Genomic DNA, 48,617 nt, shown 5'->3' with positions numbered 1-48,617 from the left:
GGCCGGCGGGCCCCGGGTGGCCGTGGTGGGGGCGGGGCCGGCCGGGCTCGCGGCGGCCCGGGACCTGGCCTTGGCCGGGTGCCGGGTGACCCTGGTGGACGCGGCGGCCGAGCCCGGGGGCATGCTCGTCCAGGCGATCCCGCCGTTTCGGCTGCCCCGGGAGGCCGTGGCCGCGGACCTGGCGCCGATCCTGGCCCTCTGCGCCGAGGTGCGCCTCGGGACCCCGGTTCGCGACCCCGAGGACCTGGAGCGCCTCCGGGCCGGGCACGGGGCGGTCGTGCTGGCCCTCGGGGCCGGCCGGGGCCTGGGGCTCGGGGTGCCCGGGTGGGGCGGCGGCCGGTGCCTCGACGCCCTGTCGTTCCTGCGGGCCTTCTGCCGGGGGGACCCGCCGGCCCTTGCGGGCCGGGTCGTGGTGGTGGGGGGCGGCAACGTGGCCCTCGACGCGGCCCGGGCGGCCGTGCGCGCCGGGGCCGGCGAGGTCCTGGTGGTCTACCGCCGGGACGAGGCCCAAATGCCGGCCGATCCCGACGAGGTCGCCCGGGCCCGGGCCGAGGGGGTGGGGTTCCGGTTCCTGCGGGCGCCCGAGGTCGTGGAGACCCGGGGGGACCGGATCCTCCTGCGGCTCCGGGAGACGCGCCCCGCCCCCCGGGGGGAGCCCGTGGCCCCGGGGGCCCGCGTCGAGGAGCTCGGGGCCGGCTGGGTGCTGGCCGCCGTGGGGCAGGCGCCCGAGCACCCGTTCCTGCCCGTCGGCCTCCTGGACGGCCGGGGCCGCGTCCGCACGGGGCCCGGGGGCGAGGTCCCGGGCCTCCCCGGGGTGTTCGCGGCCGGGGACGGCGTAACCGGGCCGGGCTACCTCACCGAGGCCCTGGCCTCGGGCCGCCGGGCGGCCGCGTCCGCCCTGGCCCTCCTGGGCCTTCCGGCCTGGCCCCCCCCGGACTCGGTGCCCCTCCCCAGGGGGCCCGTGCCCGGCCGGGCGGCCACGCTGGCCCGGGCCTGCCTTCGCACGGCCGGGTGCGACCGGTGCGAGGTGTGCCGGCAGCTCTGCCCCGACCTCGCCATCACCCGCGACCCCGAGGGCCGGGTCGCGATCGACCTGGCCTGGTGCAAGGGCTGCGGCATCTGCGCCGCCTTCTGCCCCCGGGGCGCCATCCGGATGGTGGCCGAGGGGTAGGGGAGAGCGTTCGGCCGCGGCGGCCCGGCGGGAGCCCCTCGCAGGAAGCCCCCAGTTTGCTTTTCCGGCCGATTCCCTGTAGGGTGGCGCCACCTCGCTTCTGTGTGCCCCCGCCTGAAGCCCCTTTCCGCCGCCTGGCGGTTTCCCCCAAGAAAAGGAAGGTTGCTTGAGCTTTTCATCGTTTGGCCTCTCTTCGCCCGTGGCGAAGGGCGTGGCCGCCTGCGGTTTCGTCTCCCCCACCCCCATCCAACGGCGCGCCATCCCGCCGGCCCTCGAGGGCCGGGACGTGCTGGGCCTTGCCCAGACCGGCACGGGAAAAACCGCGGCCTTCGCCCTGCCGATCCTCGAGCGCCTGAGCCGGGGACCCCGGGGCCGGGTGCGGGCCCTGGTGATCGCGCCCACCCGGGAGCTCGCCGAGCAGATCCACGACGCGTTTCGGTCCCTGGGCCGGGCCACCGGGCTTCGGTGCGCCACGGTGTACGGGGGAGTGGGCATGGCCCCCCAGGTGGCCCGGCTCCGGGGCGGGGCCGAGATCGTGGTGGCCTGCCCGGGCCGGCTGTTGGACCACCTGGGCCGGGGCACCTGCGACCTCTCCGGCGTGGAGGTGGCCGTGCTCGACGAGGCCGACCGCCTGTTCGACATGGGGTTTCTGCCCGACGTCCGAAGGATCCTCGGCCGGCTCCCGGCCGGGCGCCAGACCCTTCTGTTTTCGGCCACCATGCCCCGGGAGGTCGGGCGGCTCGTGGGCGAGGTGCTCCGGGACCCCGTGACCGTGCGGGTGGACCCGGCCCCGGCCGCGGCCACGGTGACCCACGCCCTCTACCCCGTGCCGGGCCACCGCAAGACCCCGCTCCTCCTGGAGCTCCTGCGCCGGACCCCGGCCGGGTCGGTCCTGGTGTTCACCCGCACGAAGCATCGGGCCAAGCGGCTCGCGGAGCAGCTCGCCCGGGCCGGCCACCGGGCCGCCTCGCTCCAGGGGAACCTCTCCCAGGCCCGGCGGCGGGCCGCCATGGAGGGGTTTCGGTCCGGGAAGTTCCGTATCCTCGTGGCCACCGACATCGCGGCACGGGGCATCGACGTGGCCGGGGTGTCCCACGTGATCAACTACGACATGCCGGACACGGTGGACGCCTACACCCACCGCATCGGCCGCACCGGCCGGGCGAGCCGCACCGGCGACGCCTTCACCCTGACCACCCCGGACGACGCCGGCATGGTGCGGGCGATCGAGCGGGCCCTGGGGGCGGCCCTGGAGCGCCGCACCCTGGCCGGGTTCGACTACGGCGCGCCGGCGCCCCGGCCCGAGGGGGGCCGCCCGCGCCCCCGGCCGGACCGGGCGCGGCGGTGGCGGGGGGGACGGGCCGCGGCGCCGGCCCCGGCGGGGTGATCCGGTGGCCCTGCCCTGGGAGACCCTGGACCGGGTGGACACCCCCGAGGGCCCCCTGGAGCTCCGGTGCCGGGGGGGCCGGGACTACCTCATCACGGTGGCCGGCCGGGTGCTCATGTCGAGCGCGGCCCACCGGTCCGAGGTGGTTCTGGGGGAGCTGGCCTGCGAGGGCCTCGCGGCCCGGCCGGCCCCCCGGGTCCTGGTGGGGGGGCTGGGGATGGGCTATACGTTGCGGAGTGTCCTGGACCTCCTTCCGGCCTCGGCCCGGGTGGTGGTGGCCGAGATCAACCCGGCGGTGGTGGGGTGGTGCCGGGGTCCCCTGGCCGGCCTGACCCGCCGGGCGGTGGAGGACCACAGGGTCCGGGTCGAGGTGGCCGACGTGGCCCGGGTGGTGGCGAGGGCGCCGGCCGGGGGGTTCGACGCCGTGGTGTACGACCTCTACCAGGGGCCCCACCTCAGCGCCCGGCGCCGCGACGACCCCCTCTACGGCACCCGGGCCGTGGCCGCGGTCCGCCGGGCCCTGCGGCCGGGAGGCCGGTTTGCCGTGTGGGGCGAGGACCACGACCCGGGGTTCGAAAAGACCTTGCGGCGAGAAGGGTTTTCGGTGCGGGTCCACCGGCCGGTCACCGGGGCGCGGCGGCACGTGGTGTACCTGGGCACGGCGCCGGGCCGCGGAAGCCCGCCCGGGGCCTGATCCCGCGCCGGTCTGCCCCCACCCCCGCGGCCGCGGGGGTGGCGCGCTGGGCCGGAACCCTCCCCCTGGCGCGAGGAGGTGATCCCATGCGCTGGATCGACGCCCACACCTTGTCCGAAGTTCTCCCGTACGCAGATCTGGTTGGGGCCCTGGAGCGGATGTTCCGGGAGGGATGCCGGGTGCCGGTGCGGCACCACCACGACCTGGGGGAGGTGGACCGGGAGCGGGCCACCCTCCTTCTCATGCCGGCCTGGAGGGAGGGCGCGGCCTTGGGGGTCAAGGTCGTGAGCGTGTTCCCCTCGAACCGCGCCCGGGGCGAGCCCTCCGTGTACGGCACCTATCTCCTCCTGGACCCGAAGAGCGGCCGGCCCCTGGCGGCCCTGGACGGCACGGAGCTCACCCGGCGGCGCACGGCCGCGGCCTCGGCCCTGGCGAGCCGGTTCCTCGCCCGGCCCGACAGCCGCCGGCTTCTCGTCGTCGGGACCGGGGCGCTCGCCCCCCACCTGGCCCGGGCCCACGCCGGGGTCCGGCCCGTCAAGGAGATCCGGGTGTGGGGCCGGACCCCCGAGCGGGCCCGGGCGCTTGCGGAGCGCCTCGCGGCCGAGGGGTTCCCGGCGGTGCGGGAGCCCGACCTCGAGGCCGGGGTGCGGTGGGCCGACATCGTGACCACCGCGACCCTGGCCCGGGAGCCCCTGGTGCGGGGTCGGTGGCTCCGGCCCGGCGCCCACCTCGACCTCGTGGGCGGGTTCACCCCGGAGATGCGGGAGGCCGACGACGAGGCCGTGGCCCGGGCCCGGGTGTTCGTGGACACCCGGGAGGGCGCGCTCCGGGAGGCCGGGGACCTCGTGCAGCCCCTGCGAACCGGCGTGCTTCGGGCCGAGGACGTGGAGGCCGACCTCTTCGACCTCTGCCGGGGCCGGCACCCGGGCCGGCGGCGGGCGGCCGAGATCACCCTGTTCAAATCGGTGGGCACGGCCCTGGAGGACCTGGCCGCGGCCGCGCTGGCCTGGGAGCGGGTGGGGTGAGGGGTTCTGCCAATCGTCAAAGCTTCTGCCCGCTCTCCGACCGGCCCTGTTCCACCTGGATCTCCCGGACCACCTCGGCCTTGTCCAGGAAGATGTAGACCACCTGATTCTCGGTCTTGGTCTTTCCGAACAAGCTTCCCAGGTACGGGACGTAACTCGTCGCGTCGGCGCGGGCCTCCGAATACCCGTACACGAGAATCGTCCCCTCGGCCGTCTGCTTCACGCTCTGGGGTTCGCCCAGGATCTCGATCACCTGGACCCGGGTTGTTTTGCCCTTCTGGATCCGGTCCAGGTCTTCCTGGGCCACCCGGCGGCCCGAGGTGGTGGCGCAGGCGCTGAGGGCCAGGAGGGCGGCGGCGAGGAGGGTGGCAGCGCGGAACATCGGGGGCTCCTTCCGGCGGGGGCCGTGGCACGAGAAGCGGGCTCTTCCACCCCCACCCTCGCACAGGTTCCCCCGTTGTCAAATCCGCCCCCGGGGGGCGTCCCGGTCCGGGTCCGGGGCTCAGGGCGGGGCCGCCGCAAGGGGGATCACCACCCGGTCCAGGCGATCGGGACCGGCCCGGATCCGGGTCTCTCCCCGGAGGAGAACGGCGCCCGAACCCGAGGGGAGCTCGCCCTCGGCGACGAGCCGGTAGCGCCCCGGCGGCAGCCGGAGGTGGAACGACCCGTGGTACCCGCTCCGGGTCTCCGCCACCGGGGGCCCCGGGGCCGTCGCCCGGTACGCCTCCACCCGCACCCCCTCGACCCCCATCCCCCGGAACGCCGTTTTCCCCGACACCGTGGCCCGGCCGGGGCCCGACCCCTGGCACCCGGCGACGAAGAGGAGGACCCCGAACCCCGCCGCGAGCCCGCGCGCCGCCCTACGCCGCACCCGGGCTCCCTGCCGAGGCGGGGGGCCGGGCGCGGTCCGCCTTCTCCCGGACGTACAGGACCTTCTTGACCCGGGCCACCACGTTTCCCCCCCCGTCCCGTACCTCCACCGTGAAGGTGGGAAGCGCCTTTCGCCCACCCCGGGTTTCCTCCCGGATCCGTTCTAGCGCGTCCGGGTCCAGGCGGAACTCGGCCCGCACCGTGCCCCGACCGGGTTTCACGAACTCGATCTCGGCCGCCTTGTCCCACACCACGTAGCCCGGCCCCAGGTTGTGGATCAGCATGAGCATGTAGAAGGGGTCGGTCATGGCGTAGAGGCTGCCACCGAAGTGGGTGCCCACGTAGTTCCGGTTGAAGAACCGGTGGCGCATCTCCACGTCGATCTCCCGGTAATCGGGGCTCACCCGGCGCACCCGGATCCCGGCCCCGAGGAACGGGGGGTAGAGGTTCAAAAGCAGGCGAAGCAGGCGGTGATTCATGGAAGTCCTGTGGGCTGGAAAGCTGGAAGGCTCGAACGCTGGAACGCGGGAGGGCCGTTGATCCCGTCTTCCCGGTCCGTTCTGCAGCCGGACCGGGGCCTCCCGGCCGGCCCCCAAGGGTGCCGCATCGAAGGGGCGTTGCACAAGGGCCGGGGCGCTTGAAGGGGTGGGGGGCTTCGGCTACCATGCCGGGACGCTTTGCGGCGCCGGGCCCCTCTGGTCGGTCCGGCCGCGTTCCCGTTTTGACGAGCCCATGCGACGACCGTCCGACCGAGCGATCTTCCAGGCCCTCCTGCTCGCGGCCTGCTTTCTCCTCCTGGCCCGGCCCGAGCGGCTCTGGTCCTCGATCCCGCCGCGGTTGCCGGCGGAGATCGCGGCGCCGGTGTTCGCGCCCGTGGTGGCGCCCGAGCTGCCGCCCGTGGCCCAGGTGCTGGGCGACCGGGCCGAACAGGGGCTCCTGGAGGCGGCCAACGTGCGGCGCGAGGCGGGAGATGTGGGCCGGGGGGAAAACCTGGCCGCGGTGCTCGGTGCCGCGGGCGTGCCCGCGGCCGAGGTGCTCGCCTTCGCCAAGGCGCTCAAACCCGTCCTCGACCCCAAGCGCATGCGGCCGGGCGACGCCTACGAGGTCTGGGTGGGCCCGGAGGGGCGGCTCCTGCGGTTCGAGTACCGCCGAAGCCCGCTGGAGGTGTACCGGGCCGAGGCCCGGCCCGAGGGCGGCTGGCGGGCCTGGAAGGTGGACGTGCCCGTGGAGCGCCGCCAGAAGAGCCTGGTGGGCCGGGTGGAGGGGAGCCTGTACGAGTCGTTTCTGGCCGCGGGGGCCGACGCCGACCTCGTGATGGCCTTTGTGGAGCTCTTCTCCTGGGACGTGGACTTCACCCGGGAGACCCGGGAGGGCGACGAGTTCCGGGCCATCTACGAGCAACTCTGGGTGGGGGACGAGTTCGTGGGGAACGGCCGGATCCTGGCCGCCCAGTACCGGGGGCAGGCCGGAATCCACACGGCCGTGTACTACCGGTCGGACAAGACCGAGGGGTATTTCGACCCCGAGGGGCGAAGCGTCCGGAAGAGCTTCCTGCGCTCGCCGCTTCGGTTCACCCGGATCTCGAGCCGGTTCAGCCTGCGCCGCCGCCACCCGATCCTGAAGGTGGTCCGGCCCCACCGGGGCGTGGACTACGCCGCGCCCCGGGGCACCCCGGTGTGGAGCGTGGCCGACGGCACGGTCCGGTACGCCGGGTGGAAGGGCCAGGCGGGCAAGACCGTGATCGTGCGCCACAGCCGGGGATACGAGACCTATTACAACCACCTGTCCCGGTTCGCGCCGGGCATCCGCAAGGGGGTCCGGGTGCGGCAGGGCCAGGTGATCGGGTACGTGGGCGCGACCGGGCTCGCCACCGGGCCCCACCTGGACTTTCGGGTGAAGAAGAACGGCCGCTGGGTGAACCCCCTGACCGAAAAGTACCCGGCCGGCGACCCGGTGCCCAGGGCCGAGCGCGAGGCCTACCGGGCCTGGGCGGCCGAGTGGGTCGGGCGGCTCGAGGCCCTGGCCCCGGTTCTCGAGGTGGCTAAGGAGAACCGTCCGTGAGGGCCGTGGTCCAGCGGGTGAGCCGGGCCGAGGTGCGGGTGGGGGGCGAGGTGGTGGGCCGGATCGGCCGGGGCTTCCTGGTGCTGGTGGGGGTCGAGCCCGACGATACGGAGGCCGACGTGGCCTATGTCGCCGAGAAGGTGGCGGGCCTACGGGTGTTCGAGGACGCCCAGGCCCGCATGAACCTCGACCTCTCGGCCGTGGGCGGCGGGGTTCTCTTGGTGAGCCAGTTCACGCTCTTGGCCGACTGCCGGAAGGGCCGGCGGCCCTCGTTCACCGGGGCGGCCGAGCCGGGCAAGGCCGAGGCCCTGTACGAGGCCGTGGCCGCGCGGCTGCGGGGGCTCGGGGTGCCGGTGGAAACGGGCCGGTTCCGGGCCGAGATGGAGGTGGAACTCGTGAACGACGGCCCGGTGACCCTGCTCCTGGACTCCAAGCGCAGGTTCTAAAAACGGTCGCCGGTCGCCGGTCGTCGGTCGTCGGTCGGGTTTTGGGTGGACGAACCCTCGGCCCCTGTGGGGCCTCATGGCGGGGGACGGAACTGGGGTGCCCTCCCCCCGCGCGGCACATCGGAGGTGCCATCGTGTTCGCAGGAAAGAGCTGATGCGCGATACACGCCGGGGGGCTTGGCCTTCCAGCTTTCGAGCGTCCCAGCGTCCGAACGTCCTAGCGTCCTAGCGTCCCAGCATTTCCAACGTCCCAACGTTCAAACGGTGACCATGCTCCTGGGCCTTCTCTCCGACACCCATCTGGCCGAGCCGGACGACCGGCTCGAGGCCCTGCTTCGGGGCCCCCTGGGGCCGGCCGAGGTGCTCCTCCACGCCGGCGACCACACGGGGCCGGCCGTGGTGGATTACCTGGAGTTCGTGGAGCCCCGGCCCTATCACGGGGTGCTGGGGAACATGGACGGCCCCGGCCTGGGGGGGCGCCTGCCGCCCACCCGGGTCCTGGAGCTCGGGGGCTGCCGGGTGGGCCTGGTGCACGGGTGGGGGCCGCCGGCCGGGCTGGCCGAGCGGGTGGCCGAGGTGTTCCGGAACGAAGGCGTCCATCTCGTGGTGTTCGGCCACAGCCACGCCGCCGAGGACCGGACGATCGGCGGGGTGCGGTTCGTGAACCCCGGCTCGGCCTTCGACCGCCGGTGGGCCCCCCGGCGCACCGTGGCCCTGGTGGAGGTGGGGCCGGGCGGGGTGGGGCGGGTCGAGTTCGTGGAGGTGCCCGAGTGACCCGGAAGCTCCTTTGGGCCCCGTGGCGGATCGAGTACATCCGGGGCCCCAAGCCCGAGGGGTGCGTGTTCTGCTCGGCGCTCGCCGCGGGGGACGACCGGGCCCAGCTCGTGCTGCGCCGGGGCGAGCGGTGTTTTGTCATCCTGAACCGGTACCCGTACAATGCCGGCCACCTCATGGTGCTCCCCCAGCGCCACGTGGGGGGGATGGAGGACCTCACGGCCGACGAGGCCGCCGAGCTCTGGGCCCTGGCCGTGGAGGCCAAGGGGGTGCTCCAGGAGGCGCTTCGGCCCGACGGGTTCAACGTGGGCCTGAACCTCGGCCGGGCGGCCGGCGCGGGGGTGGCCGAGCACCTCCACCTTCACATCGTCCCCCGGTGGGTGGGCGACACGAACTTCCTGCCGGTGTTGGACGACGTCCGGGTCGTGAACCAGTACCTCGGCGACCTGTACGACGAGCTCCGGCGGATCTGGCCCGCCGGGGCCCCGAGTTACTGAACCCCTTCTGCGGGAGGCGCGCGCATGTTTCGGTTCCTGAAACGGGTGGTCCTTGCCGCGGTGATCGTGGCCGTGGCCCTGGTGGCGATCCAGCCCGAAAACCTCCAGGCCCTGGGCCAGACCATCCAGTTCCACGTGAAGCTCTGGGACCTGTGGCACCTCTACTCGACGCCGCCGTTCCCGGTGGCCCTGCTGTTTGGCGCCTTTTTCCTCCTGGGGCTCCTCGTGGCCGGGTTCCACGGGGTCTTCGAGCGGCTGGCCCGGCGGGCCGAGGTGCGAAAGCGCGACCGGCGCATCCGGGAGCTCGAGGCCGAGGTGGAGGCGCTCAAGAAACAGCTCGCAGAGATCCGGCCCCCGGCCGAGCCGCCGGCCCCGGCCGCCCCGGTCAAGGACGCCCCTCCCGCGGCGCCCCCGCCCGCCGAGGACGAACCCACCCTCTAGCCCGGAACCGCCATGCCGGCCGTCCCCGCCCCCAAGGCTCCCGGTGCCGCCAAGCTCACCCCGATGATGCGGCAGTACCTGGAGCTCAAGCAGGCCCACCCCGACTGCATCCTGCTCTTTCGGCTCGGCGACTTCTACGAGATGTTCTTCGAGGACGCCGAGGTGGCGAGCCGGGAGCTCGAGATCACCCTCACGAGCCGCGAAAAGGGCGAGAACGCCGTGCCCATGTGCGGGGTGCCCTGGCACTCGGCCAAGGGCTACATCGCCCGGCTCGTGGAGCGCGGGTACAAGGTGGCGATCTGCGAGCAGGTGGAGGACCCCCGGGAGGCCAAGGGGATCGTGCGCCGGGAGGTGGTGCAGGTCATCACCCCGGGCCTCGTGACCGACACCGAGATGATCGAGGCCAAGGAGGCCCAGTACCTGGCGGCCGTGGTGCCGGGCCGGCGCGCCGTGGGGTTCGCCTACGCCGACGTGACCACGGGCGCGTTCCGGATCGGGGAGGTTCGGACCTGGGAGGAGCTGGCCGACGAGCTGGGCCGCATCGGCCCCCGGGAGGTCCTGGTGCCCGAAGGCGAGGAGGTGCCGGCGGCCTGGCCCCGGGGCGTCGAGGTGACCCCGCGGCCGGCCGAGGAGTTCGACCGGCGGCGGGCCCGCAAGGCCCTGCGGGAGCACCTGGCCGGGGCCGACCTGGCCGGCTACGGGGTGGACGACCTGGGCGAGGGCATCCGGGCGGCGGCCGCCGTGCTGGCCTACGTGGCCGCCAACTACCCGAGCGCGCTCGCGAACCTGCGGGACGTGGGCCGCCACGCCTCGGGGGCCCATCTGGTGCTCGACGAGACCACCCTCCGGAACCTCGAGGTGTTCACCACGATCTCCGGGGGCCGGCGCGAGGGCACCCTGGTGCACCTGTTGGACCGCACCCGCACCCCGATGGGCGGCCGGTGCCTGCGGGAGTGGGTGGCGTTTCCCCTGCGGGACGTCGAGGCGATCCGCCGCCGCCAGGAGGCCGTGGGGGAACTCGTGCGCCGGGGCGACACCCGCCAGCGGATCCGGGAGGCCCTGAAGCAGGTCTACGACGTGGGCCGGCTCGCCGGAAAGGTGGCCATGGGCACCGCGAACGCCCGGGACCTGGTGGCGCTCCGGTCGTCCCTGGAGACGCTGCCCGCCCTCGCCGGGCTCCTGGAGGACGCCGACGCCGGGCTTCTGCGGGACCTGGGGGCCGATCTGGGCCCCCTGCCCGAGCTCACCGATCTTCTCGCCCGGGCCCTGGTGGACGACCCGCCCGTGGTTCTGACCGAGGGCGGCCTTCTGCGGGACGGGTTCGACTCCGAGCTCGACGAGTTGCGGCTCATCCAGCGGGACGGCCGGGGCTGGATCGCGGCCCTCCAAGCCCGGGAGCGGGAGCGCACGGGGATCGGGTCGCTCAAGATCGGGTTCAACAAGGTGTTCGGGTACTACATCGAGGTGACCCGGGCGAATCTCCACCTGGTGCCCCCCGAGTACGAGCGCCGCCAGACCCTGGCGAACGCCGAGCGGTTCGTGACCCCGGAGCTCAAGGAGATGGAGGCCAAGGTGCTGGGGGCCGAGGACCGGGCCAAGGCCCTGGAGTACCGGAGGTTCCTGGAGCTCCGGGACGAGGTGGCCGGGCACCTAGAGGCGCTCCAGACCCGGGCCCGGGCCCTGGCCGTGCTCGACACGGTGGCGGCCCTTGCCGAGGTGGCCGTGGAGCGCGGGTACGTGTGCCCCCGGGTCCACGAGGGGTTCGCCCTCGAGATCCGGGGCGGCCGGCACCCCGTGGTGGAGGCCGCGCTCCAGGGGGAGCGGTTCGTGCCCAACGACCTCGTCTTGGACGAGGACCAGCATCTGGCGATCATCACCGGGCCCAACATGGCCGGGAAATCCACGATCCTCCGGCAGACGGCGCTCATCGTGCTCCTGGCGCAGATGGGGTCGTTCGTGCCGGCCGAGTCGGCCGCGGTGGGGCTCGTGGACCGGATCTTCACCCGGGTGGGGGCCTCGGACGACCTGTCCCGGGGCCGGTCCACCTTCATGGTGGAGATGACCGAGACCGCGAACATCCTCCACAACGCCACGCCCCGGAGCCTCGTGGTCCTGGACGAGATTGGCCGCGGCACCTCCACCTTCGACGGGCTCTCCATCGCCTGGGCCGTGGCCGAGCACATCCACGACCTGGGGTGCCGGACCCTGTTTGCCACCCACTACCACGAGCTCACCGACCTGGAGCGCACGCTCAAGGGCGTGCGCAACTTCAACGTGGCGGTGAAGGAGTGGGAGGGCCGGGTCATCTTCCTGCGGCGGCTCGTGGAGGGCGGGGCCAGCCGGTCCTACGGGATCCAGGTGGGCCGGCTCGCGGGGCTGCCCGAGGCCGTGGTGGACCGGGCCGGCGAGATCCTCCGGAACCTGGAGGAGGGGGAGCTCGACGAGGGCGGAAAGCCGCGATTCGCGCTGCGCCACCGTGTGGCCGGCCCCCCGGGAGCCCAGCAGCTCGACCTCTTCGCCGCGGCCCGGGAGCGCCGGCTCGCCGGGTTCGCCCGGGAGGTGGCGGCCGTGGAGGTGGAGCGGTTGACCCCGGTGGAGGCCCTGGTGCGGCTCGATGAGCTCCGGGCCCGGGCCCGGGAGCTCCTGGCCCGGGAGGCAAAGGAATGAGGCGGTTTGGCCGGTGGGCGGTGGCCCTTGTCCTCACCCCCGCCCTGGCGGCGGCCTCGCCGGTGCCGGCGGTGATCGAGGCCTACCTCCACCAGCGGGAGGGGGACGCCGAGGCCGCGCTCCGGAGCCTCGAGGCCGCCCTCGACGAGGACCCGGCGTCGGCGTATCTGCGGGCGGAGATCGCCCGGACGCTGGCCCGGGAGCGCCGGTACGGCGAGGCCCTGGCCGTGGTGGACGAGGGGCTCTCCCGCCGGCCGGGGCACCCGGAGCTTCTGCTGCTTCGGGCCCAGCTCCTCCAGGTCATGAACCGAAGCGCCGAGGCGGCCCAGGCCGCGGCCGAGGCCGCCCGGGCCGGCGCGGGCGACCGGGCCTACGACCTGGCCGTCCGGATCCACGAATCCCAGGGAAGCCTGGAGGAGGCGGCGGAACTGGCGGCCCGGTGGGCCGAGGCGTCCGGTTCGGCCGACGCGTGGTTCGCGCGCGGGCGCCTCCTGGCCCGCCTGGCCCGGGCCGAGGAGGCCCGGGCCGCCCTCCGCCGGGCCCTCGACCGGGACCCCAACCACCGGGCGGCCCTCCGGGCCCTGGCGGCGCTCGAGGCCGAGGCCGGAAACGCACCGCAGGCCGAGGCCCTCTACCGCCGGGTGATCGAGGCGAACCCCCACGACGTGGAGGCCCGGTTCCGCCTGGGCCAGGTGCTCCTCAAACAGGGCCGGGTGGACGAGGCCCTGGAGGTGTTCGAGGCGGCCGAGCGCTGGAGCGGGGGGGACCCGTCGCTCCGGTTCCGGCTGGGGATCCTGCTCCTCCAGGAGGACCGGCCGGCCGAGGCCGAGACCGTGTTCCGCACCATGGCCCAGGCCCACGGCGAGGATCCCCGGGCCTGGTACCTCCTGGGGGTGAGCCTGCTGGCCCAGGAGAAGTACGCCGAGGCCCTGGAGGCTTTGGAAAAGGTGCCCGGGGACGCGGCCGAGTACCCCGACGCCCTGGTCCGCCGGGCCATCGCGCTCGAAAGCCTCGACCGGCCCGACGAAGCCCGGGAACTCCTGGAGGGCTGGCTCGCCGAGCACCCCGACGACGAGGAGGTCACCCTGGCGCTCGCCGGGTTCTGGGAGGACCGGGGGGAGTTCCGGAAGGCCGCCGACGTGCTGGAGGCCTACCTGGCCGAGCACGAGACCCAAAACCACCGGGTCTACTTCACCCTCGGGGTCCTCTACGACAAGATGAAGGACTGGCAGCGGAGCGTCGAGTACATGAAGCGCTCCCTGGAGCTCAACCCCGACGACCCCCACGCCCTCAACTACCTCGGGTACACCTACGCCGAGAAGGGCATCCACCTGGAGGAGGCCGAGCGGCTGATCCGGAAGGCCCTGGAGCTCAAGCCCGGCGACGGGTTCATCACCGACAGCCTCGGGTGGGTCTTTTACCAGCAGGGCCGGTACGAGGAGGCGGCCGAGACCCTCCGGAAGGCCTTGGAGGCCCAGCCCGAGGACCCGATCATCTGGGATCACCTGGGCGACGCCCTGCGCAAGCTCGGCCGCACCGACGAGGCCCGGGAGGCCTACCGCAAATCCCTGGAGTTCGCGCCCGACTCCGAGGCGGTCCGCCGCAAGCTGGAGGAGCTCGAGTGACCCGGCGGGCACTGGGGCTCGTGCTCGTCTTGGCCCTGGCCGCCTGCGGCCCCCGGTTCGTGCGGCCGGGGGCGGGGCCGGCCCGCGATCCGACCCCCTGGGTCGAGCGCCTCGGGGCCCTCGACCGCTCGCCCGGTCGGCTGCGGCTGGCCGGGCGGTTTCGTTCGGGCCCCCTGGGAAGCGCCCGGTTCGGGGCGGCCGTGGCCGAAGGGGAGGGCCTTCGGCTCGACGCCGCGGCCGGGCCCTTCGGCACCGCGGTCCTGTCGCTCGGGTGCCGGGGGGACCGGTGCCTCGCCTACCTCCCGGCCGAGCGCCGGGCGGTGGAACTCGACTCCGGGGGGCTGTGGTTCGCCCGGATCCTCCTGGGCCGGGTGCCCCGCGTGGGCCGGCCGGTGGGGGCCTGGGAGACCCCCGAGGGCGGGACCGTGCTCGTCTTCGCGGGCCCCGACGGGTGGACCGAGGAGGTGGAGTGGGAGCCGGGGGCCGGCCGGCCGGCCCGGGCCCGGTTCCTCCGGGACGGCCGGGTCGAGGCCGAGCTCTCCTGGGACGGCCGGGTCGCCGGGGCCGATTTTGCATACCCCGCCCACATCCGACTGAAGCTTCGGGAACCCTCTGCCGATTATGTACTGGAGGTTGAACGGGTGGAGCCCGCGGCCCAGATCGATCCCGAGCTCTTCGGGCTTCGGCTGCCGCCGGGCGTGCGCGTGGAACGGCCGGAGGAGACCGAAGCGTGGAAACCAACCCGAACGCCGCTGTGGTGGAGGGCGCCCCCGGGCTAGACCCCGCGGAACCCCACGATCCCCAGGGGCTCATGGGCCGCCGGGACTTCCGGGTCCTGGTGGTGGACGACTCGCCCGGGCTCCGGCGGGAGGTCCTCGACCTGCTCGCCCGGGTGGACTTCGTGGCGCAGGCCGACGAGGCCGGGAACGGGCTCGAGGGATTCAAGAAGGCCCTGGCCTCCCCCCCGGATCTCGTGCTCTGCGACCTCGTGATGCCCACGGTGGACGGGTTCAAGTTCCTGGGGCTCGTGCGGGCGCGGCCGGAACTCCGGGACGTGCCGGTGATCCTGCTGACCGGCGAGACCGACGTGGACACCAAGATCCGGGGCCTGGAGCTCGGCGCCAGCGACTACGTCACCAAGCCCTTCGACGCCGGGGAGCTCCTGGCGCGCATCAAGGTGCAGCTCAAGATCAAGGCCCTCCAGGACGCCCTCAAGGCCTCCAACGAGCAGCTCCGGCGCCTCTCCTCCACCGACCCCCTCACGGGCCTCTACAACCGCCGCCACTTCATGGGCGTGCTCGAGACCGAGTTCGAGCGCACCGACCGGTACGGCACGCCGCTTTCCTTCGTGATGTTCGACATCGACCACTTCAAGCGCCTCAACGACACCTACGGCCACCAGGCCGGGGACGACGTGCTCCGGGAGATGGGCCGGGTGGTCCGGGAGGCCATCCGGACCTCGGACGTGCCCGGGCGGTACGGCGGCGAGGAGTTCTGCGTGCTGCTGCCCCATACCGAGGTGGAGGGTGCCGCCGAGTTCGCCCGGCGGCTCCGGCTCACGGTGGAGAACCACCCGTTTCCCGCCCAGGGGGAGGTCCTGCGGGTCACCGCGAGCTTCGGGGTGGCCGCGTGTCCGTCGGCGGCGGTCGAACGGGCCCAGGACCTGATCGGGCTGGCCGACGAGGCGCTCTACCGGGCCAAACACGAAGGACGAAACCGCGTGGTGGTGAGGAAGCCATGAACTGCCCCCAGTGCCGACACGTGAACGCCCCGGAACGAAACTTCTGCGGGAGCTGCGGGTTCGCCCTGGCCTCGTTCTGCCCCCGGTGCGGGTTCCGGAACCTCTCGTCCGACCGGTTCTGCGGGGGGTGCGGGGGGGCGATGGCCGCCGCCCAACGGCAGGCGGAGCCGGCCCCTCGGCCCGCGGCGGTGGCCTCGCCCGCATCGTCGTCCCCGCCGCCGGCCGACGACGGGACCCTGGCCGAGCTCCTCCAGGCGGCCGAGGAGGCCACCCGGGCGGCGGAGGAACCCGAGGACGTGCGGGTCAGCCAGGACGACATCGACGCCCTGTTCGGAGAGTAGGCCGTGACCCAGGCCCTTCCCAAAAAAGTTGAGGCCCGGTTGGGCCAGCTCCTCGTCGAGGACGGGGCCCTCACCCCCGAGGAGCTCGAGCAGGCCCTCGCCGAGCGCCAGCACCGGGGGCTTGCCGGGAAGCCCCTGGGCAAGTTCCTCGTGGAGGCGGGGTACGTCAAGGAGAAGGAGTTCCTCCAGGCCCTGGGCCGCCAGTTCAACCTGGCCGTGATGGACCTGGAGGACGTGGAGATCCAGGACGACCTCACGGCCGAGGTGCCGGCCGAGTTCTGCCGCAGGCACCGGGTGATCCCGCTCTTTGCCATCGGCGACGAGGTTACCGTGGCCGTGGCCGACCCCACGAAGATCGAGGTCATCGATCTCGTCTCCGGCATGCTCAAGCGCCCGATCCAGCCGGTGCTCGCGAGCGAGACCCAGGTCCTCCAGGCGATCCACGCCCACTACCGAAGCGACGGCGAAGAGGACGAAGAGGGGGAGCGGGACGACTTCGTCACCCTGAGCCGGCTCGACGTGGACTCCGGCGGTGAGGGGGTCGACATCGAGAGCCTCCGGCGGGCCGGCGAAGAGGCGCCGATCGTCAAGCTCGTGGACAAGGTGCTGAAGCTCGCCGTGCGGGAGGGCGCGAGCGACATCCACATCGAGCCCGGCGAGGAAAATCTTCTCGTGCGGTTCCGGATCGACGGGGTGCTCCAGAAGCGGTTCGCGTTCTCGGTGCGGCTCGCCCCCGCGGTGGTGAGCCGGATCAAGATCCTCTCCGATCTCGACATCTCGGAGCGGCAGCGGCCCCAGGACGGCCGGATCCAGCTCAAGATGGGGGAGCGGGAACTCGAGTTCCGGGTGAGCGTGCTGCCGGTCTATTACGGCGAGAAGGTGGTCATGCGGATCCTCGACCGGGCCAGCGTGCGGGTGCGGCTCGAGGACCTGGGGTTTTCCCCCCGGAACCTGGAGATCTTCACGTCCCTGATCCGCCAGCCCAACGGGATCGTACTCGTCACCGGGCCCACCGGGAGCGGGAAATCCACCACCCTCTACGCGGCCCTGAACGCCATCAACTCCATCGAGAAGAACATCGTCACGGTGGAGGACCCGGTGGAGTACCAGATCCCGCTGATCAACCAGGTGGGCGTGAACCCCAAGCGGGGACTCACCTTCGCCGGCGCCCTGCGCTCGATCCTCCGGCAGGACCCCGACATCATCATGATCGGCGAGATCCGCGATCCCGAGACCGGCCAGATCGCCGGCGAGGCGGCCCTCACCGGGCACCTGGTGCTCTCGACCCTCCACACCAACGACGCCCCGAGTTCCATCACCCGGCTCGTGGAGATGGGGGTGGCCCCGTTCCTGCTGGCCCCGACGCTCCTGGGCGTTCTGGCCCAGCGGCTCGTGCGGCGGATCTGCCCCCAGTGCAAGGCGCCCTACGATCCCAAGCCGGCCGAGATCGCCGAGGCCGGGGCCGAGGCCCTGGTGGGCAAGGTGACCTTCTACAAGGGGAAGGGCTGCGGGTACTGCGGGGGAACGGGATACCGGGGGCGGACCGGGATCCACGAGGTGCTCAAGGTGGACGAGGCGATCCGGGAGCTCATCCTGGAGAAGGCGAGCACGGGCCAGATCCGACGGGCGGCCTACGCCACGGGCCTGCGGGATCTCCGGTTCGACGGACTGCGGAAGGTGGTGGCCGGCGTGACGACCCTGGCGGAGGTCATCCGGGTCACGAAGGCGGTGGAGTGAGCGATGAAGGCGGAGTACGTGAATGCGTTTCTCGCGCCCTCGGTGCGGGTGCTCGAGAAGATGGCCCGGACCCAGGTCAGGGTGGGGAAGCCCCGCCGGGTGGGGGACATGCTTCTGGACAACCGGGTCAGCATCCTGATCGGGGTCCAGGGGCGGCTCAACGGCTCGGTGCTCCTCACCGGGGAGAAGGATGTGGCCGCCAGGGTGTGCGAGCGCATGCTCGGCGCGCCCGTTTCCGGGCCCGAGGAGGTGCGGGCCATCTTGGCCGAGCTCGCCAACATGATCGTGGGGAACGCCACGGGCCACCTCTACGACCTGGGGATCCGGGAAGGCATCACCCCTCCGGCCGTGATGGAGGGGCCCGAGGTGAACCTGGGCTTTGGAGAAGGGATGGAGAGCGTTCTCCTGCCCCTCGAGACCGAGGCGGGCAGGCTCGACCTGGTGATTTCGCTGGCGCCCGAGGCGCCCTGAGCCGGCACGGCGGCGAGAAGGAGAGGAACCCATGACGAAACGGGCGATGGTGGTGGACGACAGCCCCTACATCCAGAAGGAGCTCACGAAGATCCTGGAGCGCCACGGCTGCGAGGTGGTGGCCACGGCCTCCAACGGGCTCGAGGCGGTCAAGAAGTACAAGGAACTCAAGCCCGACTTCGTGACCCTGGACCTCGTGATGCCCCAGATGGGGGGTATCCAGACCCTGGTGCTGCTCAAAAAGATCGACCCCGGGGCTACGGTGATCATGGTCAGCTCCATGTCGAGCAAGGACCAGATCGTGGAGTGCGCCAAGGCCGGGGCCAAGCACTACATCTTGAAGCCCTTCGAGGAGGAGAAGGTCGTCGAGGTCCTGAACAAGGTGGTGTTCGGGGCGGGGTGAGGCTTGCGACGGGTCGGAGGGCGCGGTACCTTTCGCAGCCCCTTTTCCCGCAACCGAACCAGGAGCACTGCGCGCCCATGTCCCGGATGCCCGCCCGCCGCCTGTTGGAGCCCTGCCTCCGGATCGACCGGATGGCCCAGACCCTGTACGCCCGCCTGGCGGACGCGACCGCGCAGCCCGAGCTTCGCGAGCTGTGGGAGGAGATGGGCCGGGAGGAGGCCGGGCACGTGGAGATCTGGGCCCGGGCCCTCGAGGCCTGGGGCAACGAGCCGGTCCCCCGGGTGTTCGATCTGCCCGAAGCCCTGCGCGGCGATCTGGAGGCCCTGGAACGCCAGGTGGCCGCGCTCTTGGACGGCGCGGCCCCGGCCGATGCCGGCGAGGCGTTCCTGACCGCGTTCCGGCTCGAGTTCTACCTGCTCGATCCGGCCATGGACGTCCTCCTCCTGCACGCGGCCGAGGTCTCGGCCCGCCCGGCCGACGCCGAGTACGCCAGCCACATCGAGCGGTTCGTGGAGGCCTTCGAGCGGCACCGGGGCCGGGACCCCATGGCCCAGCTCTCCGGGGAGATGATCACCCGGCTCTGGACCCAAAACCGGGTGATCGCCCGTCACATCAAGGCCCTGCACGAGCTCAAGACCTTGCTCCCCATCTGCGCCGGCTGCAAAAAGATCCGCGACGACGCCGGGTACTGGCAGCACCTGGAAACCTACCTCAAGACCCACGCCGGCCTGGAGTTCACCCACGGCCTGTGCCCCGACTGCGTAAAGACCCTCTACCCCGAGCTCGGCCCGGGATCGTCCGACAACGGGAAGACGTCTTGACGCGTCCCCAACCCCGGCTTACCAAATAACCCCCTCCGAGGGGATCCCCCGGTTCGTTCCTTCCCCCGTCGTTTCTCCAGCCAACAGGTTTTGCCCACCTCCGCCGATCTGGGGCGTCCCCTCCGGTGGTCGGCGCGGGGCGGGGCGGCGAACGGAGAAACGGGCCATGGCCTTGCGACAGGTTCCACGGATCGTGTGGGATCGGCTGCGACAGGGGTTCCGGGACCGTCCCCACAGCGAGGTGGCCGAGGCCGACCGGGCCCGCGCCGAGCGGGCCTTGGTGGGGGACGCCGTGGCCACCCAGGCCATGGGCGCCCTGGCGGGAGGTCCGTTCCTGGTGGCCTACGCGCTGGCATTGGGGGCCTCCGACCTGGCGGTGGGGATTCTGGCCGCCCTCGGCCCGCTCATGCAGTTCGTCCAGTTGCCCGCGGGTTTGTGGCTCACGAGGGTGCCGGGGACGAAGCGGGTGGTCCTGTGGGCGACGCTGCTCGCTCGCGCGTCGTGGCTCTGGGTCGCGCTCGTCCCCTGGGTGCTGCCCCCCGCGTTCCGGGTGCCGGCCCTCCTTGCCCTGGTGGCGGTATTCCACTGCTTCGGCACCGTCGGGGCCCTTGGGTTCAGTTCCTGGGTCCGCAACCTCCTTCCCGAGGAGCGGCTCGGGCGGGTCATGGGGCGGCGTCTGGGGATCTCGACGGCGGTGGCGGCCTGCGCGGGCCTCGCCGCCGGGTTCGCCGTGGACCTGGCGAGAAAGGCGGTGGGCGAGGGGCCCGCCCTGTCCGGCACACTGGTCCTGGCGGGCTCTTTCGGGCTCGCCAGCCTGTGGTTCCTGGCCGAGGTGCCAGAGCCCCAAGCGGAGTTCGGGGCCCCCTCGTCGGCCTGGCGCGCCCTTGCCGATCCGTTCCGCGACGCCCGGTTTCGGCGGGTGGTGGCCTTCACGGCGCTGTGGGGGTTCGCGGCCAACCTGGGAGCCCCGTTCTTCGCCGTGTACCTGTACCGGTCCCTGGGGTGGGGCGTGGGCCTCGTGGTGGCGGCCTCCGTGGTGAGCCAGCTCGTGAACGTGGCCTTCTACCCGCTGTGGGGGGCCTTGGCCGACCGGTTTAGCAACCGGGCCGTGCTGGCCGTGGCGGTTCCGGCGTACCTCCTCGTGTACCTCCTGTGGCCGTTCACGACCTTGCCCGACCCGCACCCGTTCTCGTTGCCCCTGGTGTTCGCGCTCCACGCCTTGGCCGGGGTGGCGACCGCCGGCACCAACCTTTGCGTGGGCAACCTCGTCCTCAAGGCGGCGCCCCGGGGGCGGGCTCCCACCTTCCTCGCGGCGAACGCCCTCGTGTCCGGCGCCGTGGCGGCCACGGCCCCCGTGCTGGCCGGCTGGGCCGGGAACCGCCTGGCGGGCGAAGCTATCGACGTGGAGATCCGGTGGGCCTCCCGGTTGCTCGACGCCCAGGGCGTCGTCCTGACGGCCAGCTTCCGAAACCTCGACTTCCTGTTCCTGGGCAGCGCGCTCGTGGGAATCGCGGCCCTCTGGGCCCTCCGGCGGGTGGAGGAGGCCGGGACCGTGGACGAGGCCGAGGTTCTCGAGGCCCTTCGGACCCGGGTGTTCCACGCCGTGCGGCACGTGTCCACCGTGGCCGGCTTGCGGGACCTGTTCTCGTTCCCCTACGCTCTGTACCTCCGCCTGCGCCCGAACCACCGTCCGAGCCCTGGACCCCAATAGGCGCGGGGGGGATAACGTTGGCGATTGTGGCGCGAAATGGGGGAGAAGGGGGGATGTCGCTCTTGGCCACTTGATTTCGGAGAACTCGTGCTGGCGATGGTTGGCCGCGTTCATGTAGGAGCGGAGGAGCGATGTCCGGCGAGAAGGATCTGGGGAAGTTGCTGGGGTCCCTGGCTCCGGTGCTGAGGGACGGGGAGTACGTGTTTTGCACGTTTCCGGGAGCGCGGTACGGGGACTATGCGGACCTGGAGCCGGTGGCGTCCGTCCTGGAGGCCGAGGGCCTGACGCTGGTCGTTCCCAAACCCAGGGCCGACGAAAGGGGCCTGGGGTATGAGGGCGTGTTCCGGTGGATCGCGTTGCGCGTCCACTCGAGCCTGGAGGCGGTGGGGTTGACGGCGGCGTTTTCGGGCAGGCTGGCCGAGCGCGGAATCAGCGCAAACGTGGTCGCGGGCTACCACCACGATCACATCTTCGTGCCGAAGGCGCAGGCGGAGGAAGCCCTGGAGGCCCTCGAGGAGCTTGCCCGGAGCGCCGACGAGCGGGGATGAGCCGGGAGCCGAGGGGCGGGCGACGGGGGAGGGCGGGGCCCAAGGTACCGCGGCCCGTCACGCCCCGGGCCGGCCGCCCGTGGAGACTCCCGGGGCAACCAAGCTCATGAGAAAAGCGGGGCCCCTTGGGGCCCCGCTTTGGTGTCGTGTGTCGGAACGGCCTACTTCTGGGCCACGGTCGCGGCCGGCGCCGGCGCCTGGGCGGTTTTCGGGGGCGCGTGATCGGGCATGGCCGACCAGACCATGAGCGCCAGGGCCAGGGCGGCGAGGGCCGCCGGGAAGAGCTTGCCGTTGTACCGGGCCGGATCGTAGTCGAGCCAGCCGTGGATCCGGTCCACCTCCCGAAGCACCTTCTCGTCCTTCTCCCCGCCGGTCACGAGGCTCACCACGATCGTCACGAACCAGGCGGCCGAGGCCGTGAAAATGGCGGCCACCAGGTGCCCCAGGGGCCCGAGGTTCACGAGCTGGAGCCCGAAGAGCTGGCCCTTGGTCCACCACAGCACCACCGAGAGCACCCCGCCCACCACCATGCCGGCGATGGCCCCGGCGCGGTTCGCGCCCTTCCACCAGATGCCGAGCACGAGCACCGGGGTGAAGGTGGAGGCCGAGACCACGTAGGCCCAGATGACGCTCGTGAGCAGGAACTCGGGCGGCCGAAGCGCGAGCAGGATCGTCACGATGCCGCCGAAGGCCGTGAAGAAGAGGCCCATTTTCACCTTCCGGCGGTCGTCGGCCTCGGGGAAGATGGTGGTATAGATGTCGTGGCCGATGCCGGTGCCGATCACCATGAGGAGGCCGCCCACGGTGGAGAGCCCCGCGGCCAAGGCGCCGGCGATGGGAAGGGCCGCCACCCAGGCCGGGGTGAAGGCCTGGCTCATGATCACCACGAGGAGGTCGGCCTCCTTGGGATCGATGGCGAGGCCCTGGGCGTTCAGTACCTTGGTGGTGTAGAGCTTGGCCGCGAACCCGATGGCGAAGGTGGTGAAGAACACGAGTCCGATGAAGAAGATGCCCCAGAGGGTGGCCTTTTTGCCCTCCCGCACGCTGGGCGCGGTGAAGTAGCGCATGGCGATGTGGGGCAGCCCGATCGTGCCGAGGGCCAGGCTCAGCACGATCCCGGTGTAGTACTTGAAACTGACGGGGATCTTGCCGCCCACCGTGGTGAACGGGTCGAAGTAGGTGGGGAGCGCCGCCACCATCTCGGGCACGAGCTTCGTGTACCCGAAGGGTGGGAACAGGGCTCCGGGGCCGGCGTTCAGCTTCCACAGGATGATGGAGGTGGGGAGCACCAGGGCGATCCCCATGATGATCGCCTGGAGGGTCTGGTTGTACGACAGGCCGTACATGCCGCCGATGGTGACGTAGAGGGTGACCACGATGCCGCCCACCACGAGCCCGGTGGTGTAGTCCCAGTGGAACATCACCTGAAACACGTTGCCGATGCCCTTCATCTGGCCCACCAAGTAGAGCTGGGCCAAGAGGATCATGCACAGCACCGAGATGATCTTCGCGGTGTTGCCGTAGCGCTCGCCGATGAACTGCATGCTGGTGAACTTGCCCCATCGCCTAAGGCTCGGCGCCACGCTCACGGAGATCAGCACGAACCCGCCGAGCCAGCTCATCACGAAGGCCACGAGAAGGAACTGGAGCTTCCACAAGAGCGCCGTGAACCCCAGAAATGTGGCGAGGCTCATGTAGTTGGAGGTCATGGCGAGCCCGTTCGAAAGGGCCCCGATGCCCCGGCCCGCCGTGTAGTAGTCGTCCGAGGTGGCGACCCGGCGCTTCGACCACCAGCCCACCCACAGGAACAGGGTGACCATGGCCAGGGTGTACACGAGGCCCAGGGTCGAGAGGCTCTGGGTGGGTTCGAACGTGTAGGTCTGCGTGCCGTCGGCCGCCCAGGCCGCGGCGGGGGCCAGGGGCAGGGCGGCGGGCAGGGCCCTTCGGATCGCGCGGCTCATCGCTCCCCTCCCGCGGCCGCCCGGGCCTCGACCTCGGCCGTGCGGCGGCTCGTCTCCACGATCTCCTGGTCGATCTTCTCGCTCACCCGGATGTAGAGGGCGTACAAGGGCATCAGGACCACCCAGCCCAGGAACAGGGTGAGGAAGTAGTGGGCCGGGAACCCGAACATCTCGATCTCGGTCAGCTTCGGAAACCAGAAATACAGCGGGTAGATGTGGGTCAGGAACGCCGCGACCACGAACGCGGTCAGGGCGAGCCAGCACTCCTTGCGGTACGCCGAACGCATGGGATCTCTCCTTCCCTCCTAGAAACGGCGGAATCCTAGGGTGTCGAAATCCGAGCAACAAACGCCCCCTGTGCGGCGTCCGCCCGGGCCGGAGCCGCCATCAACCGACCAAACGTTGGGTCGAAAAAGGGGCCGAAAGGATGGGGCGGCCCCGGCCGTGGGCCGCCCCGGAGTCGGTGGGATCAGGCGGTCTTGCCGAGCTTGCGCTCCTCCTCCATCTTGCGGAGCTCGACCCGCCGGATCTTTCCGGACACGGTCTTGGGGAGATCCTTCACGAACTCGATCTCCCGCGGGTACTTGTAGGGCGCGGTCTCCTTCTTCACGTGCTCCTGGAGTTCCTTCACGAGCTCGTCCGAGGGCTCAAACCCCGGAGCCAGGATGACGAAGGCCTTGACGATGGTGCCCCGCAGGGGGTCCGGGGAGCCCACCACCGCGCTCTCGGCCACGGCGGGGTGGCTCTGCAGGGCGCTCTCCACCTCGAAGGGCCCGATCCGGTACCCGGACGCCTTGATCACGTCGTCGGCCCGGCCCACGAACCAGAAGTACCCTTCCTCGTCCTTGTAGGCCTTGTCGCCGGTGTAGTACCAGTCGCCCACGAACGCCTCGGCCGTGGCCTCCTCGTTCTTCCAGTACCCCTTGAAGAGCCCCACCGGGTGCTCGGGCTTCACCTTGACCGCGATGTGGCCCTCCTCGCCCACGGGCACGGGGTTGCCGTCGTCGTCCACCACCTCCACGTGGAAGCCAGGGGTGGGCTTGCCCATGGAGCCGAACTTCACCGGCATGCAGGGGTAGTTGGCGATGAGGTTCACGGTCTCGGTCTGGCCGAACCCGTCGTAGATCGTGGTGCCGGTGTGCTCCTTCCAGACCTTGATCACCTCGGGGTTCAGGGGTTCCCCGGCCGAGCAGGAGTGGCGGATGCTGGAGAGGTCGTACTGCGCGAGATCCTCGAGGATCAGCATCCGGTAGGCCGTGGGCGGGGCGCAGAACGTGGTGACCCCGCACTTCTCGATGAGCTTGAGGTGGGTTTTGGCGTCGAACTTGCCGGAGGCGTCGTGGACCATGACGGCCGCCCCGATCTGCCACTGGCCGAAGAGCTTGCCCCAGGCGGCCTTGGCCCAGCCGGTGTCCGACAGGGTCCAGTGGAGGTCCGTGGGCTTCAGGTCCTGCCAGAACTTGGCCGTGATGATGTGGCCGATGCCGTAGGAGGCCTGGGTGTGGGGCACCATCTTGGGATACTTGGTGGTGCCCGAGGTGAAGTAGATGAGCATGATGTCGTCCGACCGCGTGGGCTCCACCTCGCTGCGGTCGAGCTTGGGCGAGGCCTTGGCCATCAGGTCCTCGAACGAGAGCCAGCCCTCGGCCGGGCCGCCCACCGCGATGGTGTGCTTCATGGTGGGGCACTCGCCCCGCACGGCGTCGAGCTTTTCCACGTGCTCGTACCACATTACGGCGCCCGAGGCCTCGGCCTGGTTCACCCGGTAGCGCACGTCGTTGGGCACAAGGATGTTGGGGGAGGGCAGCGGGATCACGCCGAGCTTGAAGCTCCCGAGCATCACCGCGTACCACTCCACGATCCGGGGCACCATCACGAAGAGCCGGTCGCCCTTCTTGAACCCGAGGTCCCGGAGCACGTTGGCGAACCGGTTCGAGAGCTGCATCAGATCGAAGAAGCTGTACTTGCGGATGTCCTCGCCGGTGCGGTCGGCCCACACCATGGCGAGCTTCGAACGGTCCTGGGCCCAGCGGTCGATGACGTCGAACCCATAGTTGAAGTACTCGGGCACGTTCAGCCGGAACGTCCGGCAAACCTCGTCATAATCGGCCATGTTGGGCCCGTTGAGATTCACCGGAATGTTGTCGTAGGGGGTCACAAGGTCCATGGCATCTCCTCCGCGATGGGTGTTGGGCCGGCCCACCAAAACAGGTGAAAAGCGTTCACGGTGGCAGAACATAGCACGCCGGTTTCCCAGGGTCAACACCAAAATTCAGTTTGAGTGAAATTTCTTCAGTAGAAATAAAACGCGGTGTGTGTATTTTCAAACAACCGGTCGGTGGGCGGCTCCCCGCAGGGGAAGTTGCACGCCGCGAGGAGTCCGGGTGGCCGAGGGGCCGCCGGCCCGGGTCCGGTGGCGGCGGGGAGGCGGTTTTGCTAAAAGGTACGCAGGGGTCCTGCCCGGCGGGGTCGCCGTGTCAGGGGCCAGAATTCAGAGGTCAGAGGTCAGAGAACCCCCTATCTTCTGCCGTCTGTCCACTGACTACGGTCGACGGTCGCCAAGCTCGCGGTCGTCGGGCCCGTGGTCCAGACGGCCGCGGCGCGCCGTGTGGCCGAGGCGGAAGTTATTGTTTTTGCAAACAGGCCGCGCTTCGCGGCCTACGGAGCTTCTTGCGAACAGGCCGCCCCGCGGCCTACCGCGGGTTGCGAAGATCGAAACGGGCCGGAGGCCTCTGAAGACGACACTCGCCCGGCTCTGCGCCCGATCCTGCAGGGCTGGATGGGAAAGACGCTGGCATCGCGTAAGGGATTTGGGCCTTCTCGCCTCCCAGCCTTCCAGCGTTTCAACCAAAGTGACAAGGAGCGCGCACCGTGCTGTTTCGCAAACCCAAGGCCAAGGAACCGCCGCCCGCACGGCCCGAACCCGAGCTCCCGCCCCCGCCCGAGGAGGTGATCCGGGTGCTGGAGCAGCTCCAGAAGGCGGGGAGCCAGGTGCTCGTGCGGCCCGGGGGGGGCGAGGCGTTCACCACGGTGGTGCTCGGGCTCGGCCGGGACGGCTTTTTCGTGGACACCTTCTCCCCGCCCGAGGGGGACCGGTTTGGGGTGCCCGGGCGGCTCCTCGACTTCGAGAGCCTGATCCAGGGCGTCACCTACACTTTCGAGGCCCGGATCCTGGGGAAGGTCCAGTACCTGGACGAGCTGCCGGCGTTCAAGGTGGCCTACCCGACGGCGGTCCGGGGCGAACGCCGGCGCCGGAGCCCCCGGGTGGACACGGTGGGGGACGCCTCCCTTTCGTTTCTCGAACCGTTTCGGTGCGACGCGCCCGTGGTGAACGTGAGCGAGGGCGGCTGCGCCTTCGAGTACGAGGCGGAGCTCGGGCGGCTCCGGCCCGGCACCCGGATCCCCGAGATCCTCCTGGAGCTCGGCCGGGAGCCCGTGGTCACGGTGTCGGCCCGGGTGGTGGGGAACGTGGTGGCCGAGCTCGGCGGGCTCACGCTGCCCCGGCGGTACCGGGCCAGCGTGTCGTTCGAGCCCCTGGCGGACGAGGCGGCCGAGGTGATCCGGAGGTATCTGGCCGGCCGCCGGGGGCTCGATGCCTCGGCCTGAGCCCGGCGCCGGGTGGTGGGCCGTCTCGGGGGTGGCCCTGGGCCCCGGGGAGCCCCCCGACCGGCTTCCCGACATCGCGGCCGCGCGTCTGGGAGTTCCGGCGCCCAGCGTCCGGGCGTGGAAGCCCCTTCGCCGGTCCCTGGACGCCCGGGGCCGGGGGCAGCCGCGGTTCGTGTACCGGGTGGCGCTCGCCCTCGACGCTCCGCCCGGCGGGGAGGTGCCGGCGGGCGCGGCCCCCTGGACGCCCGAGGTTCCCCCGGCTCCCCCGAAACCCCCGCGGCCCCCGGGCCGGCCCGTGGTCGTGGGCACGGGGCCGGCGGGGCTGTTCGCGGCGCTTCGGCTCGCCGCGGCCGGGGTGCCCTCGATCCTCCTCGACCGGGGCGACGCCCTTCCCGAGCGCACCCGGCGGGTCGCGGCCTACTGGCGCCGGGGAGAGCTCGATCCGGAGTCCAACGTGGCCTTTGGCGAGGGCGGCGCCGGAACCTTCTCGGACGGCAAGCTCACCTACCGGGGACGCGATCCCCGGAAACTCTGGGTGTTTGAAACCCTGGTCGCCTGCGGCGCCCCCGAGGAGATCTTGTGGGAGGCCCGGCCCCACCTGGGCACCGACCGGCTCCGGACCGTTCTTCGGGGCATCCGGCGGCGCCTCGAGGCGGCCGGGTGCGAGTTCCGGTTCCGGACCCGGGTCGAGGATCTCCGGGTGCGAGGGGGGCGGGTGGTCGGGGTCGAAACCCGGGAGGGGCCGGTGGAGGGGCCGGCCGTGTTCCTGGCCCCAGGGCACGGGGCGGCCGACCTCCTGCGGACCCTCGTCGGCCGGGGCGTGCCGGCCGAGCCCAAGGGGTTTGCGGTGGGGGTTCGGATCGAGGTGTCCCAGGCCGCGGTGGACCGGCGCCAGTACGGCCGGTGGGCGGGCCACCCGGCGCTGCCGCCCGCCGAGTTCGCGGTGAAGGCCCGGGCCGGGGGGCGCGACGTGTACTCGTTTTGCATGTGCCCGGGGGGCACCGTGGTGCCGGCCGGCACCGAGCCCGACGGACTCGTGGTGAACGGGATGAGCGGGTCCCGTCGGTCGGGCCGGTGGGCCAACGCGGCCCTGGTGGTGACCGTGGACCCCGCGGACTGGGGAGGAGGGGTCCTGGGCGGGCTCGGCTGGCGGCGGACCTGGGAGCGGAGGGCGTGGGAGGCCGCCGGGCCCGGGGCGGTTCCGGCCCAGAGGGTGGACGATTTCCTGGCGGGCCGGCCCTCGAGGGCGATCCCGCGGACCTCCTGCCCGTGGCCCGCGGTGCCGGTTTCGCTCGACCGGTGCCTCCCGGAGGTCGTGGCCGAGGCCCTGCGCCGGGCCCTGCCGGCGCTCGCCCGGCAGGTGCCGCCCATCGGCCGGGGCGTGCTCGTCGGGGTCGAGACCCGCACGTCCTGCCCGGTGCGCCTTGCAAGGGACGAGGGGTTCGCGAGCCCCGGGTTCCCCGGGCTCTACCCCGTGGGCGAGGGGGCCGGATGGGCGGGCGGCATCGTAAGTGCGGCGGTCGACGGGGCCCGGGCGGCCGACGCGTGGCTGGAGTCGCTGAAAGCACAAGGGGTGAGCGCGGGATGAACCGGGGAGCGTGGCTGCTGGTGGCGGCGGTGGGGCTGGGAGCGGCCGTGGGTCTTGCCGCCGGGGTCCGGGTACTCGCGCCGCTGCCGGACCAGCGGGCCGGCCGGTCGGGCCTCTGGCTCGTCGTCGAGGGGGCCGAGGCCCCCCGGGTGCGGGTCGGGGACCGGGCGCTTCCGGTGGTCGCGGCCGAGGATGGGGTGTACCATGTCCGGATCCCGGCCCAGGGCGGCAGGGTGCGGGCCGGGGTGGACATGGGGGCCAAACGGATTATGTTGGAGCGCTCCGCCGGCGAGGGCCGGCGGTTCCACCCCGGCGGGGAGGAGGCCTGCCGGCGGTGCCACGATACGGCCGCCTGCGGGGAGTGTCACCGCTGGCAGGGCGAAACCCATGCCGGAGTGCGGGCGGAGGGATGCGGGGGGTGCCATCGGGGGCCCGGCCACGAGGTGGACGACGTGGCCGGCCGGTGCACCGGCTGCCACGACGATGTGCCCAAACGCCACCGCCGGTTCCGCCATGCCCTCGAGGCCGATCACGACCCCTTGCGGCCGGGCCGGGCCATGGACTGCGCCTCGTGTCACGACCCCCACACCCCCACGTGCCTGTCGTGCCTGGGCCGGCCGGCCCTGCGCGACTGGTGCAAGGGGTGTCACGGGAAACGCGGGTAGGAGCCTCCACGGAGGCGCCGCCATGGGGAGGGCGGTGGCGCTTGAATCTCCAAAGATTGTAGTGCCCTAACGTCCAAACGTCCCAGCGGAGGATCGGATGGACGAGAAACGAACCGAGGCCCCCCGGGGGCCGGAGATCCACGAGCCGTTGGAAGAGGACCCGGAGGCCGAGCGCGAGCCGGAGGGGGCTGAGGTCGAGGTCTGGGAGGGGGAGAGCTACTTCGACGAGGCGGAGCTCCCCGCGCTGCCTTCCACCGACCTCGTGGAGGCCGGTCCGCTCCAGCAGTACATGGCCGAGATCAGCCGGTACCCCCTTCTCACCCCCGAGGAGGAGAAGGACCTGGCTATCCGGTACCGGGAGCAGGGAGACACGAGGGCGGCCTACACCCTGGTGCTCGCGAACCTGCGGCTGGTGGTCAAAATCGCCTACGAGTTCCGGCGCAACGTGGCGAACCTGATGGACCTCATCCAGGAGGGCAACATCGGGCTCATGCGGGCGGTGGAGAAGTTCGACCCCTACCGGGGGGTGAAGCTCTCCTCCTACGCGGCCTGGTGGATCCGGGCCTACATCATCCGGTACATCCTGAACAACTGGTCGCTCGTCAAGATCGGCACCACCCAGAACCAGCGCCGGCTGTTCTTCAACCTCAAGAAGGCCAAGGCCGAGCTGGAGGCGGCAGGGTTCAAGCCCGAGCCGCGGCTCATCGCCTCGCGCCTGAACGTCCGGGAGGACGAGGTGATCGAGATGGAGAAGCGGCTCTCCGGCGGCGACGTCTCGCTGGACGCGCCGGTGGACGAGGAATCTGAGGCCTCGCGGCTCGATTTCGTGGCCGACGCCGAGGCCGACGTGAGCGAGGTTCTGGCCGAGCGGGAGCTCCTGGCGCGGGTGCGGCACCGGATTGGGGCGTTCCGCGAAACCCTGAACGACCGCTACCGGGCCATCCTGGACCGGCGGCTCCTGGCCGAGGAACCGGTGACCCTGCGGGAACTGGGGGAGGAGTTCGGGGTGAGCCGGGAGCGGGTGCGCCAGCTCGAGGCCGATCTGCTCAAAAAGCTCCGGGCGTTCCTGGAGGAGGACCCGGGGGTGCGGGAGGTGTACGCTGAGTAGCTGGGTCCCCGACGAGGTCTGGACCGTCTCGGACCTGGTAGGCCGGGTCCGGGAGGTGGTGGAGGGGGGCGTGGGCACGGCGTGGGTGCGGGGGGAGGTGCGAAACCTCCGCATACCCTCCTCGGGCCACGCCTACTTCACCCTGGGGGACGAGGCGGCCCAGATCCGGGCCGTGTGTTTCCGTTCAACGCTCCGGCTCCAAGCCGTGGACCTGGCCGACGGGATCGAGGCGCTGGCCTGGGGCCGGGTGAGCGTGTACGAGCCCCGGGGCGACCTGCAGTTCATCGCCGAGATCCTGGAGCCCCTGACGGGCGAGGGGGCGCTCCTCAGGGAGTTCGAGGCCCGGAAACGACGGTTGGCGGCCGAGGGGTGGTTCGGGGCCGAGCGCAAGCGGCCGGTGCCGCCGCTGCCCCGGGCCGTGGGGGTCGTGACCTCGGCCACGGGCGCCGCGCTGCGCGACGTGCTCCAGGTGCTGGGCCGCCGAGCCCCGGGGCTCCGGGTGGTGGTGGCGCCCGCGAGCGTGCAGGGCGAAAACGCCGCCTGGGAACTCCGGGAGGCCCTGGGGCTCCTGACCACCGACCCCGAGGTGGACGTGGTGCTCCTCGTCCGGGGCGGGGGAAGCCTGGAGGACCTCTGGCCCTTCAACGACGAGGACCTCGTGCGGGCCGTGGCCCGGTGCCCCGTGCCCGTCATCACCGGGGTCGGCCACGAGACCGACGTGACCCTGGTGGATTTCGCCGCCGACGTGCGGGCCCCCACCCCCTCGGCCGCGGCGGAGTTGGCGGCCGGGGAATGGGCCCGCTGGGTCGAGGCCCTGCGGGCCCTGGAGGCGCGACTCCACCGGGCCGCCCGGGCCAGGCTTGGGGACCTCCGGGCCCGGCTCGGCGCGGCCGATCCGTGGCGGCGGGCACCCAGGAGCCTCGTGGCCCGCCGCCGGATCGAGGTGGACGCCCTGGCCGACCGGGCGGGGGCGGCCTTGGACCGAAGGATGGCCGAGGCCCGACGCCGCCTTGCGGGGTTCGAGGTGCGTCTGCGGGGGCTCGACCCCCGGGTGCGCCTGGGGGCCTGGCGGGAGCGCCGGGAGAACCTTGAGGCCCGGTTGCACCGGGCCGCCCGGGAGGCCGTGGCGCGACGACGGGTTCGTCTCGAGGCCCTGGTGGGCCGGGCCGAGGCCCTCGGGCCCCGCCGGGTGCTCGGCCGGGGGTATGCCCTGGTGCGCACGGCCGAGGGCCAGGTGGTGCGGGACGCCCGGACCTGCTCCCCCGGGCAGGCCCTCGACGTGACGCTGGCACGGGGCGGGCTGGGCGTCGAGGTCAGGGGGGTGAACGCGCCGGCCGAGGAGGACGAGCCGTGGACCTGACCATCCAAAACCCCCCGCCCAGAGCGGCGGCCGCGACCACCCGGGTCCTCGTGATCGACGACGACCCGGCGCTCGTGCGGTTCGTGGAACTCTTCCTCGAGCCCGAGGGGTTCCAGGTGGACGGGGCCCTTTCGGGCGCCGAGGGGGTGGAGCGGGCGAAGGAACACCCGCCCGACGCCATCCTGCTCGACCTCATGCTCCCCGACATGGACGGGTGGGAGGTGCTGCGCGAACTCAAGGCGCAGCCCGAGACGGCCGGGGTGCCCGTGGTGGTGGTGACCGCCCGGAGCGGCGGCGAGGACCGGATGCGGAGCCTCGAGCTGGGGGCCGACGACCTGGTGGCGAAGCCCTTCGACATCCGGGAGCTCCAGGCGCGGATCGCCTCGGCCGTGTCGCGGGTGCGTCAGCAGGCGCTCCTGACCGAGGCCGAAAAGATCAAGACCCTCCGCAGGGTGGTGGCGAGCGTCTCCCACGAGGTCAACAACCCGCTGGCGGCCATCCTCATGTGCGCCGAGGCCCTGGAACGGCGCCACGACGACAACGAGGATGTGTTGAAGAAGAGCCGCACGATCCAGTCGAACGTGCTTCGCATCCGGGACATCTTGAAGAAGCTCGAACGGGTGCGGGCCGTGGTGTCGAAGCCCTACGTGGCCGGCGAGCGGATCCTGGAGATCGAGGGGCTGGAGGAGGACTCATGACCCTCCGGGACGGCGTGCCCCAGTTGGTCGTGTTCGAGGAGGAGCACCGGGCCCTCCGGCGCATCCTGGCCCGGGTCCACGCCGACAGCCGGGCCCGGGCGGTGCTCCTCCTCGATGTGAACGGGCAGCTCGTGGCCGAGTGGGGCGATACCTCGGGGCTCGACGTGACGAGCTTCTGCTCGCTGGCGGCCTCGAACATCGCGGCCACGGCGAGCATGGCCCGCCTGGTGGGGGAGAACGACTTCACCATCCTGTTCCACCAGGGCAAGCGCGACTCCATCCACATCAGCCTGATCGGGAACCTCGTGATCCTGGCCGTGATCTTCGGCACCGAGGCCTCCCTGGGGATGGTTCGGCTGCGGGTGCGGCGGGCCGGGGGGGAGATCGAGCAGGTGCTCCGGCGGATCCTGGGCCGGATGCGTTCGGCCGGCCGCCCGGCCGCCCGGCCGCTGGCCGACCTCACCGACCAGGACATCGACGAGCTGTTCCGGTTCTGATGCCATGGCCTTCGTCAACTACTCGGCCCGGGAGATCAATGTCAAGATCGTCTATTACGGGCCCGGGCTGGGCGGGAAGACGACGAACCTCAAGTACATCCACCAGCGGGCCCCGGGCCGCCAGAAGGGCCAGCTGATCAGCCTGGCCACCCAGACCGAGCGGACCCTCTTTTTCGACTTTCTTCCCCTGAACCTCGGGACCCTGCGGGGGTTCCAGGTGCGGTTCCACCTGTACACCGTGCCCGGCCAAGTGTTCTACGCCGCGAGCCGGAAGCTCATCTTGAAAGGGGTGGACGGCGTGGTGTTCGTGGCCGACAGCGACCCCCTGCGGGTCGACGCCAACGCCGAGTCCTGGGCCGACCTAGGCCGAAACCTGGCGGGGTACGGGCTGCGGCGCGACCGGGTTCCCACCGTCGTCCAGTACAACAAGCGCGACCTCCCGGGGGCCCTGACGGTGGACCAGCTCCGGGAGGTCCTGGGCCGGCCGGGGCTCCCGGAGTTCGAGGCCGTGGCCACCCAGGGCGTGGGGGTGTTCGACACCCTGAAGGGGGTGGCCCGCCTGGTGCTGGCGGAACTCGCCCGCCGCCCACCGGGCCGTTGACACGGGGGGCGGGAGGCCTATCCTGAAAGCCGTCGTCGGCCGTCGGTCGTCGGTCGCCGAGACCCCGTGGCATCAGCGTAATGGTTTCCTGGTGGGACGATGGCCCGAGATTACGACCTCCTTCGCCGCCAAATGGTGGACACCCAGATCCGGGCGCGGGGCATCCGCGACCCGCGGGTGCTCGAGGCCATGGCCCGGGTGCCCCGGCACGAGTTCGTGCCGGAGAACCTGCGCCACATGGCCTACGACGACTCGCCCCTTCCCATCGGCGGGGGCCAGACCATCTCCCAGCCCTACATGGTGGCGCTCATGACCGAGGCGCTGGGTCTCCGGGGAGGCGAGAAGGTTCTCGAGGTCGGCACCGGTTCCGGGTACCAGGCCGCCATTTTGGCCGAACTGGGCTGCGACGTCGTGTCCATCGAACGCGACCCCGAGCTGGCCCGACAGGCGGCGGAACGACTGGCCCGCCTGGGGTACGACCGCGTCCGGGTGATGGTGGGGGATGGCACGTTGGGCCTTCCGGAAGAGGCCCCGTTCCAGGCCATCGTGGTGACGGCCGGTGCGCCCAAGGTGCCGCCGTCGCTCGAGGCCCAGCTCGATCCCCAGGGCGGGGTGCTCGTGATCCCCGTGGGCGACCGGGGCCTCCAGGAACTCCTCAGGATCACCCGAAAGGGAAACCGGTTTCTGCGCGAAAACCTGGGGGGGTGCCGGTTCGTGCCCCTGGTGGGGGAGGAGGGATGGTGAGATGAGACGGGCGCTGTTGGTCATCGACATGCTCAACGACTTCGTGGACGAGAAGGGGAGCCTCCGGGTGCCGTCCACAGCGGACCTCCTGCCGCGCATGGTGGAGGAGGTGGAGGACGCCCGGTTCCGGGCCGAGCCCGTGATCTACGTGTGCGACGCCCACCGGCCCGACGACCCGGAGTTTTCCCGGATGGGTTGGCCGCCCCATGCCGTCCGGGGCACCTGGGGCGCCCGGGTCGTGGACGCCTTGAAGCCTTCCCCCTACGACCCGATCGTGGAGAAGACCACCTACTCGGGGTTCTACGGATCGCGGCTGGACGAGGTGCTCCGGGAGCACGGCATCGACACGGTGCGCCTCGTGGGATGCGTGACGAACATCTGCGTGCTCTACACGGCGGCCGACGCCGCCATGCGGGGCTACGACGTGGAGGTGGTGGGGGACGCCGTGGCCGGCCTGGATCCCGACGATCACGCCTTCGCCCTGCGCCAGATGGAGCGGGTGCTGGGGGCCCGGCTGGTGGGCCGGGAGGGGCGGTGAGGGAACCACGGAGGGCACGGAGGAGGCCCCGGGGGGCCTCCTAAGGGGGAGCTTCCGAGTAACTTCCCGCTGGGACGCGAGGAGGCTGGGACGCTCGACGGCTTGGCGGCCAGGCAGCTAGGCGGCTGGGCGGCTGGGCGTGACCAGCAGACTTCGGGATGCGGGCGGCATCGCCTCTGCCAACCTGTGGGGGCGGCTGCCGTATCAGGGATCAGAATTCAGAGGACAGATGTCAGAAACCCCCTGTCCTCTGTCTTCTGTCCTCTGGTACCTGACACGGTCGCCGCTCCCACCCTCAATCCTGACTCGGACGTTACCGTCCTGCGTAGGGGGCCCCAAAGGGGCCCTGGGGAGCTTCCGAGCCTCCCAGCTTTCTCGCGACGCACTCACACCGAAGGATTCGCCCATGCCGAAACTCTGGACCGCGAGTAACGACGACATCCTGTCCGGCAAGGTGACCGACGTCTATTTCACCCGCACGCTCCGGGTGCTCGAGAGCGAGGGGATCCGCAAGCGGGTGGTGGCCGAGTTCGTGGCGAAGAGCCTTCCCGACGGGTGGGACTGGGCCATTCTGGCGGGCATGGACGAGGCCCTGGAGGTGTTGCGGCGGCTTCCCGTGACGGTGCGGGGTTTGCCCGAGGGATCGGTGTTCCGGCCCTGGGACGTGGTGCTCGAGATCGAGGGGGACTACCGGGAGTTCGGGGTGTACGAGACCGCCGTCCTCGGGTTCCTGTGCCAGGCCTCGGGCATCGCGACCCAGGCGGCCCGGTGCCGGCTGGCCGCCGGCGACCGGCTCCTCGTGTCGTTCGGGGCCCGGCGCATGCACCCGGCCATCGCGCCCATGATCGAGCGCAGCGCCTATCTGGGCGGGTGCGACGGCGTGGCCACGGTGGCCGCGGCGGAGCAGCTCGGGATCGAGCCCACCGGCACCATGCCCCACGCCCTGATCCTGATCCTCGGCGACTGCGTCGAGGCCACCCGGGCGTTCCGGCGGGCCATGGGGCCCAAGGTGAAGCTCGTGAGCCTCATCGACACCTTCAACGACGAGAAGTTCGAGGCCGTGCGGGTGGCCGAGGCCCTGGGCCGGGATCTCTTTGCCGTGCGGCTCGACACCCCCTCGAGCCGCCGCGGGAACTTCAAGCGCATCGTGGAGGAGGTGCGCTGGGAGCTGGATCTGCGGGGGTTCGGCCACGTGGGGATCTTCCTCTCCGGCGGGCTCACCGAGGACGACCTCCGGGAGCTTCGGCCGCTGGTCCAGGGGTTCGGGGTGGGTACCTCGATCAGCGCGGCCCGCACCGTGGACTTCTCCATGGACATCGTGGAGGTGGAGGGGGAACCCCGGGCGAAGCGGGGGAAGCGCTCGGGCCGCAAGGACACCCTGGGCTGCCCCCTGTGCCTGGCGAGCCGGGTGGTGCCCCGGGGACGCCGGCCAACCGAGCGGTGCCCCTGCGGCGGCGACTGGGAGGTCCGGACGGTGGAACTGGTGCGCGACGGGGAGATCGTGGTGCCGGCGGAGACGACCCCGGTCGTGCGCGACCGGGTGCTCGCGCAGCTTCAGTTGCTCGCCCGGGAGGAACCGACCGGGTCCAGGTAACTTCCCGCTGGGACGCTGGGAGGCTGGGACGCTAGGACGCCAAAATCCTTTGTGATTCCAGCGTCAGCGGATCTCCCAATCTGTGGGAGCCGCTTCCGGGCCGCGACAACATCCTTTCGGGCCTTCGGCCCGGATCGCGGCATGGATGCCGCTCCTCCACCCGGGCCCTTCCTCGGACGTTACAGCCCTGCGTCGTGGGGCTCCGAAGGGGCCTGACGAGGCTTCTCGGGGAGTGAACACCGAAAGGGGGGACGGGGTTGGGCCTCCCGGCCCCCCAGCGTTCCAGCCATCCCTTTGCACGCCGACCCGAAAGGACCGCCGATGGGAACCCACGAGTCCGTGATCTGGCTCTTCGTGCTCACCGGGTTTTACTGGGCGTACTGCCTCTTCTGGGGGGTCAAGGGGTTCTACCGGGCCCGGACCGCGGCCGACTACTTCATCGCGGGCCGCCAGATCCCCATGTGGGTCTTCGTGTTGGCGGCCACGGCCACCTCGTTTTCGGGCTGGACCTTCGTGGGGCACCCCGCCCTGGTGTGGCGCGACGGCCTGCCCTACGCCTTCGCCGCGTTCTACGTGATCGCCATTCCGTTCACCGGGGTCATCTTCCTCAAGCGGATCTGGATGATGGGGAAGCGCCACGGGTATGTGACCCCGGGGGAGATGTACGGCGACTACTTCCGCAGCGACGCCATGCGTTGGCTCACGGTGGTGGTGGCGCTCTTCTACGCGGTGCCGTACCTGGGGCTCCAGTTCAAAGCCTCGGGGGTGCTCTTCGACGTGCTGAGCCACGGCGTGGTGGACGTGAACTTCGGCATGTGGGCCCTTTCGATCGTGGTGCTCCTCTACGTGGTGCTGGGAGGCCTTCGGTCGGTGGCCTACGTCGACACGGCCCAGTGCATCCTGCTCATGGCCGGCATCGTGGCGATCGGGGTCATCGCGCTGGTGAAGGTGGGGGGATGGGGGCCCTTCACCCAGGCGCTGGCCGACATGGTGCGGGGCGACCTGGCCGCCGGCACCGATCTCCTGGGCCGGCCCGCCCTCACGCCCCAGGGGTACCACCGGCTCGTCGCCGTTCCCGGGGCGATCCAGGCGGTGCCGAGTGCCGACCAGGCCGTGGGGGGAATGTGGACCGGCACCATGATCCTCACCTACCTCTTCGCCCTCATGGGCATCCAGGCCTCCCCGGCGTTCACCATGTGGGCGTTTTCCAACACAAACCCCAAACCTTTCGCTCCCCAGCAGGTGTGGGCCAGCGCCCTGGGGGTGGGGGCGTGCCTGTTCCTCTTCTCGAACCTCCAGGGGCTTGGCGGTTGGGCCCTCCTGAAGCGGGGCGCGATCCCCCTGGATCTCCTGGCGGACGGAAGGCAGGAGAACCTGGTGCCCGCGCTCATCAACCTGGTGAGCGACCAGGCCCCGATGTTCGTGGGGTTCCTGGCCATCTGCGCCCTGGCGGCCATGCAGTCCACCGGATCGGCCTACATGTCCACCACGGCAGGCATGATCACCCGGGACCTCTACGTGCGGTACCTCAACCCCCACGCCACCGCCGGGCAGCAGAAGTTCTGGGGCCGGGTGTGGGTGGTGGTGATCACCCTGGCCGCGCTCCTGGTGGCCACGTATTCCGAGGACGCCCTGGTACTCCTCGGGGGGCTCGCGGTGTCGTTCGGCACCCAGATGTGGGTTCCGCTCCTCGCCACCCTCTACGTTCCCTGGTTCACGCGGCAGGGGGTGGTGGCGGGGCTCGTTGCGGGCATGCTCGCCGTCATCCTGACGTACCCCTTTCACTGGGCTCCGTTCGTGGCGCTCCACCGGGCCCTGGGGTTCGGGGCCTACCCGCTCACGATCCACTGCGCGGGGTGGGGGATCCTGGCAAACCTGGCCGTGGCCGTGGCCGTCTCGGCCGTGACCCAGCCCGACCGCAAGGAGTACCTGCGGCGCCTCAACTACCACCGGTACCTCCGGGATCACGCCTCGGTCGATCCGGAGAAGGCACCGCTGAAGCGGATGGCCTGGGCCCTGGTGCTCCTGTGGTTCCTGTTCGGGATCGGCCCCCTGGCCGTGGTGGGGAACACGTTTTTCGGCCTCATGAATCCCAACGACCCGGCCACCTGGCCCCTGGGGGTTCCGCCCCTGTGGTGGTGGCAGCTCGTATGGTGGGCCTTCGGCATCTACATGATGTGGTTCCTGGCCTACAAGCTCGGGCTCAGCACCCGGTTCGGCCGGGTGGAGGTGCTGCGGGAGGACTACCAGGAGGCCTACCACGCCGAGGATGCCCCGATCCGGTTCGACGTGGAGGAACCCGGAGGCTGAGGGGCTTTGGACGTCAGATCTCGAACTCGAGCACGTAGGCCCCGTCCTCGAAGCGGGTTTCCATTCGTTTGGCCGCCTTCTGGAACAGGTGGAGCATGGCCCGGTTTTCGGGCATCACCGTGGCCGTGATGCCCCGGATCCCCTTGTCCCGGGCGATCTCGATCAGGTAGTCCACCAGGGTGCGGCCGAGCCCCTTGCCCTGCCAGTCGTCTCGCACCAGGAAAGCCGCCTCGGCAAGCCCGCTCGCCTCGTCGAGCACGTACTGGGCGAGCCCCACGATCTCCTCCACCCCCTCGCGCTCCACCACGGCCGCGATGGCCATCTTGGTTTCGTAGTCGAGGTCCAGCTCCTCCTGGAGCCTCTCGTGGGGCATGTACTTGATCACGGTGAAATACCGCCGATACACCGACTCGTCCGAGAGGCTGTAGAAGAGTTCCTTGAGGAGCGGCTCGTCGGTCACCTTGACCGGACGGAGGAACACCGGGGTACCGGCCACCTCGACCCACCGTTCGTAGCGTTCGGGGTAAAGGTCGAGGGCGGTGGGGATGATCTGGTCGGGCCATACGTAGTGGAGCCGGCGGGCCGCGTCGAGGAGTTCCTTTCGGAACTTGGGGTGGGCGATGTTGATGAGCGCCATGGCCCGCTCCCGGATCGTCTTGCCGAACAGATCCGCGTAGCCCCATTCGGTCACCACGTACCGGGCCGAGGCCCGGGTGGTGACCACCCCGGCGCCGGGGGAGAGCTGGGGCACGATCCGGCTGACCGCGCCGCCCCGTGCCGTGGACGGCAGGGCGATGATGGCCTTGCCGCCGGGGCTTCGGGCCGCCCCCCGGATGAAATCCACCTGTCCGCCGATGCCCGAGTAGAACTGGTGGCCGATGGAGTCGGAGCACACCTGCCCCGTGAGGTCGATCTCCAGGGCGGTGTTGATGGCCACCATGTTCTCGTTTTGGCCGATCACGAAGGGGTCGTTGGTGTACTCGCTGGGGTGGAGCTCCACCATGGGGTTGTTGTCGATGAAGGAGTACAGCTCCCGGGACCCCATGCAGAACGAGGCGATCGCCTTGCCGTTGTGGAGGGTTTTCCGGCGGTTCGTGACCGCTCCGGCGCGCACCAGATCCAGGAGCCAGTCGGAGAACATCTCGGTGTGCACGCCCAGGTCCTTCTTGTCGCGCAGGGCGTGCACCGCGGCGTTGGGGATGGCCCCGATCCCGATCTGGATCGTGGCCCCGTCGGGCACCAGGCGCGCGATGTTGCGGCCGATGCGCAGGGCGGTCTCGTCGGGAACCGGCGGCAGGTACTCGATCACCGGGGCGGCGTGCTCCACCAGCGCGTCGAACCGCTCCACGGGGACGAACGAGTTCCCCAGGGTCCGGGGCATGTGGGGGTTGACCTCGGCGATCACCACCCGGGCCGTCTCCACGGCCGCCCGGGTCACGTCCACGCTCACCCCCAGGCTCACGTACCCGTGGCGGTCGGGCGGGGTCACCTGCACGAGGGCCGCGTCGAGCCGGATCCGCCGGCTTCGAAACAGGCTCGGCAGCTCCGAGAGGTACACGGGGGTGTAGTCGGCCCGGCCCTCGGCCACGGCCCGGCGGGTGTTGTCGCCGATGAAAAAGGCGTTGTGCCGGAAGGTCCGGGAGAACTTCTCCTCCGCGTAGGGGGCGATGCCGAGGGTCAGGATGTGGAGGATCTCCGAGTCCGCAAGGTTTCGGCCCCTCTGGACGAGCCCCTCCACCAGGTGCTGGGGTTCCCCGCAGGCCGAGCCCACGAAGATCTTGGCACCCCGCTGGATGAGCGAAAGCGCCGCATCCCGGCCCATGACGCGGGACGCGTAGCGCTCCTTCCAGTTCGGGTCGGAGATCATGGGGTGTCCGTTTCCTGGGGCGGGGTGCCGGGCCGACCGGTGGGGGCCGGCAGTTCGACCCGGCCAGCGTTCCGGAGGTCGCAGAACAGGAGCGTGCCGCCCGCCACGCACACCGGGATCGCCAGAAGGTTCAGGAGCGGGATCATCAACAGGAGCCACACCCCGCACCCGAAGGCCACGACGGCCGGGGTGTTCCGGAAGACCGTCCGCCGCTTCGCCCCGAAGGGCAGGTGCCAGCGCTCCATCGAGTAGTCCAGGTACTCCCAGCCGAGGAAGAAGAACGCGAGCGCCGGGGCGAGCACCGCCGAGGCGGCCGTGCCCAGGGCCGGAATGAAATTGAGGGCGAGCACGCAGGCGAACCCCGCGAGGTACAGGGCGATCCGCCCCAGTTCGGCCTTGAACGACCGGCCCAGGTCCCGCACGAAGGCCCCTAGGCGAAACGGTTCCTCCAGGGTCTGGCCCGTGTAGATCCGCTCCACCCGGTCGCTCAGGAGGTCGTTGAACGGCGCGAGGATCAGGTTGCCGACCAGGGCGAAGGTGTAGAGCACCACGACTAGGAGCACCGCGGCCCCCAGGACCCACAGGGCCCAGTAGGCCAGGGCCCACCACCAGCCCTCGCCCCGGGGCAGGAGCGCCTCGAGCCACCGGTCGAACCGGCTGCCGGCGAACCAGACGAGCAGCGAGAACAGCAGGGTGTTCACGGCCACCGGGATCGCCACGATCCCCAGGAGTCGCGGGTGGCGGCCCAGGAACCGGAGCCCCCGGAACGGGTAGAAGAAAGCTCCCACGGCGCCGAAACCGGACATGGCGAAAGGTTCCTTTCCGTATTGTCTTGGGTTAGAGCCCCCTGGCTCCCTGCCGAGCGTCCCGACGTGAGGCCGGCCGGGCAAACGTCCCCTGTGGGCCAGGCGAGTTCGGTGGAATCGGAAACGATGACAGCCGCCTCGCCTCCGAGCCGCTCACCCCTCCTCCAGTTCCCGGAAGAAGGTGGCGTCGCCGGCCCCTTCCCGGAGCACCTCGACGCGGTCGCCCACCAGGGAGACCACGGTGGAGGGCACCCGGGGCAGCACCCCGCATTCTAGGATGAGGTCCACCTGCCCGCCCAGCACCCTCTGGATCTCGGCCGGGTCGTTGAGGGGCTCGTCGCCGCTCAGGTTCGCGCTGGTCGAGAGGATCGGGTTTCCCAGTTCCTTCACGAGTTCCAGGCACACGGGGTGGTCCGGGATCCGGATCCCCACCGTTTTCTGCTTGGTGAGCAAAAGCCGCGGGACCTCGCGGCTCGCCTCGAGCACGAAGGTGTAGGGGCCGGGCAGGAAGCGCTTCAGGATCCGGTAGGCGAAGTTCGACACCCGGGCGTACCGGCTGATGTGCGTGAGGTCCGCGCACACGAAGCTCATGGGCTTTTTGGGGTCGCGGCCCTTGATCCGCATGATGCGCTCCACGGCGTGTTTGCTCGTGATGTCGCACCCCAACCCGTACACGGTATCGGTGGGATACACGATCACGCCGTCGTCTCGCAGGACCTCGGCGGCCCGGCGGATGTGCCGGGTCTGGGGGGTCACGGGGTGCACCGACAGCATGACGGCCATGGCATCCTCCCTTGCCTGCGGGGCGCAGGGAAGCTAAATCAGGCCGCCGGGGTTGTCAAACCCGGCCCGTTCCGGACTTGTCCCGGTCGGGGGCGGTGTGTATGCTCTCGCAAACTTTCGCCCGAAGGAGTACCGAAGCGATGACCGACGAAAAGACCACGGGGGGCGTGGACGAGGCGCCGGAGACCCAGCCGGCCACCCGGGAGGAGTTCGCCCGGCTGCTCGAGGGGGCCGACCAGGGGGCGGCCGTGCAGAGTGTGAAGCCCGGGGACAAGGTGCGGTGTCGGGTGGCCCGGGTCGCGGACGACTGGGTGTTCGTGGACCTGGGCGGCAAGCAGGAGGGCTCCATCCGCCGGGAGGAGTTCGAGGCCGACGCCCTGCCCTCCGAAGGGCAGGAGATCGAGGCCTACGTGGTCTCGACCGCGGCCGGGGAGGTGGTGCTGACCACGAAGCTGTCGGCCCGGGACCTTTCGAAGAACGCGCTGGCCGAGGCCCATCAGGCGGGCATCCCGGTGGAGGGCAAGGTCGTCAAGGTGGTCAAGGGCGGCTACGAGGTGCGGGTCGGGGGGCTTCGGGCCTTCTGCCCCCACTCCCAGATCGACCTGCGCTGGACCAAGGAGCCCGAGGTCCACGTGGGCCAGACCTACGCCTTCAAGGTCCTGGAGTACAAGGAGGGGGGGCGGAACGTCGTGCTCTCGCGCCGGGCGCTCCTGGAGGAGGAGCGGGCGAAGAAGCGCGAGGAACTCCGAACCGTGCTGGAACCGGGCGCGGTGGTGACCGGCCGGGTCCGGGCGGTGCACGACTTCGGGGCGTTTGTGGAGTTCGACGGGGTCGACGGCCTCATCCCCGTCTCCGAGATGAGCTGGGGCCGGGTGGAGAGCCCCACCGAGGTGGTTCGGCCCGGGGACGAGGTCACGGTGAAGGTCATCGCGGTCGACTGGGAGAAGGACCGCGTCACCCTCTCGCTCAAGGAGCTGCAGGAGGATCCCTGGACCGCGGTGGCGACGAAGTACCAGCCCGGTCAAAGGGTGCAGGGCCGGGTCACCCGGATCGCCCCCTTCGGGGCGTTCGTGGAGCTCGAACCCGGGGTCGAGGGTCTGGTTCACATCTCGGCCCTGGGGGCCGGCCGCCGGGTCCGGAGCGCCGCCGAGGTGGTAAGCCCGGGAGAGGCCGTGGAGGTGGAGGTCGTCTCCGTCGATCCGGAGGCCCGCCGCATCTCGCTGTCCCTGGAGCACCGGTTGTGGGAGTCCATGGGGCCGCTGCCCCGCCCGGGCGAGGTGCTCGAGGGAACCGTCGAGAAGGTGGCGCCGTTCGGGGTGTTCGTGAAGCTGCCCTCCGGGCACGTGGGGCTTGTGCACAACACCGAGATGGGCACACCCAAGGGTACGGACCATGCCAAGGCCTTCCGGCCTGGCGATCCGATGCAGGTCGCGGTGCTCGGGGTAGAGGACGACGGCCGGAAGATTCGGCTTTCCCGGCAGGCGGTGGACGAGCGAGCGGAGCGCGAGGCCCTGGAGGAGTACTCCAGGCCTGCCGACTCCAAGCCGGCGGGGCCCGTGTTCGGCACCCTGGGGGACCTCCTGAAGGAAAAGCTCAAGAAGGGTTGAGTACCACGGAATGATCGCCCCTGCGGCCCCCCGCGCTTCTTTCGGAGGCGGGGGGCCGTTTCGTTGAGGGACCTAAAGGTGACCACCCGGCTTGGGAGCGCACCCCGTATCGGGAGTCAGTGGACGGACGACAGAGGACAGGGGGGCTCTCACATCTGTCCTCTGAATTCTGGCCCCTGATACGGCCGTTGCTCCCACGGGTGGGGCCGGGCGTTGACGCGGGCGCCCAAGAACGATTCACGACTTCACGATTCACGGATGTTGTGCCGCCCAACGGGAAGTCCCATGAAAACCGCACACCTCACCGAACCGGTCCGCATCGAGATCCCGACCCCCTACGCCGTGGGGACCGTGAACGCCTATCTCCTGCCGGGGGACCCGCCGACCCTGGTGGACGCCGGGCCGTGCACGCCGGAGGCGTGGGGGGCCCTGGTGTCGGGGCTCGGCCGCGCGGGCCTCGATGCGGCCGACGTGGGCCGGCTCGTCCTGACCCACCCCCATCACGACCACGCCGGGCTGGCCCGCAGGGTGCGCGATGCGGCCGGATGTCCGGTGCTGGCCCACCCCGTGGACCATGGGAGACTCCGGGACGAGCCCGGGGTGTGGGAGGGCATCGTCGGGTTCCTGGACGAGGTGTGCCGAAGGGCCGGGGTGCCCGGGGACTACCGCCGGGAACTGCGGGAGTCCATGGGGCGGCTCAGGACCCACGCCGAGCCCCTGGACGCGGTGGATCCCCTGGACGAGGGGATGGTTCTCGAAACCACGGCCGGCCGGTGGGAGGTGCTCCACACCCCGGGCCACGCCCGCGGGGCCCTATGCCTCTGGGACCCGGAGACCCGCACCCTCGTGTCGGGGGACACCCTGATCCCCCACATCAGCTCGAACGCCGTGGCCGAGCCGGGCCGGGGTGTGTTTCGCGACCGCACCCTGATCCGATACATCGCCACGCTGAAACGGATCCGGGAGCTCGGGTGTGAACGGGTGCTCCCGGGCCACGGCGCCCCTATGGGGAATCCCGACGACCTGATCGAAACGCGGTTGGCGTTCTACGACCGGCGGGCCGCGTCCATCCGGGAGGCGACCCCGCCGGAGGGGGCGAGGCCCTGGGAACTCGTGAGGCGCCTCTTCCCCGACGTGGAGCCGGGGTGGGTGTTCCTGGCGGTGAGCGAGGTGATCGGCCACCTCGACCTCCTGGCCGACCGGGGCGAGGTGGACTGGGAAGGGCAGGACGGGGAGTGGGTCGCGAGGGCGCGTGGACGGTAGGACGGTAGGACGTTCGGACGTTCGGACGTTGGGACGTTGGGACGTTCGGACGGTAAGAGGTTCCGCCGGCGCGTCCGCACGGACTCCCCTCAGACCTCCAGCACCTTGAGCAGGTTCGTGGTGCCCGGGGTGTCCACGGGGACCCCGGCCGTCACCACCACCCGGTCCCCCGGCCGGGCGATCCCGCGCCGGACCACCTCCCTCCGGCACGCGTCGAACAGGGCGTCGGTGGTGGGGGCGGGCGGGACCAGGGCGGGGGTCACGCCCCAGGTGAGGGCCAGGGCCCCGGCGGTGGCCGGGTCGCTCGTCATCCCCAGCACCGGCACGGGCGGGCGGGTGGCGGCCACCAGACGGGCCGTGGACCCGCTGCGGGTGGGGGTCACGATGGCCTTGGCGCCGACGTCCCGGGCCACGTGCCAGGTGGCCCGGGCGATGGCGGCCGGCACCCCTTCGGCCACGAGCGGCCGGCACTCCTCCGGTTCGGGTGCGTCGGCCTCGGCCCGTTCCACGATCCGCGCCATGACCCGGACGGCCTCCACCGGGTAGCGGCCCATGGCCGTCTCCTCCGAGAGCATCACGGCGTCGGTGCCGTCCAGCACGGCATTGGCCACGTCGGTCACCTCGGCCCGGGTGGGGCGGGGATTCGTGACCATGGAGAGGAGCATCTGGGTCGCGGTGACCACCGGTTTGGCCCTGCGGTTCGCCTCCCGGATGAGCCGCTTCTGGATTCCGGGGACCTCCTCCAGGTCCACCTCGACGCCTAGGTCCCCCCGGGCCACCATGAGCCCGTCGAACACGTCGAGGATCTCCCCCAGCCGCGCCAGGGCCTGGCGCTTCTCGATCTTGGCGAGCACCGGAACCCGGACCCCTTCCTGGTCCATGACCTCCCGGGCCGGGTCGAGGTCCTTGGGGCTGCGGACGAAGGAGAGGGCCACCCAGTCCACCCCGATCCGGAGCCCGAACCGCAGATCCTCCCGGTCCTTCTCTGAAACGGCCGGCAGGGCGTCGCCCTTGCCCGGGAGGTTGAGGCCCTTGTGGCTCGTGATCGTGCCGCCCGCGATCACCCGGACCCGCACGGCATCCCCCTGGACCGCCACCACCTCCAGGGGAATCGCGCCGTCGGCCAGGCTGATCCGGTCGCCGGGCTCGAGCTCCGACGCGAGTTGCGGGTAGTTCACCGGGATCTCGGCCCCGGAGCCCTCGGGACCCAGCACCAGTTCGTCCCCCGCATGGACCAACCGGGGCTCGGGGAGGGCTCCGAGCCGGATCTTGGGGCCGGCGAGATCGAGGAGGATCGCCACGGGCCGGCCCGCGGCCCCGGCCGCCTCCCGGATCCGTTCGGCGGTGCGGGCGTGGGTGCCGTGGTCGCCGTGGCTCATGTTGAGCCGGGCCACGTCCATGCCGGCCTCGACCATACGGCGCAGGGTTTCCGGGTCGGAACTGGCCGGGCCGACGGTGCAGACGATCTTCGCGCGTCTCATGGGCGTCTCCGTTACGAATACCTTCAAGAGCTTTGTCGGGGCCGCGGGTGGGGGACTGGCTCCGGCCCGGCGCGAGCGCGGCATCCGGCCGCTGTGGGAGCCACTCCCGGCGCTGCAGCGGGCTCCACGCCCCCCATGCGCTTCCAAGTAACTTCCTGCTGGGATGCTAGGAGGCTGGGACGCTAGGACGCCAAAATCCTTTGGGATTCTAGCGCCGGCAGTTGTCCCAACCTGTGGGAGCGGCTTTCCAGCCGCAACCATGTCCCTTCGGGCCTTCGGCCCGGATCGCGGCGGGGACCCCGCTCCTACCCCTGAGCCCTGACTCGGGCGTTACTGTCATGCACAGTGGGGCCCCAAAGGGGCGCTGGGAAGCTTCCAAGTAACTTCGGTCGCCGGTCTCGCGGTCTTCGGTCCTGTGGTCCAGACGGCTGCGGCCCACCGTGTGGCCGAGGCGGAAGTTATTGTTTTTGCAAACAGGTCGCGCCTCGCGCGGCTTACGGGAGTTTCCATGTAGCCGCCGGAGTAGTAGTCCGATTGCCCCTCCGGCGATGAGGTTTTCGCGGTGGGCGGGGAAAAGTTACCCGTTGTGCGGCACCCCGTCCACCCCCGGCCTTGGAACCAAACGACTGGCCGGTTGAGAAAACCTCGTTTGTTTTGGTATGGTGATTGCAAGTCGTGCCGTGTCCACCCCTTTCGACGGAGGAGATGCCATGAAGAAGTACTGGAACGAAGAGTTCGAAACCATGCCGCTCGAAAAACTCCGGGAATTCCAGGCCGCGAAGCTGCGGGAGACCGTGGCCTGGCTCTACGAGCGGGTGCCGTTCTACAAACAAAAGCTCGACGAGAAAGGGGTGAAGCCCGACGACATCCGCACCCTCGACGACATCCGGCATCTTCCCTTCACCGTGAAAAACGACCTGCGGGACAACTACCCCTTCGGCCTGTGCGCCGTGCCCATGAAGGATCTCGTGCGGGTGCACGCCTCCTCCGGAACCACCGGGAAGCCCATCACGGGGCCCTACACGGCCGAAGACAAGGCCCAGTGGCAGGAGTGCATGGCCCGCACCCTGTGGGCCCAGGGCATCCGGCCCGACGACATCTGCCAGAACGCCTACGGCATGGGCCTCTTTACGGGAGGCCTCGGGTTCTATCTGGGCGTCGAGGCGATCGGGGCGTGCCTCGTGCCCACCGGGTCCGGCATGACCGAGCGCCAGATCATGATCATGCAGGATTTCGGGTCCACGGCGCTCTTCTGCACCCCCACCTACGCCCTGACCATCGCCGAGAAGGCCGACCAGATGGGCGTGGACCTCCGGAAGCTCCCCCTGCGGGTGGGTTCCTTCGGGGCGGAGCCCTGGACCGTGGAGATGCGAAAGGAGATCGAGGAGCGCATGGGCATTGCGGCCCACGAGGCGTACGGGCTCACCGAGATGATGGGCCCGGGTGTCGGGTTCTCGTGCGAGGCCTACCGGCTGCATCTGAACGAGGACCACGTCTATCCCGAGATCGTGGACCCCTCCACCCTGGAGCCGGTGCCCCTCGGGGAGAAGGGCGAGCTCGTGTTCACGGCGCTCCAGCGCCGGGCCATGCCGCTCCTGCGGTACCGCACCCGCGACATTACGAGCCTCCGGCGGGTCGAGTGCGAGTGCGGCCGCACCCTGGTGGTGATGGACAAGATCCTGGGCCGGTCCGACGACATGCTGATCATCTCGGGCGTCAACGTGTTCCCGAGCCAGGTCGAGTCCGTCATTATGGAGTTCGAGGAGATGGAGCCCCTCTACCAGATCCGGGTGTTCAAGAAGGGGCACCTGGACGGCATGAAGGTGGAGGCCGAGGCCAAGCCCGAGGTGTACGCCCAGGGCAAGCAGGCCCTCGAGGATCTCGGCCGTCGGATCAGCGCCCGGATCCACGGGGTGATCGGGATCAACGCGCCCGTGGAGATCGTGCCCCAGGGCACCATCGCCCGAAGCGAGGGCAAGGCCAAGCGGGTGATCGACGAGCGAAAGAAGTAGCGGTTGCAGCACCGCCCGCCCCGGGGCGGATTGACCCCGGGGCGGGCGGCGGAATAGGATTCGGTCGTCTCCGAGCGGACCGGCCTACCGGCTCTTC

At 71.2% G+C, this 48,617-nt stretch carries 45 protein-coding genes; 35 read left to right on the top strand and 10 right to left on the bottom strand.

Going from position 1 to position 48,617, the window contains the following annotated elements:
• The 4 genes from ACY0I8_RS04465 to lhpI form a co-directional block, all read left to right on the top strand.
• On the top strand, positions 1-1,171 hold a 1,171-nt coding region (locus tag ACY0I8_RS04465), incomplete at its 5' end, for an FAD-dependent oxidoreductase (RefSeq protein ID WP_461393760.1).
• Positions 1,172-1,337: 166 nt separating this feature from the next.
• A complete protein-coding gene (locus tag ACY0I8_RS04460; protein WP_461393759.1) occupies positions 1,338-2,558 on the top strand; it encodes a DEAD/DEAH box helicase in 1,221 nt (406 codons plus the stop codon).
• 4 nt (positions 2,559-2,562) lie between these two features.
• On the top strand, positions 2,563-3,252 hold the full coding sequence (locus ACY0I8_RS04455) for a spermidine synthase (protein WP_461393758.1): 690 nt from the start codon (positions 2,563-2,565) through the stop codon (positions 3,250-3,252).
• Positions 3,253-3,338: 86 nt separating this feature from the next.
• Positions 3,339-4,277, top strand: a complete 939-nt coding sequence (lhpI, locus tag ACY0I8_RS04450; protein ID WP_461393757.1) for a bifunctional Delta(1)-pyrroline-2-carboxylate/Delta(1)-piperideine-2-carboxylate reductase — start codon at positions 3,339-3,341, stop codon at positions 4,275-4,277.
• Between the two features lie 16 nt (positions 4,278-4,293).
• Here the strand turns inward: lhpI and bamE are convergent, their stop codons facing one another.
• From bamE to ACY0I8_RS04435, 3 genes are all read right to left on the bottom strand, one after another.
• Positions 4,294-4,659, bottom strand: coding sequence for an outer membrane protein assembly factor BamE domain-containing protein (gene bamE, locus ACY0I8_RS04445; RefSeq protein ID WP_461393756.1), 366 nt, complete (start codon positions 4,657-4,659; stop codon positions 4,294-4,296).
• A 120-nt stretch (positions 4,660-4,779) separates the two neighbouring features.
• Positions 4,780-5,148 (bottom strand): hypothetical protein, encoded by a 369-nt coding sequence (locus ACY0I8_RS04440; RefSeq protein WP_461393755.1) that lies wholly within the window; start codon positions 5,146-5,148, stop codon positions 4,780-4,782.
• Complete coding sequence (locus ACY0I8_RS04435) at positions 5,138-5,626, bottom strand: DUF4442 domain-containing protein (protein ID WP_461393754.1); 489 nt, start codon at positions 5,624-5,626, stop codon at positions 5,138-5,140. Before ACY0I8_RS04435 ends, ACY0I8_RS04440 begins: the two co-directional genes overlap by 11 nt.
• Before the next feature lie 253 nt (positions 5,627-5,879).
• Here ACY0I8_RS04435 and ACY0I8_RS04430 point away from each other — a divergent pair, with 253 nt between their 5' ends.
• From ACY0I8_RS04430 to ACY0I8_RS04355, 16 genes are all read left to right on the top strand, one after another.
• Complete coding sequence (locus ACY0I8_RS04430) at positions 5,880-7,208, top strand: peptidoglycan DD-metalloendopeptidase family protein (protein WP_461393753.1); 1,329 nt, start codon at positions 5,880-5,882, stop codon at positions 7,206-7,208.
• Entirely contained in the window at positions 7,205-7,654 is a 450-nt protein-coding gene (dtd, locus tag ACY0I8_RS04425) for a D-aminoacyl-tRNA deacylase (RefSeq protein ID WP_461393752.1), read from the top strand. Before ACY0I8_RS04430 ends, dtd begins: the two co-directional genes overlap by 4 nt.
• Positions 7,655-7,924: 270 nt before the next feature.
• Positions 7,925-8,428 (top strand): metallophosphoesterase family protein, encoded by a 504-nt coding sequence (locus tag ACY0I8_RS04420; RefSeq protein WP_461393751.1) that lies wholly within the window; start codon positions 7,925-7,927, stop codon positions 8,426-8,428.
• A complete protein-coding gene (locus ACY0I8_RS04415; protein WP_461393750.1) occupies positions 8,425-8,925 on the top strand; it encodes an HIT family protein in 501 nt (166 codons plus the stop codon). The genes ACY0I8_RS04420 and ACY0I8_RS04415 overlap by 4 nt, the downstream gene beginning before the upstream one ends.
• Positions 8,926-8,949: 24 nt before the next feature.
• Positions 8,950-9,366 (top strand): LapA family protein, encoded by a 417-nt coding sequence (locus ACY0I8_RS04410; protein ID WP_461393749.1) that lies wholly within the window; start codon positions 8,950-8,952, stop codon positions 9,364-9,366.
• Positions 9,367-9,378: 12 nt separating this feature from the next.
• On the top strand, positions 9,379-12,033 hold the full coding sequence (gene mutS / locus ACY0I8_RS04405; RefSeq protein WP_461393748.1) for a DNA mismatch repair protein MutS: 2,655 nt from the start codon (positions 9,379-9,381) through the stop codon (positions 12,031-12,033).
• Positions 12,030-13,658, top strand: a complete 1,629-nt coding sequence (locus ACY0I8_RS04400) for a tetratricopeptide repeat protein (RefSeq protein WP_461393747.1) — start codon at positions 12,030-12,032, stop codon at positions 13,656-13,658. The genes mutS and ACY0I8_RS04400 overlap by 4 nt, the downstream gene beginning before the upstream one ends.
• A complete protein-coding gene (locus ACY0I8_RS04395) occupies positions 13,655-14,437 on the top strand; it encodes a hypothetical protein (protein ID WP_461393746.1) in 783 nt (260 codons plus the stop codon). Before ACY0I8_RS04400 ends, ACY0I8_RS04395 begins: the two co-directional genes overlap by 4 nt.
• The gene (locus ACY0I8_RS04390; protein WP_461393745.1) at positions 14,389-15,399 is read left to right on the top strand and encodes a diguanylate cyclase; all 1,011 of its coding nucleotides are present in this window, start codon (positions 14,389-14,391) and stop codon (positions 15,397-15,399) included. Before ACY0I8_RS04395 ends, ACY0I8_RS04390 begins: the two co-directional genes overlap by 49 nt.
• Positions 15,396-15,740, top strand: a complete 345-nt coding sequence (locus ACY0I8_RS04385) for a double zinc ribbon domain-containing protein (protein WP_461393744.1) — start codon at positions 15,396-15,398, stop codon at positions 15,738-15,740. The genes ACY0I8_RS04390 and ACY0I8_RS04385 overlap by 4 nt, the downstream gene beginning before the upstream one ends.
• 3 nt (positions 15,741-15,743) lie before the next feature.
• Positions 15,744-17,477 (top strand): GspE/PulE family protein, encoded by a 1,734-nt coding sequence (locus ACY0I8_RS04380; protein WP_461393743.1) that lies wholly within the window; start codon positions 15,744-15,746, stop codon positions 17,475-17,477.
• Between the two features lie 3 nt (positions 17,478-17,480).
• Positions 17,481-17,948, top strand: coding sequence for a chemotaxis protein CheX (locus tag ACY0I8_RS04375; RefSeq protein WP_461393742.1), 468 nt, complete (start codon positions 17,481-17,483; stop codon positions 17,946-17,948).
• Between the two features lie 31 nt (positions 17,949-17,979).
• A complete protein-coding gene (locus tag ACY0I8_RS04370; protein WP_461393741.1) occupies positions 17,980-18,351 on the top strand; it encodes a response regulator in 372 nt (123 codons plus the stop codon).
• A gap of 77 nt (positions 18,352-18,428) precedes the next feature.
• Positions 18,429-19,172: a hypothetical protein gene (locus tag ACY0I8_RS04365; RefSeq protein ID WP_461393740.1), complete on the top strand. Its 744-nt coding sequence runs from the start codon at positions 18,429-18,431 to the stop codon at positions 19,170-19,172.
• A 166-nt stretch (positions 19,173-19,338) separates the two neighbouring features.
• Positions 19,339-20,883: an MFS transporter gene (locus tag ACY0I8_RS04360; RefSeq protein WP_461393739.1), complete on the top strand. Its 1,545-nt coding sequence runs from the start codon at positions 19,339-19,341 to the stop codon at positions 20,881-20,883.
• Between the two features lie 131 nt (positions 20,884-21,014).
• The gene (locus ACY0I8_RS04355) at positions 21,015-21,431 is read left to right on the top strand and encodes an ACT domain-containing protein (protein WP_461393738.1); all 417 of its coding nucleotides are present in this window, start codon (positions 21,015-21,017) and stop codon (positions 21,429-21,431) included.
• 161 nt (positions 21,432-21,592) lie between these two features.
• Here the strand turns inward: ACY0I8_RS04355 and ACY0I8_RS04350 are convergent, their stop codons facing one another.
• The 3 genes from ACY0I8_RS04350 to ACY0I8_RS04340 all read right to left on the bottom strand — a co-directional run bounded on the left by ACY0I8_RS04350 (position 21,593) and on the right by ACY0I8_RS04340 (position 25,559).
• Positions 21,593-23,392 (bottom strand): solute symporter family protein, encoded by a 1,800-nt coding sequence (locus ACY0I8_RS04350; RefSeq protein ID WP_461393737.1) that lies wholly within the window; start codon positions 23,390-23,392, stop codon positions 21,593-21,595.
• Complete coding sequence (locus ACY0I8_RS04345) at positions 23,389-23,679, bottom strand: sodium/substrate symporter small subunit (protein WP_459939833.1); 291 nt, start codon at positions 23,677-23,679, stop codon at positions 23,389-23,391. Before ACY0I8_RS04345 ends, ACY0I8_RS04350 begins: the two co-directional genes overlap by 4 nt.
• A gap of 182 nt (positions 23,680-23,861) precedes the next feature.
• Positions 23,862-25,559: an acyl-CoA synthetase gene (locus ACY0I8_RS04340; protein WP_461393736.1), complete on the bottom strand. Its 1,698-nt coding sequence runs from the start codon at positions 25,557-25,559 to the stop codon at positions 23,862-23,864.
• 704 nt (positions 25,560-26,263) lie between these two features.
• Here ACY0I8_RS04340 and ACY0I8_RS04335 point away from each other — a divergent pair.
• From ACY0I8_RS04335 to ACY0I8_RS04280, 12 genes are all read left to right on the top strand, one after another.
• A complete protein-coding gene (locus tag ACY0I8_RS04335) occupies positions 26,264-26,998 on the top strand; it encodes a flagellar regulator YcgR PilZN domain-containing protein (RefSeq protein ID WP_461393735.1) in 735 nt (244 codons plus the stop codon).
• Complete coding sequence (locus ACY0I8_RS04330; RefSeq protein WP_461393734.1) at positions 26,985-28,586, top strand: NAD(P)/FAD-dependent oxidoreductase; 1,602 nt, start codon at positions 26,985-26,987, stop codon at positions 28,584-28,586. The genes ACY0I8_RS04335 and ACY0I8_RS04330 overlap by 14 nt, the downstream gene beginning before the upstream one ends.
• Complete coding sequence (locus ACY0I8_RS04325; RefSeq protein WP_461393733.1) at positions 28,583-29,251, top strand: cytochrome c3 family protein; 669 nt, start codon at positions 28,583-28,585, stop codon at positions 29,249-29,251. The genes ACY0I8_RS04330 and ACY0I8_RS04325 overlap by 4 nt, the downstream gene beginning before the upstream one ends.
• Before the next feature lie 97 nt (positions 29,252-29,348).
• Positions 29,349-30,359: an RNA polymerase factor sigma-32 gene (locus ACY0I8_RS04320; protein WP_461393732.1), complete on the top strand. Its 1,011-nt coding sequence runs from the start codon at positions 29,349-29,351 to the stop codon at positions 30,357-30,359.
• Positions 30,292-31,719, top strand: a complete 1,428-nt coding sequence (xseA, locus tag ACY0I8_RS04315; protein ID WP_461393761.1) for an exodeoxyribonuclease VII large subunit — start codon at positions 30,292-30,294, stop codon at positions 31,717-31,719. Before ACY0I8_RS04320 ends, xseA begins: the two co-directional genes overlap by 68 nt.
• Positions 31,710-32,417, top strand: a complete 708-nt coding sequence (locus tag ACY0I8_RS04310) for a response regulator transcription factor (protein ID WP_461393731.1) — start codon at positions 31,710-31,712, stop codon at positions 32,415-32,417. Before xseA ends, ACY0I8_RS04310 begins: the two co-directional genes overlap by 10 nt.
• Positions 32,414-32,914, top strand: coding sequence for a roadblock/LC7 domain-containing protein (locus ACY0I8_RS04305; RefSeq protein ID WP_459939840.1), 501 nt, complete (start codon positions 32,414-32,416; stop codon positions 32,912-32,914). Before ACY0I8_RS04310 ends, ACY0I8_RS04305 begins: the two co-directional genes overlap by 4 nt.
• Positions 32,915-32,918: 4 nt before the next feature.
• Positions 32,919-33,515 carry a GTP-binding protein gene (locus tag ACY0I8_RS04300; RefSeq protein WP_461393730.1) on the top strand — a complete coding sequence of 199 codons (597 nt, stop codon included), beginning with the start codon at positions 32,919-32,921 and terminating at the stop codon, positions 33,513-33,515.
• Positions 33,516-33,614: 99 nt separating this feature from the next.
• Positions 33,615-34,259: a protein-L-isoaspartate(D-aspartate) O-methyltransferase gene (locus ACY0I8_RS04295; protein ID WP_461393729.1), complete on the top strand. Its 645-nt coding sequence runs from the start codon at positions 33,615-33,617 to the stop codon at positions 34,257-34,259.
• A 1-nt stretch (position 34,260) separates the two neighbouring features.
• Positions 34,261-34,797 carry a cysteine hydrolase family protein gene (locus ACY0I8_RS04290; protein WP_461393728.1) on the top strand — a complete coding sequence of 179 codons (537 nt, stop codon included), beginning with the start codon at positions 34,261-34,263 and terminating at the stop codon, positions 34,795-34,797.
• 406 nt (positions 34,798-35,203) lie between these two features.
• Positions 35,204-36,391 (top strand): nicotinate phosphoribosyltransferase, encoded by a 1,188-nt coding sequence (locus ACY0I8_RS04285; protein ID WP_461393727.1) that lies wholly within the window; start codon positions 35,204-35,206, stop codon positions 36,389-36,391.
• A 321-nt stretch (positions 36,392-36,712) separates the two neighbouring features.
• The gene (locus ACY0I8_RS04280; protein WP_461393726.1) at positions 36,713-38,701 is read left to right on the top strand and encodes a sodium:solute symporter family protein; all 1,989 of its coding nucleotides are present in this window, start codon (positions 36,713-36,715) and stop codon (positions 38,699-38,701) included.
• A gap of 13 nt (positions 38,702-38,714) precedes the next feature.
• Here ACY0I8_RS04280 and ACY0I8_RS04275 read toward each other — a convergent pair whose 3' ends face one another.
• From ACY0I8_RS04275 to ACY0I8_RS04265, 3 genes are all read right to left on the bottom strand, one after another.
• Positions 38,715-40,568, bottom strand: a complete 1,854-nt coding sequence (locus ACY0I8_RS04275; protein WP_461393725.1) for a GNAT family N-acetyltransferase — start codon at positions 40,566-40,568, stop codon at positions 38,715-38,717.
• Positions 40,565-41,374 carry an EI24 domain-containing protein gene (gene cysZ / locus ACY0I8_RS04270; protein WP_459939849.1) on the bottom strand — a complete coding sequence of 270 codons (810 nt, stop codon included), beginning with the start codon at positions 41,372-41,374 and terminating at the stop codon, positions 40,565-40,567. The genes ACY0I8_RS04275 and cysZ overlap by 4 nt, the downstream gene beginning before the upstream one ends.
• A 153-nt stretch (positions 41,375-41,527) precedes the next feature.
• Positions 41,528-42,157: an L-threonylcarbamoyladenylate synthase gene (locus ACY0I8_RS04265; protein WP_459939850.1), complete on the bottom strand. Its 630-nt coding sequence runs from the start codon at positions 42,155-42,157 to the stop codon at positions 41,528-41,530.
• Between the two features lie 140 nt (positions 42,158-42,297).
• On the opposite strand from ACY0I8_RS04265, the gene ACY0I8_RS04260 reads away from it, so the two are divergent.
• On the top strand, positions 42,298-43,764 hold the full coding sequence (locus ACY0I8_RS04260) for a S1 RNA-binding domain-containing protein (protein WP_459939851.1): 1,467 nt from the start codon (positions 42,298-42,300) through the stop codon (positions 43,762-43,764).
• Between the two features lie 285 nt (positions 43,765-44,049).
• Complete coding sequence (locus tag ACY0I8_RS04255; protein ID WP_459939852.1) at positions 44,050-45,027, top strand: MBL fold metallo-hydrolase; 978 nt, start codon at positions 44,050-44,052, stop codon at positions 45,025-45,027.
• Between the two features lie 89 nt (positions 45,028-45,116).
• Here ACY0I8_RS04255 and pyk read toward each other — a convergent pair whose 3' ends face one another.
• A complete protein-coding gene (gene pyk, locus ACY0I8_RS04250; protein ID WP_459939853.1) occupies positions 45,117-46,508 on the bottom strand; it encodes a pyruvate kinase in 1,392 nt (463 codons plus the stop codon).
• Between the two features lie 710 nt (positions 46,509-47,218).
• Here pyk and ACY0I8_RS04245 point away from each other — a divergent pair.
• Positions 47,219-48,520: a phenylacetate--CoA ligase family protein gene (locus ACY0I8_RS04245; protein WP_461393724.1), complete on the top strand. Its 1,302-nt coding sequence runs from the start codon at positions 47,219-47,221 to the stop codon at positions 48,518-48,520.
• The last annotated feature ends 97 nt before the right edge of the window (positions 48,521-48,617 follow it).

The organism is Deferrisoma sp., assembly GCF_054681715.1.
This window is presented reverse-complemented; position numbering and strand designations above follow the sequence as displayed.

Coding starts and splice junctions, on each gene's coding strand:
- ACY0I8_RS04430 (WP_461393753.1), top strand. CDS start 5,880: ATGCGACGACCGTCCGACCGAGCGATCTTCCAGGCCCTCCTGCTCGCG.
- ACY0I8_RS04400 (WP_461393747.1), top strand. CDS start 12,030: ATGAGGCGGTTTGGCCGGTGGGCGGTGGCCCTTGTCCTCACCCCCGCC.
- ACY0I8_RS04275 (WP_461393725.1), bottom strand. CDS start 40,568: ATGATCTCCGACCCGAACTGGAAGGAGCGCTACGCGTCCCGCGTCATG.
- ACY0I8_RS04340 (WP_461393736.1), bottom strand. CDS start 25,559: ATGGACCTTGTGACCCCCTACGACAACATTCCGGTGAATCTCAACGGG.
- ACY0I8_RS04295 (WP_461393729.1), top strand. CDS start 33,615: ATGGCCCGAGATTACGACCTCCTTCGCCGCCAAATGGTGGACACCCAG.
- ACY0I8_RS04325 (WP_461393733.1), top strand. CDS start 28,583: ATGAACCGGGGAGCGTGGCTGCTGGTGGCGGCGGTGGGGCTGGGAGCG.
- lhpI (WP_461393757.1), top strand. CDS start 3,339: ATGCGCTGGATCGACGCCCACACCTTGTCCGAAGTTCTCCCGTACGCA.
- ACY0I8_RS04410 (WP_461393749.1), top strand. CDS start 8,950: ATGTTTCGGTTCCTGAAACGGGTGGTCCTTGCCGCGGTGATCGTGGCC.
- ACY0I8_RS04265 (WP_459939850.1), bottom strand. CDS start 42,157: ATGGCCGTCATGCTGTCGGTGCACCCCGTGACCCCCCAGACCCGGCAC.
- ACY0I8_RS04435 (WP_461393754.1), bottom strand. CDS start 5,626: ATGAATCACCGCCTGCTTCGCCTGCTTTTGAACCTCTACCCCCCGTTC.
- cysZ (WP_459939849.1), bottom strand. CDS start 41,374: ATGTCCGGTTTCGGCGCCGTGGGAGCTTTCTTCTACCCGTTCCGGGGG.
- ACY0I8_RS04355 (WP_461393738.1), top strand. CDS start 21,015: ATGTCCGGCGAGAAGGATCTGGGGAAGTTGCTGGGGTCCCTGGCTCCG.
- ACY0I8_RS04245 (WP_461393724.1), top strand. CDS start 47,219: ATGAAGAAGTACTGGAACGAAGAGTTCGAAACCATGCCGCTCGAAAAA.
- ACY0I8_RS04370 (WP_461393741.1), top strand. CDS start 17,980: ATGACGAAACGGGCGATGGTGGTGGACGACAGCCCCTACATCCAGAAG.
- ACY0I8_RS04285 (WP_461393727.1), top strand. CDS start 35,204: ATGCCGAAACTCTGGACCGCGAGTAACGACGACATCCTGTCCGGCAAG.
- ACY0I8_RS04365 (WP_461393740.1), top strand. CDS start 18,429: ATGTCCCGGATGCCCGCCCGCCGCCTGTTGGAGCCCTGCCTCCGGATC.
- ACY0I8_RS04385 (WP_461393744.1), top strand. CDS start 15,396: ATGAACTGCCCCCAGTGCCGACACGTGAACGCCCCGGAACGAAACTTC.
- ACY0I8_RS04260 (WP_459939851.1), top strand. CDS start 42,298: ATGACCGACGAAAAGACCACGGGGGGCGTGGACGAGGCGCCGGAGACC.
- ACY0I8_RS04290 (WP_461393728.1), top strand. CDS start 34,261: ATGAGACGGGCGCTGTTGGTCATCGACATGCTCAACGACTTCGTGGAC.
- ACY0I8_RS04300 (WP_461393730.1), top strand. CDS start 32,919: ATGGCCTTCGTCAACTACTCGGCCCGGGAGATCAATGTCAAGATCGTC.
- pyk (WP_459939853.1), bottom strand. CDS start 46,508: ATGAGACGCGCGAAGATCGTCTGCACCGTCGGCCCGGCCAGTTCCGAC.
- ACY0I8_RS04375 (WP_461393742.1), top strand. CDS start 17,481: ATGAAGGCGGAGTACGTGAATGCGTTTCTCGCGCCCTCGGTGCGGGTG.
- ACY0I8_RS04280 (WP_461393726.1), top strand. CDS start 36,713: ATGGGAACCCACGAGTCCGTGATCTGGCTCTTCGTGCTCACCGGGTTT.
- ACY0I8_RS04345 (WP_459939833.1), bottom strand. CDS start 23,679: ATGCGTTCGGCGTACCGCAAGGAGTGCTGGCTCGCCCTGACCGCGTTC.
- ACY0I8_RS04350 (WP_461393737.1), bottom strand. CDS start 23,392: ATGAGCCGCGCGATCCGAAGGGCCCTGCCCGCCGCCCTGCCCCTGGCC.
- mutS (WP_461393748.1), top strand. CDS start 9,379: ATGCCGGCCGTCCCCGCCCCCAAGGCTCCCGGTGCCGCCAAGCTCACC.
- ACY0I8_RS04420 (WP_461393751.1), top strand. CDS start 7,925: ATGCTCCTGGGCCTTCTCTCCGACACCCATCTGGCCGAGCCGGACGAC.
- ACY0I8_RS04360 (WP_461393739.1), top strand. CDS start 19,339: ATGGCCTTGCGACAGGTTCCACGGATCGTGTGGGATCGGCTGCGACAG.
- ACY0I8_RS04320 (WP_461393732.1), top strand. CDS start 29,349: ATGGACGAGAAACGAACCGAGGCCCCCCGGGGGCCGGAGATCCACGAG.
- bamE (WP_461393756.1), bottom strand. CDS start 4,659: ATGTTCCGCGCTGCCACCCTCCTCGCCGCCGCCCTCCTGGCCCTCAGC.
- ACY0I8_RS04305 (WP_459939840.1), top strand. CDS start 32,414: ATGACCCTCCGGGACGGCGTGCCCCAGTTGGTCGTGTTCGAGGAGGAG.
- ACY0I8_RS04330 (WP_461393734.1), top strand. CDS start 26,985: ATGCCTCGGCCTGAGCCCGGCGCCGGGTGGTGGGCCGTCTCGGGGGTG.
- ACY0I8_RS04255 (WP_459939852.1), top strand. CDS start 44,050: ATGAAAACCGCACACCTCACCGAACCGGTCCGCATCGAGATCCCGACC.